At 34.3% G+C, this 57,671-nt stretch carries 53 protein-coding genes and 1 riboswitch (2 of these 54 cut by a window edge); of the genes, 17 read left to right on the plus strand and 36 right to left on the minus strand.

The features are described 5' to 3' along the window. The 8 genes from J3U16_RS05910 to J3U16_RS05945 all read right to left on the minus strand — a co-directional run. Positions 1–417, minus strand: the 5' portion of a protein-coding gene (locus tag J3U16_RS05910; protein ID WP_267342632.1) for an amino acid ABC transporter permease. The gene continues 276 nt to the left of window position 1, outside the view; the window shows 417 of its 693 coding nt (coding positions 1–417); the start codon lies at positions 415–417; its stop codon lies beyond the left edge, outside the window. A 6-nt stretch (positions 418–423) separates the two neighbouring features. After that, entirely contained in the window at positions 424–1,143 is a 720-nt protein-coding gene (locus tag J3U16_RS05915; protein ID WP_065733860.1) for an amino acid ABC transporter permease, read from the minus strand. 3 nt (positions 1,144–1,146) lie between these two features. Next, the gene (locus J3U16_RS05920) at positions 1,147–1,974 is read right to left on the minus strand and encodes an ABC transporter substrate-binding protein (protein ID WP_267330613.1); all 828 of its coding nucleotides are present in this window, start codon (positions 1,972–1,974) and stop codon (positions 1,147–1,149) included. A 230-nt stretch (positions 1,975–2,204) separates the two neighbouring features. After that, entirely contained in the window at positions 2,205–2,669 is a 465-nt protein-coding gene (locus J3U16_RS05925; RefSeq protein WP_267330614.1) for a YhcH/YjgK/YiaL family protein, read from the minus strand. 53 nt (positions 2,670–2,722) lie between these two features. Further along, a complete protein-coding gene (locus tag J3U16_RS05930) occupies positions 2,723–3,919 on the minus strand; it encodes a sialidase family protein (protein ID WP_267330615.1) in 1,197 nt (398 codons plus the stop codon). Between the two features lie 12 nt (positions 3,920–3,931). Further along, complete coding sequence (locus J3U16_RS05935) at positions 3,932–5,335, minus strand: sodium:solute symporter family protein (RefSeq protein WP_267330616.1); 1,404 nt, start codon at positions 5,333–5,335, stop codon at positions 3,932–3,934. Positions 5,336–5,378: 43 nt separating this feature from the next. Next, positions 5,379–6,257: a dihydrodipicolinate synthase family protein gene (locus tag J3U16_RS05940; protein ID WP_267337401.1), complete on the minus strand. Its 879-nt coding sequence runs from the start codon at positions 6,255–6,257 to the stop codon at positions 5,379–5,381. A 27-nt stretch (positions 6,258–6,284) separates the two neighbouring features. After that, positions 6,285–7,421: an iron-containing alcohol dehydrogenase gene (locus J3U16_RS05945; RefSeq protein WP_267338928.1), complete on the minus strand. Its 1,137-nt coding sequence runs from the start codon at positions 7,419–7,421 to the stop codon at positions 6,285–6,287. 227 nt (positions 7,422–7,648) lie between these two features. Between J3U16_RS05945 and dtnK the strand changes: the two genes are divergently transcribed. Genes dtnK through J3U16_RS05960 form a run of 3 tightly spaced genes read left to right on the plus strand, consistent with a single transcriptional unit; the run spans position 7,649 to position 10,704 of the window. Beyond that, positions 7,649–8,923 (plus strand): D-threonate kinase, encoded by a 1,275-nt coding sequence (gene dtnK / locus J3U16_RS05950; RefSeq protein WP_267330619.1) that lies wholly within the window; start codon positions 7,649–7,651, stop codon positions 8,921–8,923. A gap of 12 nt (positions 8,924–8,935) precedes the next feature. Continuing rightward, positions 8,936–9,919 (plus strand): 4-hydroxythreonine-4-phosphate dehydrogenase PdxA, encoded by a 984-nt coding sequence (gene pdxA, locus J3U16_RS05955; RefSeq protein WP_065733853.1) that lies wholly within the window; start codon positions 8,936–8,938, stop codon positions 9,917–9,919. Positions 9,920–9,942: 23 nt separating this feature from the next. Then, the gene (locus J3U16_RS05960) at positions 9,943–10,704 is read left to right on the plus strand and encodes a DeoR/GlpR family DNA-binding transcription regulator (RefSeq protein WP_141677452.1); all 762 of its coding nucleotides are present in this window, start codon (positions 9,943–9,945) and stop codon (positions 10,702–10,704) included. A 280-nt stretch (positions 10,705–10,984) separates the two neighbouring features. Here J3U16_RS05960 and pbpC read toward each other — a convergent pair whose 3' ends face one another. The 8 genes from pbpC to coaA form a co-directional block, all read right to left on the minus strand. Further along, positions 10,985–13,282, minus strand: coding sequence for a penicillin-binding protein 1C (pbpC, locus tag J3U16_RS05965; protein ID WP_416379942.1), 2,298 nt, complete (start codon positions 13,280–13,282; stop codon positions 10,985–10,987). Positions 13,283–13,371: 89 nt separating this feature from the next. Further along, complete coding sequence (locus tag J3U16_RS05970; protein ID WP_267330621.1) at positions 13,372–18,471, minus strand: alpha-2-macroglobulin family protein; 5,100 nt, start codon at positions 18,469–18,471, stop codon at positions 13,372–13,374. A 260-nt stretch (positions 18,472–18,731) separates the two neighbouring features. Continuing rightward, entirely contained in the window at positions 18,732–19,406 is a 675-nt protein-coding gene (locus J3U16_RS05975; protein ID WP_267330622.1) for a 7-cyano-7-deazaguanine/7-aminomethyl-7-deazaguanine transporter, read from the minus strand. A gap of 117 nt (positions 19,407–19,523) precedes the next feature. Next, complete coding sequence (locus J3U16_RS05980; RefSeq protein ID WP_267330623.1) at positions 19,524–20,684, minus strand: acyltransferase family protein; 1,161 nt, start codon at positions 20,682–20,684, stop codon at positions 19,524–19,526. Between the two features lie 21 nt (positions 20,685–20,705). Continuing rightward, a complete protein-coding gene (queC, locus tag J3U16_RS05985) occupies positions 20,706–21,365 on the minus strand; it encodes a 7-cyano-7-deazaguanine synthase QueC (RefSeq protein ID WP_267330624.1) in 660 nt (219 codons plus the stop codon). A 37-nt stretch (positions 21,366–21,402) separates the two neighbouring features. Beyond that, on the minus strand, positions 21,403–21,876 hold the full coding sequence (gene queF / locus J3U16_RS05990; RefSeq protein WP_065563118.1) for a preQ(1) synthase: 474 nt from the start codon (positions 21,874–21,876) through the stop codon (positions 21,403–21,405). 4 nt (positions 21,877–21,880) lie between these two features. Further along, positions 21,881–21,925, minus strand: a riboswitch (PreQ1 riboswitch). Positions 21,926–22,071: 146 nt separating this feature from the next. Beyond that, positions 22,072–22,527, minus strand: coding sequence for a DUF1090 family protein (locus tag J3U16_RS05995; protein WP_065563119.1), 456 nt, complete (start codon positions 22,525–22,527; stop codon positions 22,072–22,074). 16 nt (positions 22,528–22,543) lie between these two features. Further along, a complete protein-coding gene (gene coaA / locus J3U16_RS06000) occupies positions 22,544–23,479 on the minus strand; it encodes a type I pantothenate kinase (RefSeq protein ID WP_267330625.1) in 936 nt (311 codons plus the stop codon). A 162-nt stretch (positions 23,480–23,641) separates the two neighbouring features. Here coaA and yihI point away from each other — a divergent pair, with 162 nt between their 5' ends. Beyond that, a complete protein-coding gene (yihI, locus tag J3U16_RS06005) occupies positions 23,642–24,106 on the plus strand; it encodes a Der GTPase-activating protein YihI (protein WP_065733847.1) in 465 nt (154 codons plus the stop codon). Positions 24,107–24,346: 240 nt separating this feature from the next. Then, positions 24,347–25,717: an oxygen-independent coproporphyrinogen III oxidase gene (hemN, locus tag J3U16_RS06010; protein WP_370632605.1), complete on the plus strand. Its 1,371-nt coding sequence runs from the start codon at positions 24,347–24,349 to the stop codon at positions 25,715–25,717. 41 nt (positions 25,718–25,758) lie between these two features. Here hemN and rsmC read toward each other — a convergent pair whose 3' ends face one another. Continuing rightward, positions 25,759–26,793 carry a 16S rRNA (guanine(1207)-N(2))-methyltransferase RsmC gene (gene rsmC, locus J3U16_RS06015; protein ID WP_416379886.1) on the minus strand — a complete coding sequence of 345 codons (1,035 nt, stop codon included), beginning with the start codon at positions 26,791–26,793 and terminating at the stop codon, positions 25,759–25,761. A gap of 93 nt (positions 26,794–26,886) precedes the next feature. Here rsmC and J3U16_RS06020 point away from each other — a divergent pair, with 93 nt between their 5' ends. From J3U16_RS06020 to cyaY, 6 genes are all read left to right on the plus strand, one after another. Further along, a complete protein-coding gene (locus tag J3U16_RS06020; protein WP_065733846.1) occupies positions 26,887–27,288 on the plus strand; it encodes a DNA polymerase III subunit psi in 402 nt (133 codons plus the stop codon). After that, positions 27,263–27,718 carry a ribosomal protein S18-alanine N-acetyltransferase gene (rimI, locus tag J3U16_RS06025; RefSeq protein WP_267330628.1) on the plus strand — a complete coding sequence of 152 codons (456 nt, stop codon included), beginning with the start codon at positions 27,263–27,265 and terminating at the stop codon, positions 27,716–27,718. Before J3U16_RS06020 ends, rimI begins: the two co-directional genes overlap by 26 nt. A 21-nt stretch (positions 27,719–27,739) precedes the next feature. Next, positions 27,740–28,354 carry a thiamine diphosphokinase gene (locus J3U16_RS06030; protein WP_267330629.1) on the plus strand — a complete coding sequence of 205 codons (615 nt, stop codon included), beginning with the start codon at positions 27,740–27,742 and terminating at the stop codon, positions 28,352–28,354. Between the two features lie 79 nt (positions 28,355–28,433). Then, entirely contained in the window at positions 28,434–29,204 is a 771-nt protein-coding gene (locus J3U16_RS06035; RefSeq protein WP_267330630.1) for a hypothetical protein, read from the plus strand. Next, positions 29,205–29,723, plus strand: a complete 519-nt coding sequence (locus tag J3U16_RS06040) for a surface-adhesin E family protein (protein ID WP_065733842.1) — start codon at positions 29,205–29,207, stop codon at positions 29,721–29,723. A gap of 91 nt (positions 29,724–29,814) precedes the next feature. After that, positions 29,815–30,123: an iron donor protein CyaY gene (gene cyaY, locus J3U16_RS06045; protein WP_065733841.1), complete on the plus strand. Its 309-nt coding sequence runs from the start codon at positions 29,815–29,817 to the stop codon at positions 30,121–30,123. A gap of 63 nt (positions 30,124–30,186) precedes the next feature. Here the strand turns inward: cyaY and uvrD are convergent, their stop codons facing one another. The 12 genes from uvrD to J3U16_RS06105 all read right to left on the minus strand — a co-directional run bounded on the left by uvrD (position 30,187) and on the right by J3U16_RS06105 (position 42,205). Further along, positions 30,187–32,415 (minus strand): DNA helicase II, encoded by a 2,229-nt coding sequence (gene uvrD / locus J3U16_RS06050; RefSeq protein ID WP_267330631.1) that lies wholly within the window; start codon positions 32,413–32,415, stop codon positions 30,187–30,189. A 182-nt stretch (positions 32,416–32,597) separates the two neighbouring features. Then, on the minus strand, positions 32,598–33,311 hold the full coding sequence (gene yigB, locus J3U16_RS06055) for a 5-amino-6-(5-phospho-D-ribitylamino)uracil phosphatase YigB (RefSeq protein ID WP_267330632.1): 714 nt from the start codon (positions 33,309–33,311) through the stop codon (positions 32,598–32,600). Then, a complete protein-coding gene (xerC, locus tag J3U16_RS06060) occupies positions 33,311–34,234 on the minus strand; it encodes a tyrosine recombinase XerC (RefSeq protein ID WP_065563130.1) in 924 nt (307 codons plus the stop codon). Before xerC ends, yigB begins: the two co-directional genes overlap by 1 nt. A 9-nt stretch (positions 34,235–34,243) precedes the next feature. After that, on the minus strand, positions 34,244–34,978 hold the full coding sequence (locus J3U16_RS06065; protein WP_065733837.1) for a DUF484 family protein: 735 nt from the start codon (positions 34,976–34,978) through the stop codon (positions 34,244–34,246). Between the two features lie 48 nt (positions 34,979–35,026). Beyond that, positions 35,027–35,851, minus strand: a complete 825-nt coding sequence (dapF, locus tag J3U16_RS06070) for a diaminopimelate epimerase (RefSeq protein WP_065563132.1) — start codon at positions 35,849–35,851, stop codon at positions 35,027–35,029. A 106-nt stretch (positions 35,852–35,957) separates the two neighbouring features. Further along, positions 35,958–37,211 (minus strand): diaminopimelate decarboxylase, encoded by a 1,254-nt coding sequence (lysA, locus tag J3U16_RS06075; protein WP_267330633.1) that lies wholly within the window; start codon positions 37,209–37,211, stop codon positions 35,958–35,960. A 12-nt stretch (positions 37,212–37,223) separates the two neighbouring features. Continuing rightward, the gene (gene lptM, locus J3U16_RS06080) at positions 37,224–37,364 is read right to left on the minus strand and encodes an LPS translocon maturation chaperone LptM (RefSeq protein ID WP_267330634.1); all 141 of its coding nucleotides are present in this window, start codon (positions 37,362–37,364) and stop codon (positions 37,224–37,226) included. A 248-nt stretch (positions 37,365–37,612) separates the two neighbouring features. Then, a complete protein-coding gene (locus J3U16_RS06085; protein ID WP_267330635.1) occupies positions 37,613–38,503 on the minus strand; it encodes an L-ribulose-5-phosphate 3-epimerase in 891 nt (296 codons plus the stop codon). Positions 38,504–38,568: 65 nt separating this feature from the next. Beyond that, the gene (locus J3U16_RS06090) at positions 38,569–39,213 is read right to left on the minus strand and encodes a 3-keto-L-gulonate-6-phosphate decarboxylase UlaD (protein ID WP_065733834.1); all 645 of its coding nucleotides are present in this window, start codon (positions 39,211–39,213) and stop codon (positions 38,569–38,571) included. A gap of 20 nt (positions 39,214–39,233) precedes the next feature. Beyond that, positions 39,234–39,926, minus strand: a complete 693-nt coding sequence (locus J3U16_RS06095; RefSeq protein WP_065733833.1) for an L-ribulose-5-phosphate 4-epimerase — start codon at positions 39,924–39,926, stop codon at positions 39,234–39,236. Positions 39,927–39,929: 3 nt separating this feature from the next. Beyond that, positions 39,930–40,403: a PTS sugar transporter subunit IIA gene (locus J3U16_RS06100; RefSeq protein ID WP_065563137.1), complete on the minus strand. Its 474-nt coding sequence runs from the start codon at positions 40,401–40,403 to the stop codon at positions 39,930–39,932. 35 nt (positions 40,404–40,438) lie between these two features. After that, complete coding sequence (locus J3U16_RS06105; protein WP_267330636.1) at positions 40,439–42,205, minus strand: PTS ascorbate-specific subunit IIBC; 1,767 nt, start codon at positions 42,203–42,205, stop codon at positions 40,439–40,441. A gap of 440 nt (positions 42,206–42,645) precedes the next feature. Between J3U16_RS06105 and ulaR the strand changes: the two genes are divergently transcribed. Both ulaR and ulaG read left to right on the plus strand, forming a co-directional pair. Beyond that, positions 42,646–43,407 (plus strand): HTH-type transcriptional regulator UlaR, encoded by a 762-nt coding sequence (gene ulaR / locus J3U16_RS06110; RefSeq protein ID WP_065563139.1) that lies wholly within the window; start codon positions 42,646–42,648, stop codon positions 43,405–43,407. A gap of 27 nt (positions 43,408–43,434) precedes the next feature. Beyond that, positions 43,435–44,502 carry an L-ascorbate 6-phosphate lactonase gene (ulaG, locus tag J3U16_RS06115; protein ID WP_065733831.1) on the plus strand — a complete coding sequence of 356 codons (1,068 nt, stop codon included), beginning with the start codon at positions 43,435–43,437 and terminating at the stop codon, positions 44,500–44,502. A 127-nt stretch (positions 44,503–44,629) separates the two neighbouring features. Here ulaG and recG read toward each other — a convergent pair whose 3' ends face one another. From recG to pmbA, 6 genes are all read right to left on the minus strand, one after another. Beyond that, the gene (gene recG / locus J3U16_RS06120; RefSeq protein ID WP_267330637.1) at positions 44,630–46,723 is read right to left on the minus strand and encodes an ATP-dependent DNA helicase RecG; all 2,094 of its coding nucleotides are present in this window, start codon (positions 46,721–46,723) and stop codon (positions 44,630–44,632) included. A gap of 5 nt (positions 46,724–46,728) precedes the next feature. Beyond that, on the minus strand, positions 46,729–48,837 hold the full coding sequence (gene spoT, locus J3U16_RS06125; protein ID WP_220225826.1) for a bifunctional GTP diphosphokinase/guanosine-3',5'-bis pyrophosphate 3'-pyrophosphohydrolase: 2,109 nt from the start codon (positions 48,835–48,837) through the stop codon (positions 46,729–46,731). 19 nt (positions 48,838–48,856) lie between these two features. Further along, positions 48,857–49,147 (minus strand): DNA-directed RNA polymerase subunit omega, encoded by a 291-nt coding sequence (gene rpoZ, locus J3U16_RS06130; RefSeq protein ID WP_065563143.1) that lies wholly within the window; start codon positions 49,145–49,147, stop codon positions 48,857–48,859. Between the two features lie 173 nt (positions 49,148–49,320). After that, positions 49,321–50,535 carry a CinA family nicotinamide mononucleotide deamidase-related protein gene (locus J3U16_RS06135; protein ID WP_065563144.1) on the minus strand — a complete coding sequence of 405 codons (1,215 nt, stop codon included), beginning with the start codon at positions 50,533–50,535 and terminating at the stop codon, positions 49,321–49,323. A gap of 35 nt (positions 50,536–50,570) precedes the next feature. Then, positions 50,571–52,307, minus strand: a complete 1,737-nt coding sequence (locus J3U16_RS06140) for a SulP family inorganic anion transporter (RefSeq protein ID WP_267330638.1) — start codon at positions 52,305–52,307, stop codon at positions 50,571–50,573. A gap of 6 nt (positions 52,308–52,313) precedes the next feature. Continuing rightward, on the minus strand, positions 52,314–53,666 hold the full coding sequence (pmbA, locus tag J3U16_RS06145; RefSeq protein WP_267342633.1) for a metalloprotease PmbA: 1,353 nt from the start codon (positions 53,664–53,666) through the stop codon (positions 52,314–52,316). A gap of 77 nt (positions 53,667–53,743) precedes the next feature. Here pmbA and yjgA point away from each other — a divergent pair, with 77 nt between their 5' ends. From yjgA to J3U16_RS06160, 3 genes are all read left to right on the plus strand, one after another. After that, positions 53,744–54,280 carry a ribosome biogenesis factor YjgA gene (gene yjgA / locus J3U16_RS06150; RefSeq protein WP_065563146.1) on the plus strand — a complete coding sequence of 179 codons (537 nt, stop codon included), beginning with the start codon at positions 53,744–53,746 and terminating at the stop codon, positions 54,278–54,280. Positions 54,281–54,349: 69 nt separating this feature from the next. Then, entirely contained in the window at positions 54,350–54,874 is a 525-nt protein-coding gene (gene ppa / locus J3U16_RS06155; protein WP_065563147.1) for an inorganic diphosphatase, read from the plus strand. 391 nt (positions 54,875–55,265) lie between these two features. Continuing rightward, a complete protein-coding gene (locus J3U16_RS06160) occupies positions 55,266–55,475 on the plus strand; it encodes a cold shock domain-containing protein (protein WP_025315032.1) in 210 nt (69 codons plus the stop codon). Positions 55,476–55,610: 135 nt separating this feature from the next. Here the strand turns inward: J3U16_RS06160 and gapA are convergent, their stop codons facing one another. Continuing rightward, the gene (gene gapA / locus J3U16_RS06165) at positions 55,611–56,609 is read right to left on the minus strand and encodes a glyceraldehyde-3-phosphate dehydrogenase (RefSeq protein ID WP_065563148.1); all 999 of its coding nucleotides are present in this window, start codon (positions 56,607–56,609) and stop codon (positions 55,611–55,613) included. 567 nt (positions 56,610–57,176) lie between these two features. Between gapA and mutS the strand changes: the two genes are divergently transcribed. Further along, positions 57,177–57,671 carry the 5' portion of a DNA mismatch repair protein MutS gene (mutS, locus tag J3U16_RS06170; protein WP_267342635.1) on the plus strand. 2,058 nt of this gene lie beyond the right edge of the window, so the window shows 495 of its 2,553 coding nt (coding positions 1–495); the start codon lies at positions 57,177–57,179; its stop codon lies off the right edge, out of view.

Raw genomic sequence — 57,671 nt, forward strand, 5'->3', positions numbered from 1 at the left:
GACTTGTCTTTTATTTAAACCTAACGAAAAAGCCGCTTGCCACTGTTCTTTAGCAATAGCTACCATTCCCGCATACACAGAATGACCAATATATGCGCCACCAATTAAAGATAAAGCAAAAATAACTGTTGTAATAGCTGGCACATCAACATTCAATAGCACTGGCAACAAAAAATAAGTCCAAAATATCAGCATAATAACGGGAATCGCTCTTAAAAATCCTAATACTACAACTAAAAGTTGACGTAAAAATCCTTTGCAAACAGTTAGACCAATACCAGCGAAAATACCTAAAATAGATGAAAAGATAATAGCAGCTAAGCTCATCAAAAGAGTCAACAGAATACCGCCTGGGAAATTACCCCACATTAGGTAATTTAAATTATTCCAAATTACTTCAAAACCTTTAAAATCCATAAAAAATTAGACCCTGTTTAATCGCTTTGATTGATAAATATTGCCTAGTGTCCCAACAATAACAATGGCTAAAATATATAAAAATGTTGCTATCGCAAAATCCTGAAATGTTTTCAGCGATTCGGTTTCAACTTGACGTGAAACATAAGATAGTTCCAACACCCCAATAGCCATTGTTAAAGAGGAATTTTTGATGATATTCATATATTGACCAATTAACGGAGGAAATGCGATACGAATGCTTTGAGGTAAAATAATAAACCGCATACTTTGCCAACGTGTAAGACCTAAAGCTAATGATGCTTGTTCTTGACCATTGCTTATTCCCAAAATTCCTGCTCGAAATTCTTCAGCAATAAAAGCGCTGGAGTAACATGTTAATCCAATTAAACCAATAATAAATTCAAAAGAAGGCATTTTTAAAGAGAAAAAAAACAGCTGGATTTGCGGTTCATCAAATAGCCACATTTTAAATTCTACTGGTAACAAATTACCTATACCAAAATACCAGAAAAAAAGCTGCGGTAACAATGGAGAATAACGAAATATAGCGTTATAACTAATTACAACGCCTTTGATAATTTTGATATGACTTTGTTGAGCAATAACTAGCAAAAAACCAAATATTGTAGAGAGAATGATTGTTAAAACTGAAATAGCGATAGTGACTAAAAAACCATCCCACAACCACCATAAATAACGGGGTTCCAGTAATTGCTCATACATTATTTATTGACCTTTACCTATTTTGAAATCACCACGAGGCATGGCTGAATTTGTATCAGGTCCAAACCAACGGTTATAGATAGTTAACGCTTCACCATCATTTTCAAGCTTTAATAATATTTGGTCAACTTTTTCTTTCAAGCGGGTTTCCCCTTTTGGAATACCTACAGCTTGATATTCTTGAGTTATACTAAATGGAGATATTTCAAAAGCAGCTCGTTGTTCTTCTGGAACATTAGCAAGTAAACCAATTAACTTTGCGTCATCTTGAGTAATAGCTTGTACAACACCATTGCGTAATGCTGCAAAAGCAAAAGGTGTATCATCATATGAGATTACTTTAGCAGTTGGGTACTTCTCACGTAGAGTAATTTCCATCACTGTACCTTTATCGGCACCTATACGAAGATTTTTAAGATCATCTGCTGTTTTTAGGAATCCTTTTTTAGCTACAAACTTCTGGCCAGTAGCAAAATAAGGCAAACTAAAATCGACTGTTTTAGCTCGTTCATCAGTAACCGTAAAGTTTGCAACAATCAGATCTGCTTTTTGTGAAGTTAGTAAAGGAATACGGTTGGCCGGATTAGTTGGAACTAGTTCGACTTTTACATTCAATGCTTTAGCAATTTCATTGGCATAATCAACATCAAGCCCAGCAATTTTATTAGTTTTTTCATCAATAAATCCAAACGGAGGATTACTATCAAAAACAGCAATCTTGATCTCCCCTCGTTTTTCAATATCATCCAAACGATCGGCGTAGGCTGAATTGATACCTAACAAGACCGTAAATAATGCTGCAGCTGTTAATGATTTAGTTAAAAATTTCATATCGACTCCCAAAAAATGAAGGACTGGTTTATATATATATCAAGTCTATCAATAAAGAATCGTATGGATAAATAACAAATGTTTACATGGTTATAACTTATAGTTATATTGAATTATGATACATATCAGATACGTTGAAAATACATAAAAGTTTTAACTAAAAAAGCAAGCTCAGTAACTGAACTTGCTTTGGCTTACTTGTTGGATGTTTTAGTAAATGATAATTGAATTTAAATAATATCTATGGGAACTTTAAATACAGCTTTTCGTACTTTTTGTGGAACATTAATCATACACAAAGCCTGATGGGCTTCACCAGGTGCAAAAGTAACAAAATCTCCTTCAGTTAAATAAATAGCATTATTTATCTTAGGATTTTCCAAAATATACAAATCAGGTTTTTTCTCATAGCAAGGTTCATTACTAGAATCAATCAAACTGTAACGAATGATTTCTTCACCTTCTAAGATCATTTGAATATCTAAAAATAGCTTATGGAACTCTGTATGTCGCTCTTGCTCAGGCGAAGTATAAGAATCACCGACATTATAAAACCACCTTTCTCCTTTTAGTTGATATTTACCATCAGGTAAAGTCTTTAGATATTCAAAGCTAGCCTCTGGTCGAGCTAAAATACTATATAACGACTTAGGTAGTGTTGCTAAATGTAGAAATTTTGTATTACCAGCAATCATTTCCAATCTCCCTTTGCCAGTTTACTTTTTAAAATTTAAGCCCTTTAAATTTGCTAGAACTTATTATTAATAGTGGACTTAACCCAATCCTCTTCAACCAAAACATATTTAATTGCCATTCTAAAATAGGTATAGGCAATGTGTAACTTACCATCTAAGCCTTGTTTGATACTTGGATATGAAAACTCTCGATTAAGATTGTCTTTTGAATTATTTGACATACAGTAACCATCACCTTCATCCAAATTTCGAATATAAGGCCATGTTTTACCATTATCAGTGGAAATTGCTAACGACATAGGCGCTCTAGGAGCACCCCAGAAAGCATTTTTTTGCCCATCAAGAATTTTTGCTTCTTCTTTATGTGCACTGCTTTCATCTTCTATTTCATCATAAAGAGACACTCGCCTTTCTTTGGCATCTTTGGCACTTGAATTATTAAACACTAAGGCAATATGTCCATTATCTAATACAGTGGCTTGAATTGATGAATTATTATTAGGTAAAATGGTAGCAATTGGTTTTGTCCACGTATAGCCACCATCTGTTGATCTACTTTCATAAATATAATCAGCCCAACGACTTCGAAAAATAGCATACAAAGAGTTATCTTTTAGCATTAAGATATTCATATGCACACAACCTAGGCTTTCAGGAACATCAATATTTGACCATGTCTTACCTTTATCTTTAGAAATCATCACACCGCTAGTGTCATAACTTCCAACCCACTTTTCACCGGGTTTTGCAATACAGTAAAAAACTGGCAATAACCAATCCCCGTTTGGCATAACAGTAATAGGCTGGCGAATAAAAATACCTTTATTGGGGTCTTCCAATAATGTTTCAATCGGCCCCCAGGTTTCTCCATAATCTAGTGATTTTCGATAACGGACAATCGCAGTATCTTGGTTTCCTGAAATTTGCGCAGTATACAAAATCCATAGAACATTATCAGGATCTAAAAAGAATAATGGATTTTGTTCAGATCGTGTTGGATCGTCTGAAAGTTTAACCGCTTTTGTCCATGTATCACTTCCTTTTTTCAATCTAGAATAATACGCAGAAATGTCAGGAATCCCTTCTTGTGTTCCTCCAAACCAAGTGCAAAGTAGATCACCGTTTGGCAATTGCAACAAATTTGCTGCATGATTTTGCACACATTCGGTCGGCAAATATGCATCAACACGTTTTGTATCATCAGTGTTTTTACATAATCGGCCTGAACAATCTAATCTTACTTTTGTCATTCCGTTATCTCCTTATAAATTATCCGCTTTCACTTTAGTTTTTACAAAAGGACTGATTAGCACTTTGTCTAATAACATAATTAATGCAGGTGAAATTAATGCTACATACATGTTATTAATACCAAACGGATCACCGCAGTAGAACCAAAGAGACGTTATAATTGCAGCACCAACTAAAGCCATATTTGCAGCTCGTGTACTATTTAAAAATGGTAGATAGAAGGCTATCATTGCCACAATGGTAATTGATAATCGAATTGCTCTTGTGAAGAATGATAATTTCAGAACTTCAGGGAAAGCAAGTACAAGTAATAATGGAGCAAAACCAACAATAACCGAAATAATTTTTGTTGCTTTAAATTCTTTTTCTGCTGTTGGCTTACAGTAAGGAACATAGAAATCTTTAACAATTAAAGAAGCTATTGCTAATGCCACTGTACTAACACTGATAAAAATTGAAGCAACTAATGATGTAGTAATAATGCCTGCCATGATAGGATTCATATCTTGAATAAATACAGGTAATGCATATAAACTTTTGATTTCAGGGTGAAGGAATTTTGCACAAACACCGATAATAGCTATTGCTATCGCAATTGGTAAGCAGAAAAAGAAAGCATACCAACAAGCTCTTTTAGCTGATTTAGCATCTTTAGTTGATGATATAGCTTGAATAACAAATTGTGTACAGAATATTGAACCTATAGTACCAATTAACCAGGCGAAAATTGTACTTGCTCCGATTGAACCATCCCAAGTCCAATAATGAGGTGGCATTTGTTCAATCATAGGACCAAAACCACCGGTAAGATAAAGCGCCGTTCCTAAAATAAATAACACACCAAAATATTTAACGGCGCTATGAATAATTGTTACATAAGCCACACCTTTCAATCCACCAAAAGCGAAATAAAATGTACTTACCACTGCAGTAATAAGAGCAGCAACAGGTAAAGAGATTTGGAGCACAGTAGAAATAGCTGCAGCTCCACTAATATAATTTCCAACATTTACTAGTGTTAATGCATAAATCATTATTAGAGAAATTAAATTCTTAGTTGAGTTACCATATTTTTGTGCAATAGCACCAGAAATAGTGATTTCTCCAGTGTTATAAATTTTTTTAACTAATATCAAGCCAAATAATGGAAACCCTATTGCAGCACCTATAACTGACCATGACGCTGCAATACCATTATCAAATGCAGACTGAGCTGTTCCTATAGTTGACTTCGCACCAATATACTCAGTCATCAATAAAATACCTACAACAATTGCAGGTACAGCTCGAGACCCTTCCATGAAATCACTATTGTTTTTACTTCTTAAAAAATAAGTCATCCATGAGGTAGCTAATATGTAGAGAACCACAATACTAATTATTATTATTGTGTCCATCGTTCCAAAATAATGCATAAATCACCTTTCATCTTTAATATAATTACAATGTAAATATTTGTTATAGTTTTTTAATAATATTTTTAATTGTTGCTATATGTTCATCAGAGAACATAACTGGATAACGACTTACACCAACATCTTCGCCCATTAAAGTTAATGCTTTCTTCACAGCTGCTGGTGAAAATACTGTTGCATACAAATTTTTTCTTAAATCCCCAACGGCATCTTGAGCAGCTTTAGACTTAGCTAAATCACCCTCTTTAAAATTTCTCCAAATGGCATTGATATAACCCGGAGCTACATTTGCGAGTCCTGAAATAGATCCAACAGCCCCACCAACAAAACCTTGATAAATGAGCGAATCTGGCCCTGTTAATACATCAAATCCATCTATGTTGTTAGCTACATCAAGAAAAGCTTGTAAGCTTTCTGCACTACCTGCACTATCTTTAATACCTAAAATATTGGGATGTTCAGCTAATTTGGCTGCTGTTTCAGGTTGAATTGTGTTACCAGTTCTGGCGGGGATATTGTATAAAAAGACGGGAACAGTAAGAGCGTCAGCAATAGCCGTGTAGTGATAAATTAGCTCTTCTTGTTTAACTGGTATAAAATAAGGTGCTATGACTGATACAGCATCAACACCTAATTTCTCTATCTCTTTGCCTAATTTGATTGTTTCACGTGTTGAGATTTCCCCAATATGAGCCATAACTGGTGAACGGCCAGCAACTTCATCAACACAAACTTCAGTCACTTTAATTTTTTCTTGAGTACTTAATACAAAAAACTCACCATTAGTACCATTACAAAAAACACTGTTACCATTAGTTAATTGACGTTGAACTTGTTTACGCATTCGTTTTGGACAAAAATCACCGTTATCATCAAATGTAGTCACGATAGCAGTTAAAATCCCTTCTATTTTTTTTCTCATAATATTTACTCCTAATAGCCAAAGTTTCTATAAAAGCGATTGATAAATAGCTAATACATCTTCTTTGGAAACTTGCTTTGGCACGTTATTCATTAAACGTTTCACATCAAGAGCTGCATCAACTAAATAAGGTAAGTCATCTGGTGAAATATTAAGTTCTTGTAATTTACTAGGTAATGCTAAACGTTTTACTAATTCTCTAAAGTAGTTAACTAAAGCATGCGATTTTTCTTCTGCGGTTAAGGTTCGAACGGCATCAGGTAAAAGATCATAGGCTTGAGCAAATTTATCAACGACTGCATCTCGAATAAATTCCATACAAGGTACAAGTAAAATTGCATTAGCAACTCCATGAGGGATATGGTATTTACCACCAAGTGGGTAAGACATAGCATGAACTAAATGAGTACCAGCATGAGCAATAGCGGCACCACCACAATAAGAAGCCCAAAGCATATTTAATTTTGCTTCTATATCAGTGATATCATTAACTGATTTTTCGAGTGAATTGAATAGCTTTTCCATACCTATCAAAGCATAATTATCACCAACCGAATTAGAGATACTGGCTGTAAAGCACTCTATTAGGTGGCATAAAGCATCTATACCTGTTGAAGCAGCAATATGCTTTGGCATTGACGTTGTTAATTCAGGTGCTAAACAAACATAATCAGGTAACATGACGGGAGAAATAATACCCTGCTTGGTCATTTTTTCAGGTATAGCTAGAATCGCATTTGGTGTTGCTTCTGATCCTGTACCGGCTGTAGTCGGTATCAATACAGAAGTACACCGCTTAATTGGTTTTTGCCCATCTAATAATTGTTCAAGAGTAATATTGGAATCTTTAACGCATAAAACAGAAATCAATTTAGCTACATCAAGTACACTTCCACCACCTACACCTATTACAAGATCAGCATTAGATACCTTCATTTTATTAAGTAAGTTAGTTACATCCTGATGGCTTGGTTCCGGCGGAATATCATCAACTATGCTTACTAAAGCAACATTTTCTTGCACTTTTTTGATGATTTCTTTTGTTACGGATAAATTAATAATATTTTGATCTGTTATAAACAGAACATGCTTACGATCTTTAAATAAAAAATGAAGATCTTTTAAAACTCCTTGTCCACTAAGAATTGTGCTATTTATATGCATAACCATCTCCAACAAACGCCCCAAAAATGACAATTAAAAATCATATTGATTTCATTTAATCACTAAATATTAATTTATGTTTGCATTTTGATCAAATTGAATATGAAAAACTATGATCAAGATCACATTATGCAACTTTTGATTTATTTTAATCATAATAATTGTTTTTTTTAATAAAGAATATGTATAATCAGAAAACTGGAATTATTTATAATTAAGAGTTCTTAATGATTAAGTTGATTATTGCTGATGACTTCACCGGTTCTAATGACGCTGGAGTTCAATTAGTAAACAAAGGATTGGTAGTTGATGTAATTTTCAATTGGGAAGAAGCCAACTTATCAGAAAAACATAGTTTTCAAGAAAGTAAAAATAATAATGTTATAGTCGTGAATACTGAAAGTCGCGCCGTTACAGATAAAGAAGCTCAAAGAAGAATACAAAAAGTTATTATTAATAATCCTGACGTTAAGCAAATTTATAAGAAAATTGATTCTACTTTACGAGGAAATATTGGTACTGAAATAGCCACGCTATTGGATAATTTTAAAAATAAAGTTGCATTGGTTGTTCCTGCATATCCCAATATGAATCGTACGACAATAAATGGAAATTGTTACATAAATGGAATTGAATTAATTAATACTGAATTTGCTAGTGACCCTAAAACGCCTGTTTACTCATCAAATATAAAAGATTGTATTGAACAACAAACAAAATATTCATGTGTAGAGGTCAATTTAGATCAAGTAAGAAATTATAAGTTAAAAGAACATATTGAAAATGCTATCAATAATGGTAAAAAAATGATTGTTGTTGATGCTGAAACAAACGGTGATTTGCAATGTATAGTTGAACAAATCTTACCATTACAAGAGAAATTATTACTAGTTGGATCAGCTGGTTTGATTGATTTTTTACCAATAATTCATCAAGAAAAAAATACAACTAACCCCAGGATAAGTACTCATCCATTATTAGTCATAGCGGGTTCAATGAGTGAAAAGACACAACAACAAATAAATTATACGGTTAATCAGAAAGATAATTGGGTAATTTTTGATATAAATATTACAGAGTTATTACCACATATATCATTATTTACATTAACCCAATTAACAAAAAAGATTCAATCACAACTAGATTATCAAAAACATTGCATAGTCAGAACAAGTTCTAATATAGACGATCGTTATAAAGTTGAAGATTATTGTAAGGAATATAACTTAACTCGAGAACAACTTGGTGAACATATCTGTCAATCTTTAGGTCAATTAGTCAATCGGCTACAGTTTAAAAATCTATTTTTGACTGGTGGAGATGTAGCGATAGCTATAGCCAAGTCTTTAGGGGCTATAGGGTTTAGAATTGAAGGACAAGTAAGTCCTGGTGTACCTTATGGTCAATTAATAAGTAACAAACCTATAAAATATCGTGTATTTACCAAAGCTGGAGGCTTTGGTTCAAATGATATTTTTTTAAAAACATTAGAATTTATTTAAAGGAGAAATACGATGTCAAAAATCGTAGCGATAACAATGGGGGATCCAGCTGGTATTGGACCAGAAATTATTGTAAAAGCTCTACAATCAGAAGCACTTAAAAATATACATTCTGTTGTAGTTGGTTCTGCTGAAGTTCTGAAAAAGCAATTAAAAATGGGGTTATTTACTAATGTTTCAATTAATGTGATTGAACAAGTTAGTAATGCTATTTTTCAACCTAATATTATTAATGTCATTGATATAAAGTTAGATGATATTGATTCTCTAAAACCTGGTATGATTCAACCGCAAGCTGGTGATTTGGCTTACCGATGTGTGAAAAAGGCGACTGAGCTTGCTTTAAGCGGCGAAGTTTCAGCTATTGCCACCGCACCATTAAATAAAGAAGCCTTACATTCTGCTGGGCATATGTATCCAGGTCATACCGAATTATTAGCAAAATTAACTGATAGCAAAGATGTAGCAATGGTGCTTTATACCGATTCACTTAAAGTCATCCATGTCACAACCCATGTCTCATTACGTAAATTCTTAGATACCTTAAACAGTGAACGCATTGAAAAAGTAATTAAAATTGCTGATAATTTCCTTAAAAAAATTGGGATTAAGCACCCTAGAATTGCCGTTGCAGGCGTTAATCCTCATGCTGGTGAACATGGTTTGTTTGGTGATGAAGAGATTAAAATTGTTACTCCCGCTATCGAAAAAATGCGCCAATACGGAATTGACGCCATTGGACCATGTGCACCAGATACTGTATTTTTACAAGCACACCAAGGCAAATTTGATATAGTCGTGGCTATGTATCACGATCAAGGTCATATTCCACTTAAGTTATTAGGATTTTATGATGGTGTAAATATTGCAGCTGGTTTACCTTTCATTCGCACATCCGCTGACCACGGAACCGCCTATGATATTGCTTGGCAAGGTGTCGCAAAACCAGATAGTATGATAGAATCAATCCGATTAGCGGAACTGTTATCTAATTAAGTAAAATAAAAGAGGAGTTTTCAGTGGGAAAATACAATCGACTAGATCAAATCATGGACTATTTAAAAATTCATAATCTAGTGACAGTCGAAGATTTAGTTATTGCTACTGAAGCCTCTCCAGCGACTATTCGTCGTGACTTAATCAAATTAGATCAGCAAGGTGTCATTAGTCGAACACATGGAGGCGTGACACTAAACCGTTTTATTCCAAATCAACCCACTACTTTCGAAAAAATTCACAAAAATTTTAATGAAAAACAACTTATAGCAGATGTAGCTGCAAAGCTAATAAAACCTGGTGACTCAATCGCTCTTGATGCTGGTACTACGACATTAGAAATAGCAAAAAGAATTACGCAAATGCCAGTTAGGGTCATTACATCTGACTTACATATCGCGCTATTTTTGTCTGAATTTAAACAAATTGAAGTCACAATAATTGGTGGGAAAATTGATGACAGTAGCCAATCTTGCATCGGTGAACATGGTCGCTCTTTGCTTTTACAAATTAATCCTGACATATCCTTTGTTAGTTGTAACTCTTGGAGCTTAAGTAAAGGTGTAACAGCACCAACTGAAGATAAAGCATTAATAAAATCTAGCTTTGCCGAGAAGGCAGATAAAGTTGTTCTTGTTGCAGATAGTAGTAAATATAATACTTATTCTTTATTTACGTCTATACCTCTAAACCGCTTTACTGACATTATTACTGATAATCATCTTGATACAGAATCCGTACAAGCTCTTCAAAATCAAACGTTTAAATTACATATTGCCAAATAATATATTCCACTAATAAGAGATCACCAATGGACTGACTTTATTTGTAGTATTAGCTTTATTGAAAAAATTATCCCACTGATCACTATATTTTCGTCTGCATTGATTATCTAACTATTGTTAAATTTATCTTACAAGCACTTTGAACCGTGACATATTGTATAAATGCTAATAGTTTCTGCCACGTTAGATATTTCTGTTAATCCCGATTAAAATAAACCTCAGATAGCAATCCATTACATATTTAATGGGCAATAAATTAACCACTGAGTTTGTTACTTAATTAATCTGACATAAACTTTAATCGAAATATTTGTCCGCTTTCATCTAATAATAGCAAACGATGAACACCTTTTTTAGCAATAGTTAAGGCCACTTTTTCATTATCTTTAGAATTAGCAACTAAGTTTCCATCTAGAAACCACCATTTTTCCCCATATCCACCCTCTGGAGTTAAATCAACTGTGACTTGATGACTTCCTGGTAATGCTCTAATCAATTGTTTATCACGTAAACCTACGATATTGAGTGAAGCAAAAACATCTTGTCCCATTACAGGGCAACTTTTATCAATTGGTGGTAATAGAGTCCGCCTTTTCTCTTTTGTTAACAGAAAGTTTTCTAATGATACTGGCCATAGGGCAAGTTGTTTTTTTTGTGCTCCTGGACAATCAGCAGCAACACGTTCACCTCGTTCATTTACCCAAATCGTTATCCACCCAGAACGATAGATATTATTTTTTAGTTCACCATAGGTACTTAGTGTTGGCGGTGTCATATTATTTAAAACCCATGCGGTCTTTTGACGGTGACAATTTACATCAGATTCCGGAAGAGGTTGCCCTAATGGCCAACAAATTTTCATAGAAGATACTGATGCGGGTTTTTCATAAGTAGTGAGTGGACGATTTAAACGATTTTCTCTATTTAATAAAATTGAATTAACATGTTGTAAAATTGGCATGGCAGACATTGAACCATATTGCCCAACAACGGGAGTGCCATCAGGACGCCCTACCCAAACGCCAATTAAATATCTTGGATTGATACCAACTGCCCAAGCATCCCGATAGCCATAACTGGTTCCTGTTTTATAAGCTAATAGATTACTATTAATTAACATTTGTCTTGTTATCCAAGCACTACCATCTGAAATAAAGGGTTTATTAATCAATGGCTCTTTTTGAGTAAAGCGCAATGGACTCACTTCGCCATGCCTAGCAAATGCACTATATGCACTAACAAGATTATCCATCCTTAATGAAGCACCACCTAATATATAGGAGATATTAGGCTCGTTGCCTATCGAAGATAAAGGTAACCCAATACCAGCCAATTTACCTGCAAATCGTTTTGGGCCATATAACTCAATTAATTGAACCGCTGGTAAATTTAATGATTTACTTAATGCGTCAGATACACTAACCGGCCCATAGAAACCATCATCGAAATTGGTTGGACGATAATCAGTAGTAATACGAGGAACATCTTGCAATAGCGATTCAGAATGAATCATACCTTCATCAAGAGCAAGCGCATAAATAAAAGGTTTTAGTGTAGAGCCAGGAGAACGTAACGCACTAATCATATCAACTTGGCCAAAACGTTCATTGTCATTAAAATCAGCTGAACCGACATAACCTTTTACTGTCATATCAGTATGATCGACTACTAGAATAGCCAATGATGTTTTAGGCGGTAGTTGTTTCACACGATTGATGGCTAAATCTTCTAAATTATATTGAATTGAAACATCAATAGTGGAATGAATAATATCCTCATTAGGGTATTTATTTTTTAAACGATAAGCCAGTAAAGGAGCCACTTGTGGTGCTTTTCGTGGATATACCCAAACCTCATCGCGTCGAACGGTTTCGATTAAATCATTTGACCATACTTTATATTCTGCCAATCGGTCTAATACTTTATCACGAGCTTGTTTGGCTCTTTCAGGAAATCGGTCGGGTCGTAATCGACTTGGGGCTTGAGGCAACACTGCTAATAATACTGCCTCACTTCTTGTTAACTCTTTGGGCTGTTTACCAAAATAAGACCAACTTGCCGCCCCAATACCTTCTATTGTGCCACCATAGGGTGCGTGGTTAATATATAAAGTTAAGATTTCATCTTTACTATAATGTAATTCAAGCTGGAGGGTTCTAAAGATCTGTTTTAGCTTACCCGTTAGCGTTCGATCGTGTGGATATAATAATCTTGCCACTTGCATAGATATAGTACTACCACCGGAAACGATTTTATCATTTGATATATTTTGCCAAGCTGCACGAAATAAAGAAATCGGATTAATACCAATATGTTCATAAAAATAGCGATCTTCATAATTTAATAAAACTTCAAGATAATAGTCTGGCACTTCATCAAGACTGACTGAATAACGCCAAACACCATTTTGATCAGCAAATCGCCATAATGGCGTTTCATCATCTGCAACAACGGTTTGTGTAGTTTTATTTTGTGAAATAGATAAAGGAAAAAGAGAGTCAGCAATAAAAAAACTACTGCTCAATAAAACTAATAATATCAAAAAAAATTTAAATATTTTATAAAAGCATTTTTTCATTATCTTTATTATGTGACCCAGCCAAATGTATTTATAAATAAAAATTCCGCCAAATATATTGGCGGAATAATTAGTATATTAATATCTAATTAATTTTCTTCCTGTCTAGGATTTGAAATAGTCATAAAATCAGGTGATTCTCCTATAGCAAAACGGTCTGGACGATACATAGATTCTACATAAGGATAAGGAATCATGTAATCGCCAGTAGTTACTGCTCTAACTAAATACACTAAACGTTTTCGATATTTATTATTGCGCCCCACATAATTATTAATGTTAACAGCGGCAACATATCTATCATCTCTATATTCTTGATATTTAATATTACTAGCATCATCATCTCCCATTAATTTAGCTATACCAGGAATTGATGATAAATTCACACTACTATTAGAAAGGTTTTGATTTTCAAGCTCTAGACCAGCTGGTAAGAAATCAACAACTAACGCATCATGAACTTGTTCTTTAGCTATTACATCTAAAACCACAACCATCATAGAACCTACATCTAAATCTGCTGGTGATATTTTATTACCCTGCAAATCATAATACGTACGACTGATGTTAAAGAAACCATCAGCTGAGGTTGGCGCTGGAGGTGTTTTAGAATAACCTGTTACAGAGAACTTAACATATAGTGGCTCATCTGATTCTGAATTATCAATCGATAACCCTTGGGTTAATTTATCAAAATCATATGAATGTGAAAATACTGAATCAACTTCATTAACTTTTCCATTCACTGATACCTTAAATTTATTACCACTTTTATGCTGTTCTAATGACCAACCAGCAATAAACAATGAATTTAATTCTTGTGTTGAGAAATATCGTTTACTGTTTAACAAATCTGATAAATTATACAGATAAGTACCTTGTTTATTCTGAGCTATTTTGTTTTCTATTAATAAAGATAGAATTAATGCTTCATCACGTATTTTACTACCATAATTACCAAACCAGTGATTATTGTATTGATACGAAGTGCTAAAAACTAAAGGTAATAATTTTTCATAAACATTTTGATTACCATTTAATTTAGCAGCAACCGCTAGTTGAGCTATAGGTAATGGTGAATAGATAAATGACTTATCATTACTTATCTTGTCTGATAAATAATTTATCTCGTTACGCATTGCTGAGGTAACTTTATTTTGTTTAGTTAAAACCATTAATGCATAGGCTTTAATTGACAACTTAGAAAACTCAAAACTACGTGAATCTCCATAATAATCAAGATTATTATATGCAGACGTATCATAGATATATTGACCTAGACGTGTCATTGCTGAATCAAGCGCTTTATCACTAACTTGATAACCTCGTTCTTTAGCTTGCAACAAGAAATCTGTTGCATAAACTGTCAACCAATGCTCTTCATTACTATGACTATTCCATAGCCCAAAGCTACCATTATTTCGTTGCATTGATAAGATACGTGAAATACCTAATTGCACTTTTTTACGACGCATCTCATCTGAATCAGTTTTAATACCTAGTTCTGCGAGTTGTTTACTATTGGCATATAATGATGGGAATAAACCACTCGTTGTTTGTTCCAAGCAACCGTAAGGATATGCAAATAAATCTTTGATATATTGAGCAATATTTAACGGAGGCTGATTAGAAATGACCAATTGCCCTTCAACAGTGTTATCAATTAATCCTGTTAATGCATCGTTTGGTAATTCCCAATTCTCATTGGCATCTAGTGCTAACACATAAGATCTCGTTGTTCCGGCATATGCAGGCCTTACGCCAATTGACCATGATCTTTCAATTTTAGTGTCAGAATTATCTTCAAGTAAAATACCTTTGACCGCTATCGTTACCGAACCAGTACCATAACCATAATCTGCAATAACAGGGATTTGAATGATATCTTTTTGTTTACTATCAAGTTTGACTGATATCGTTTTGGCTTCATTTTGATGAATCAAACCATTAGTCGATACTTCAACTTTCATATTTTGTGTTTTATCTGTCAAATTATGAAGATCTAACGCTAATACAGCGCGATCACCACCAGATAAGAATCGAGGAGTTGATAATTCAGCTATAACCGGAGCTGAAACCTTCATTTTTTTATCAGCTTTACCAAAACGATTATCATCCCATGCTTGAGCCATTATACGTAGCTCACCGTTGAAATTAGGTAAAGGTAAATTAATCACACCTTCCCCATTATCATCTAATTGAATGGTTTTGAGTTGTTGCGCAACAATTTGAACTTCATTTGACGGTTTTTTACCGCCAGCGCCCATCGCATCACCACCAAAGCTCATATTTACATTACGACCAGTAGCTTCAATTAAGCTGCCATAGACATCGTTAATATCGACATTAAAGCGTTTACGTCCTAAAAACCAAGCATAAGGATCGGGTGTGACATAATCAGTAATATTTAAAACACCTGAATCAACAGCTGAAACCAATACAGTCACTTTTTTATCTTTTTGGACAGATGGTTTATCCATTTTAATTTTAATTGGCACAACAGTTTCAGGTTCTACTTGTACCGGTGTATCAATTGTCACATTTAATTGACGATTAGACGTATCAATTGGTAAATGGAGTAAACCAATTGCTCGTTTAACTGTTTGCACGGAAGCATCAGTCGAAGGGCGAATAATCATAGCACTAATATAGATATCATGTCGCCCCCATTTTTCAATAGGAATTTCGACATCTAAACCTTCTTCACCCACCGTAATGGCTTTTTTCCAAATGGTTCCATCATTGGTTTCGAGAGAAATATAACCAGAACCAGCTACAGGTGCTTGAACATTAACTTTAGCGACATCTCCAGGATTATAAGATGGTTTATCAATACTTAACTTAACTTGGTCTGGGCGTACAGATTTAGTACCATGAGTATTATCTTCCCAATCATAACCAGCCCAGAATCTGAGACTTGATACGACTTTACTGTTTGTATCTACCACTTCAATTCGGTAAGCACCATAATCAGTAGGTTGATAGGTTATTTTTGTGGTACTGCCTGCCTCAATAGATAACTGATCTTCAGAAACCACAAATTCCTTCGAGTTGGAACTTTGACGCCAACCATCTTCCTCAGACCAAACCCAATAGTAATCATTACGCTCACGAACTAGTCTAGCTTTTAATGATTTTGTACCTAATTTTTCCCCATCCAAATCAACATAAGCGATTTCGAATTCAGCATTACTATTTATGTCTACAGTTGGACGCTCAAAATAATTATCGCTATTCCAATCATAATATTCTGAGTTTTCAAATAATGCTCGGATTGCCGGCAATTTAGGTGCAGGCCAAATAGTTTGTGTTGCATAACGCGTAACTGGTCTACCACCAGAATCTAGCAAACTAGCTTGTAAAACGACTTTTAGAGGTGATGAGCTTCCTGACCAATAATTATTCTCAATATTAATTTCAGTTAAACCATCGCTATCTAACTTTAACTCTAAAGAATCAAGTTCGCGATATGGATTTTCTTCAGTAGCTGATCCAATTTTGAAGTCATCTAATCCTGCAATGGTATCAACTTTCTTTAAATAAAGATTAGCATCTAAGCGATTACCAGATGCTGGCGCACCATATAAATACCAACCTTTTATATCAAAAGAAACATCTTCACTCTTAAGAATTGGACCATCAGATGAACTGTGTATTTCCATCGCCATACGTTCTGGCAAAAATTCTTCAACTTTGAAATTCCACTGGCGATAGTTATCATCACCTAAATTGAAACGAATTAACCAATTACCTGTTGCTGCATCAGCGGGGATAACAAATTGTTGTTGATATAAACCATTGGTATTCACACTGCTTTTTAGTTGATAAGTTTTGACAACTCGACCATTAGAAGAAAACACTTCAGCGACAATTGGTTGATCAGGTAATGGCTGTCCATCTGCATCACGTAATAGTGCATTAAAATAGACGGTTTCGTTCGGACGATAAAGGTCACGAGGGCCAAAAACAAATAATTGTTTTTGGTAGAAAGGTTTGCCCGATAAATTGAAATCAGTTAAATTAAGCGCAGCACGATTAACCATCAAAAATGAAGTTTGCTCGCCATCGGTTGCAGTCAATACGCTATATGCCTTGTTGTTGCCATCGATTTCAACATAGCCATCTTTATCTGTCGTTGCCTTAATATTCTTACACTGCTTATTATTAGATTCGCATAATAATGTTAAATTAATATTAGCTAGTGGCTTACCGTTATCTAAAGCATGAGTCGTTACCGCTAATTTACCATTATCATAACGATGATATGAAACCCCGATATTGCTTATTGAAAATATTGTTGCAGGATTTGATTCATTATAAGTACCCGCTTCATTCATTACCGCAATATAAACACCTTCTTGATTAAGTTCAGAAACTGTAGAAAGGTTAACGATAATGGTTTCTTGAGCATTCGGTCTAGGATTAAGATCAAATCTTGAAGAATAAACTAAATCAGTATATTCACTCATACTTTGCGAACGCCAAATTGACAACATATCAATAAAACCATAATTATCAAGCAAAATAGGTAATTTTTCTGGCTTAATTTTGAAAAAGTTTATATCAACTTTATCAACATTGAGCGTATTAATCGGCAATCCACTCATGGATTTACTTGGTAATAAAAATCCAGTACTAGCAAAACCAACCATAGGTTGGCGATCTTGGGTGGTTATTTGAGCTTCATAAACAGATGACAAATGGCTATCATTAATCGCTGATAACATCTTATCGATAGTTAAAACCAATTTACGATTTGGCTGAAGGTAGCGAAGTTTTAATTCAAGGCCATTATCAGACAACTCCCAAGCGCCATCAACCACACCACTCTCTTTGTCAACCAATCTTAATAAATTTGAAAAATTCAATTTCGGATTGAGAGGGACAGAAAACGTCACGACTAATGTGCTTGAACCATCAATGATTAATTCTGAACTATCGAGAACTTTTAGATTTTTACCTTTATATTTTTCGATTAGTTCAGGTGTTGGATTAAATGGGTTATGAGATTGCGAATTTGTACTCGAATCATGCGTTGTATTACTGGTATTACTGGTATTACTGGTATTATTTGTAGTTAATTCAGTTTTATTATTACTTACTGAATCTGTCGATTTATCTTTTTGATTATCACAAGCGCATAACGTCAAAAACAAACCCAACACAGCTAAGTGTTTTATCAATCTCATTGTTTCACCTAATCCTTTCTATTCCTGATAAAAATACTACTTATTTTTTTGTTCATATTATGCACTTTCACAAAAACTTTAGCAAAGAATCTTTATCAAGATTTTTAATTTTTTTTGAGATAATTAAATATTTTAAATTGGTAAAAAAAGTTGAGGAACGGGTTTTTTGAGAGGGGTTTTGGCATTTAGAACTTATCATAACGCTGATAAGCTCTAAATATTAACAATTATTCCGAATAATTAAGTAATTAATCAGGTTGTTATAGTGATTTTATAAGCAGTTTTTTTAAAATGAAATTCAAAATAATGCCATAAAGCGGTAAGAAGAATAATCCACAAATCAAAATTTTAAAACTATAGTCAATTGCAGCAATCTCGATCCAATGATTGGCCATAAATTCGTCGCTACTTTGATAAAAGGCAATGGCAAAAAAGACGATAGTATCTATACCATTACCTAACACCGCTGATGCCGAAGGGGCAACCCACCATGCTTTATTTTTACGTAAATAATTAAACACAGTAATATCCATAAGCTGCCCAACCAAATAAGCGGCAAAACTGGCTAATGCTATTCGAAAAACAAAAGTATTAAAATCAGATAAAGCTGAAAATCCCATCCAATGCCCTTCAAAAAACACAACCGAAATGGAATAAGAGAACAGTAATGCCGGTATCATAACAACAAAGATAATTTTTCTGGCAAGACTAGCACCAAATACCCGAATGGTTAAATCGGTGGTTAAAAAGATAAATGGAAAGGTAAATGCTCCCCAAGTGGTATGAAAACCGAAGATATCAAATGGGATTTGTACCAGATAATTGCTTGATGCAATAACTAAAATATGAAAAAAAGAGAGCCAGCAAAGCGCCTTGCGCTGCTGAGCTGAATTAAATTTGTTCTGAAGTGTTTCAGAGTGAATATTCAAATACATATTCGTTTCCTTTTTTAAATGGGGTGAGAGAACCCATAATCTTTAACGTAAAAATGATGTAATTAAGGTTAAAAATGTCGGATAAGCCGAATTTAATTACATCGATATCTAATATTTTTAAATTGTTATAAAAAAATGCTTTTTATATAAAATAAAAGCAATCAACCAACAAATCACGACAATGAATAAGGCATAGATAAAAGAACTGGGATAGTTTCCAAAATATTGCGCTAAAACTTTTGAATACAGAAATTGTCGCAAACTGAGTGAATCAGAATGAAAAACCAGCGTCATTCTACGCGTTATAATCGAAATAATACCGGCGATAACAAAAATGAATAAAGAATTCATGCCAAAGGGGATAAAACAATGAACGGCGTTTTTGTATTTTTTGATATCAATCAACCAAATTAATAAGGCAAATAAGACACAACCTATAGCACAAGTCACCAATACAAATGACGGTGACCAGATTTTTTTATTAATTGGGCAAATAAAACTCAAAATAAACCCTATTATTGAAAAAATTATCCCGTATTTAATCAAGATTTTTATTTTGTCGACATTGACATTAGTCGCAAATATTTGTTTGGCGATACAAAAACCGATAAGGACTTGAGCAATGGCCGGAAAAGTACTTAATATCCCTTCCGGTTCAAAATACATACCATTATCCAGATACATACGCTCTTCACCCAAAATCATTCTATCGACTTTAGCAATAATGTTGTTATTTTTTTGCTCAAACCCGTCGCCCAAATATAAGATGAAAAAATAAAACAGTAATATTTGAACGATCAGAACAGGCAAATATTTTCTATCAAAACATAAAATAATAAGAGAAGAAAACAAATAACAGATCGCTAAACGTTGTAAAATGCCCATAATTCGGATTTGATCTATACAAGACAAAGATTCAACCATCCGCTCATGAAACGGCAGCCAATTAAAATACTTATACAAAGCAAGAAAACCCGAAAACCAAGCAATCAATAATCCAATAGCAAAAATAATCAGTGTTCTTTTCAAGATTTTAATTAACAGAATTTTATTAAGCTTAAAATCTAATTTATTTAAGGAAATATAAGTCGACACGCCCATAATAAACATAAATAAAGGAAAGATGAGATCGGCAAAAGTCAGCCCGTTCCATTTAGCATGCCTAAGTAAAGGATAAATAGCATTTGGCGACCCGGGATTATTCACTAAAATCATTCCTGCAATGGTCATTCCTCGCAATACATCCAATGAGACTAATCGTTGATGATTGTCAGACATGCATTTCCCCTTTAAATAATACTATTTAGAGCTATGGGTTAGATACTGATTTAACCCTTTTTCACGTAAGTCGCAACTAGGACATTTACCACATCCCCCCTCTACCCCATAATAACAAGTGTGAGTGTGTAGCCGAATATAATCAAGATAACCAAGTTTATCAGCCATTTCCCATGTTTGCGCTTTAGTCAGATACATTAATGGGGTGATGATGTTAAACGTGTAATCCAAGGCTAAATTCATCGAAACATTCATGGATTTAATAAAGATATCTCGACAATCCGGATAACCACTGAAATCGGTTTCACATACGCCAATAATGATATCTTTAATACTGTGCTGTTTGGCATAACACCCGGCTAACAATAAAAATAGCATATTACGCCCGTCAACAAAGGTATTCGGATAATTCCCTTCTTGAGCTGATTTAATCTCTTGCGAGTCATCAATCAAGGCATTATTAGTCGTTTGTTTAATCACTGAAGTGTCAATGACGGTTTGCTTTACACCAAGATCGTCAGCAATCCATTTGGCTTTTTCAAGCTCAATGGCATGTCGTTGACCATATTGAAAGCTGATTGTTTCAACGTTTTCACGCCCATAATCAGCAATGGCTTGCAGTAAACAGGTAGTAGAATCTTGCCCACCAGAAAATATCACTAGTGCTTTACGATTTTGCATTTTTAACGGTTCCGATATAATTTGTGTACGAAAAAAATTAACGATTATCGACTTTTTCAGGATAAAGATCGTGATTAGCTAAACGATTAAGCGCAATTTGTTCCCAGTTAGTACCAGGTTTACCGTAATTAGCATAAGGGTCGATAGAGATACCACCACGTGGTGTAAATTTCCCCCAAACCTCAATATATTTAGGATCCATTAATTTAATCAGATCTTTCATAATGATATTAATGCAATCTTCATGATAATCACCATGATTACGAAAGCTAAATAAATAGAGTTTGAGCGATTTACTTTCCACCATCTTTATATTGGGGACATACGAAATATAAATCGTCGCAAAATCAGGTTGACCAGTGATAGGACAAAGGCTGGTAAATTCCGGGCAATTAAATTTAACAAAATAATCATTACCGGGGTGTTTATTATCAAAGGTTTCTAAAATATTTGGACAATAGTCAGTTGGATAGCGAACAGATTGGTCGCCAAGTAGTGTAATGTTGCTCATTAAATTTTCCTTAGTTTTTTAGCGTGGGAGGTTCACGAACCACGTAATAAGGCGCACACCTTACTCTTTTTAGGCAGAAAAGTCTAGTTTAAGCACATTATCTTTTATCAATAAAAAAGCACCATTAACGCTCGATTAATGGTGCTTATCTAACAAAAAAGTTGAGGAAGGCACTTTTTTGCGTTTAACTTTACTCTATTTGCTAGTCATTTGTTTGTAATAATCAGCAAGTTTATCTTTAGCATCAGATAACTCTTTTTCAGCATCATTTAATTTAGCTTTTAATGCATCAATTTTATCTTGATTTGCATTGAGTTTGTCTTTTGCATATTCTTTAGTCTTTTCTGCTAATTCTTTAGTTTTATCAGTAACATCTTTAGTTTTTTCAACCACTAATCTTTTATATTTTTCTTCTAATGTTTCATCTTTACAATTGGTATTAACTTCTTGAAGTGCTTTTTCAAGACCTGCAACTTCATTAGCATTATTGGCATTCTTAGCTTGATCTATTTTAGTTTGGATTGCTTGTTTTTTTCCGTCACAATTTAACCCTTGGTATTCATCATTATTTGTTGCATAACTGTTTACAGAAAATGCAGTAACTAAAGTGATAATGCTTAACTTACTTAATAACCTAATTGCTGATTTCATATTGATTCCCCTAAGTTTATTTTCTTAATTGAACACAATCTACTTTATGATCTTTACCTTTGGTTAAAATCAAACTTGCTCGTTCCCGTGTTGGCAGGATATTTTCGATCAAATTCAATTCATTAATTTCTCGCCAAAGGCGGTTAGCAATATTCACAGCCTCTTCCTCGGGAAGCTTAGAATAGTGGTTAAAGTAAGAGTTAGGATCACTAAATGCCCCAGCTCTAAATTTTAAAAATCGATTCACATACCAATCGTGTAATAAGGGTAATTGTGCATCGACATATATTGAAAAGTCTACATAATCGGAAACAAACACCCGATTGTTAGCCTGTGTATAATTTATGGTGCCTTGTAAAACATTTAATCCTTCAAGAATTAAAATATCTGGACTGTCGATAGTAATCTGTTCGTCTTCAACAATATCGTAAACCAAATGAGAATAAACGGGTGCTTTAACTTCTGACTGACCTGACTTTACATCAGCAACAAAATTAATTAACTTTCTGATATCATAAGATTGAGGAAATCCTTTCTTATTCATGATACCACGTTCTTCAAGATAACGATTGGGATATAAAAAGCCATCGGTTGTTACTAACGCAACTTTGCGATGTTCCGGCCAACGAGTTAATAATGCTTGTAAGACACGAGCTGTGGTGCTTTTACCAACAGCAACACTACCAGCAATACCGATAACATAAGGTATTTTCTGACTTTTACCTAGGAACTTTGATAAGACTGCCTGACGGCTAAAACTATTGCTTATATAATAATTGAGTAATCGAGATAAAGGCAAGTAAATTTCACTTACTTCATCCATAGACAAATCTTCATTAATTCCTTGTAACGAGGTTAATTCTTCAGCAGTTAAAGTCATCGGTACCGCATTACGCAAGCCAGCCCACTCTTGTCGGGTAAATTGCATATAAGGGCTCAAATGATTTTTCATGTTTTATTTGCTCAATATTTAAAAATTATTTGGCTCAGATTATACTAAATCTATTTTTTTACAATCATAAATTCGCATTAACTTCTGCTCATAGCTATATTAATGACTTGCTGGTAAAATATGTTTAAGTAAATTTATAACCAGATATTAAATTGAGATTGTATGTTAAAAAATAAATCGAAAAAAACCCGTCAAGAGATTAATGAAGAGTCTCGAGAACTTAAGCGCAAACGTAAACATAAAGGTTTACCTAGTGGTTCTCGTTTTAACGGCAAACAAAACAATAAAAAAACGTCAAATATCATTAAAGATCCGCGAATTGGTAGTAAAAAACCAATTTCATTAGTGCAAACGGATGATCCAATTATAAAAGTTAATCAACCTAAAAAGGTCAAATTAACACCAGAACAAGAACTAGACCAGCTTGAAAATGATACTAAACTTGACCATTTACTTGATTTAGTTGAGCAAGGCAAAACATTGACTAATGAACAACAATCTTATCTTGATAATAAACTAGATCGCATTGATCAACTGATGAAACAATTAGGTTATGAAGATAATGATTTTGATGACGAGTTAGAAGAGCCTAAAGAAGATATTGTCAGCTTACTTAAACGTAATTAAGTTAGATTTATTTAATATGAACTAGAAATTTATAATTTCATTTTCCAAATAATGTCAATAAAGAGTCATTAACCATGCCAATATTTATTATGCTCGGTTTATATTTGGGATTATTTATCTGCACATTATTGTATTTGAAAAAAATCAATCGTATTAAAATTAAAGCGCAAATTAAAAAGCGTAGTAAAGCAAAATGTGATGGAAACAACAATGTCAAAAGCAGGATTAAATAAACACAATATGATTCAATCTCAGCTATGGGACCAAGCGTTAATAGAAAAGTATAACTATTCCGGCCCAAGATATACTTCATATCCAACTGCGCTTGAATTTAATGAGCAGTTCACTGAACAAAACTTTCTTTCAGCTGCCACACGTTATCCTGAACGTTCATTATCACTATATGTGCACATTCCGTTTTGCCATAAACTTTGTTACTTTTGCGGTTGTAATAAACTTATTACCCGGCAAACCCATAAAGTTACCCAGTATCTCGATATACTAGATATTGAAATTGCTAAACGGTCAGAGTTGTTCAAAAATCGTATTGTAAGCCAAATGCATTGGGGCGGAGGCACTCCTACTTTTTTGACTGATGATGAAATGACACGATTAATCACATCAATCAGGCAACACTTTAACTTTACTCAAGATGCTGAATTATCAATTGAAATAGACCCCAGAGAAATCAGTACACAAACAATCGATCATCTTTCTGAACTAGGCTTTAATCGGTTAAGTATGGGAATTCAAGATTTCAATCATGAAATTCAGAATCTAATTAACCGAGAACAAGATGAAAATTTAATCCGCTCGTTGATTGCTCAAGCACGAAAAAATAATTTTCGATCAATTAGCCTCGATTTAATTTATGGATTACCTAAACAGACCGTTGAAAGTTTTACCGAAACTTTAAATAAAGTTATTGATATTTCACCCGATAGATTAAGCGTTTTTAATTATGCCCATTTACCTAGTCGTTTTGCTGCGCAACGTAAAATCAAAGATTATGATTTACCTAACGCTAATCAAAAATTAAAGATCTTACAAACTAGTATAGAAAAATTAACTCAAGCCGGTTATCAATTTATCGGTATGGATCATTTTGCCAAACCAACCGATGAGTTGGCTATTGCTCAACAAGAAAATAAATTGCATCGTAACTTTCAAGGATACACAACTAAAGGAGATTCAGATTTATTGGGTCTTGGTGTGTCAGCTATTAGTATGTTGGGTGATAGTTATGCACAGAACCATAAAGATCTAAAAAATTATCAAACTTTAGTTAAACAACAAGGTAATGGTTTATGGAAAGGATTTACCTTAAATCAAGATGACAAAATAAGAAGAGACATCATTAAGCAACTTATTTGCCATTTTTACCTTGATAAAAAACAAATTGAACAACTTTATGCGATTAAATTTGATGACTATTTTACTGAAGATTTAAAACTATTAGCACCATTGGAACAAGATGGTTTAGTCTTAATTGGTAAAGATAGCATCGTAGTCCAACCTAAAGGGCATTTGCTTATTCGAAATATTTGTATGTGTTTTGATATTTATATGCGACGATTGGTTCGACAACATCAATTTTCACGCGTGATCTAGTTCACTCTACTCACGCATGAATATTTGATTATCATTACTTATTAATGACTGGCTAAATAGACTTTAAATTTTGTTGTTTGGGCAATAATTTCAACACTTTTAAAGGTTTCATCCAAAATCGATTGATAAGGCAAAAATGAATTTGCCACAATACAAAGATAACCATTTAATTTTAAGTGTTTTTTAGCCTCTTTAATCAGTTTGTTTACTGCAGTATAACTTGTCTCTTTACCATCATGAAAAGGTGGATTAGAGATGATTAAGTGAAATTTATCGTTGATATCTGAAAATACATCACTAGCAATAACATTTGCAGAAAGATTATTACAAGCTAACGTAGCTTTGCTTGATTCTAACGCCATACTGCTGACATCGGTTAATGTTAAACTTATATCTTGATATAACTTACCTAAAACTGTTGATAATATGCCTGAGCCACAGCCTACATCTAGGATATTACCTTTAATAATATCACTCTGTTCCATCAATGCATTTAACAGAAGCTCACTACCCGCATCTAATCCTTTTTGGCTAAATACACCGGGTAAGCTTTTAATTTCGATATCTTGGTTTTCAATGGTTAAATGATAACTTAGCCACCACTCTTTTAGTTCAAAAGCTAAACGGCTATCAGCACGAAAATGATACAGACCACATCGCCTTGCACTATCTATTTTTTGTATAGAGCCAAAATCAGCCAATAACCCTTCAACACTTTTTACACCAGTCCGATTTTCACCAATAATAAAAATATCACTCTCTTTAGGCATATTATTTAATAAAAATGATAACTGAAATTGCGCTTCACTCTTAGTTTTAGGCCAATAATATATGAGTGTGTTAACATTGTTATAAAAAGACTCGTCAGGATAGAGCGAAAAATTGGTGCTTTCAGCTCGTTTCGAGTGTTTAAAATTTAAAAATGTGTGATACTGCGAGCAGTGAATCTTAACCAAATTAGCTGATATAACAGCTGGGTAATTATCTTGGATATCACCTGCAATAAGAATATTTTTATCATCAAAAAAGGATTGATGACGTTCAAGTACTTGGCTAGCAGGAGTAAATGCGGATATTGCCATAATGCCTCAATGAAAAACCTTTATAAATTGAAGCGAAGATTATACAATTAACTTTCTTTAATCCCTAATAAAAACAGTAATCCGACAATGACAGCAACTGATTGGTATCTAAAGCAATGTGATATTACCCAATATGTTTTACGCAATTCTGCCGTTTTTCAAGGTGAAGTTGCTACACATATCGACGATAAAATTCGTTTAATCGTCATTGCTAAACAGCAACCAACTCAAAAAATTTATTATGATATTTTAAAAGCCATTGAGTTAACTGAAGAGCAAGTTTTATTTCTTACACCTTCGCAATTAATAATACCGGCAGATGAAGTAAAAGTTGTAACTTGGTTTATTGACATAAAAAGCCATGAACAATGGCAAAATAAATTAACGATTAAAACCAGCGATTTAGTTTCGCTAGCTAAAGATCCACAACAAAAGCGACAGCTTTGGCTACAATTATGTGAATATGAAAACGATTTCCATCCTAAATGAAATTGATCTAGCAGAAGCCTATGAGTTAGAGCGATTATGCTACCCTATTCCTTGGTCTAAAGAGACTTTCTTTTCAAATCAAGGAGAACGTTATTTAAACCTTAAAATAACCGTTGATAATAAAATTGTAGGCTTTTGTATTTGCCAACAAGTAGCTGATGAAGCAAGTTTATTTAATATTGCCATACATCCTAAATACCGGAATCAAGGGTTAGCAAAAACATTATTAAACCAGTTGATTGATGATTTAATGGCAATGCCAAATAAAATTTCGACAATATGGTTAGAAGTAAGAAAATCAAATGCGCCAGCACTTGAGTTATATCACTCAATAGGGTTCAATCAAATAACTATTAGAAAAAATTATTACCCAACCACCGATGGTAATAAAGAAGATGCAATTATTATGGCTTATACTTTAGCGTTATAAAATGTTTTAATGGGAGTAATAATGTTCACAGCACTGTTATTTGTAAATGGCGAACCACCTAAAAATCTACCTACCGATTTAGGTAATTATAATTATATCGCATGTACTGACGGTGCATATCATAGTTATCTATCTAAATCTTCAATTAAACCAGATTTTATAATCGGTGATTTAGATAGCATTAACTCCACAATGACAATTCCCGATAAAACCCAAATCATTCATACGCCAGATCAATCTAAAACTGACTTTGAAAAAGCGTTGTTGTTTTTAAATAGTAAAGGAGTCACATCATTTACCATATATGGTGCATCAGGACGATCCAGTGACCACTTTCTAGGTAATTTATCGGTTGCTATGCAATATCATCAACAATTTAAAATGCTGTTTTATGATGATTATTGTCACTTTTTCTTCGCAACTAACCATCAAATTATCCATCATGTTAAATACCATATTATTTCATTAATGCCTCTATCCAAAGTTACAGGGTTGACTATAACCGGTTTTGAATACCCATTACATAATCAAACTCTATCTTTAGGTAGTTTTACTAGTTTACGTAATAAAGCGATTAATGACACTGTCGAAATCTCTTTTAATGCTGGTGATTTACTGATTTTTGTTCAAAATTAAAACTGTTTAGATTGACATCAACTTACATTGCTTTACAATATGGTTACATTCTATTATCGCTTTTTTAAAGGAACAACCCATGCTTTTCAAAAAACTTACTGTGATTGCTTGTTCTTCGCTCGTTTCTTGCATAGCTTTTGCTCAAGACAATAAAGCAAGTGTAACAGATAAGATAGTTGATACTTTTCTTGCATGTGATAATCAATTTTTCCAAAATCTAGCTGAAAATAAAAAAACATTTAGCGAATACGTTGATTTAACCACAAAAGATAATGTGACATTCATTCCTGTAGAATCCATTTATCAACAAGATAAAAATAAAGTTATTTTTAAAAAACCACTTAAATATCGTGGGTTAACTATTACGGGATACCAAGACATATATATTCCAACAAATTTATCTGGAAAATATTATTATTGGGGCTTTATTTTTGATAATAGCCAAGAAGAAATTATTAGTGCATTAAAAAATATAAAATGGTCAAGTTATAATGAAAATGTTTATATTGCTAATGCTAAAATTTATGATCGTAATGCTAAATCCCCTGAGTGGACAGATAATCTCTATTCAATTGATGGTGTAGTGCCAAAACTTGGGACAATTGAGAAATCACTATATTTAGAAAACCTAGACAACAACCAAAATCGAGTTCTTTGTTCTATTCAAGGCGATTTAAAGAAAGATATTCTTTATAAAGATCGTCCAGATATAAAGCTATTTGATGATCAAATAAGAAAAGAGCAGCAAGAAAAGATCGAAGCTTCTAAATTAAAAAAAGAACAAGAGAAAAATAATGCAACTCAAGAATCAAGTGAAGGCAAGAGCTCAAAAGAGGGAGATAACATTTAAATGAAAAAATTATGCTTAGTCTTAATTCTTTTTTCTTTTGCAACTATAAGCCATGCAACAGATGAAAAGCCACAACTTACTGAAGAAGAGAAAGCCACTCAAGCAAAAGAAGTTGAGGAAATGTTGAGCAATCCTAGAATCGGTGAGCAATTTGCACCTATTTCTAAAACTGACGAAGATAATAAGGTTGGGTATTCATTCCTTGATAAAAAATCGATAAAGTCACACCCATATAATCCTCGAATTCGTGTCTTTAAAGAAGTGATCAATTATACTCCTGCATTAGTACAAAACATAGATAATGTGAAAACACCCTATCGCACTATAGTCATTAACTATTACGCTAATTGTGACAAAAAAGAAATTGCTAAAGGACAACTTGATCTTGTTGAAAAAAACTTCGCAGAGGGTAAATTAATTAATAATATTAATATTCCAAGCCGTTGGATGCGAGCCGAAAAAAATGACGATAATTATAAATTATTAATAATGGCTTGTTCATTACCTCTCAACCAGTAACACTTAATTTGCTCTCGCCACCTAGCTGTGGCGGAGTCTCTCTATTTATGCTACTATTTCTATATTAATTGCTCAATATAATCACACCAATATGAACGTTACTCAATTTCATACTCTAACTGATCAACTTTTTAATCAAATTGAATCATACCTTGATGATTATGCTGATGAGCATGATATCGATTTAGATTACGAAACTAATGGTAATGTTATTAATATCAGCTTTCCAAATAACAGTAAAATTATCATTAATACACAAGAACCCTTATTTCAAGTTTGGTTAGCAACAAGAAAACAAGGTTATCATTTTGACTTTATTAACAACAAATGGATTTGTAATCGATCAGATCAAACATTTGAAGATATTTTTACCCAAGCCGTAGAAGAACAAGCTGAATAATTTTCATAAAAAAATAGGCGGTAAATTAATATTTAGCGCCTATTTTATTTAGGTAGAGGGCATTTATAATAATGTCAGATTTGCTAATTTTATTACTAACCATTTAATACCAACATCAACGAAAGCGATTTGAACTCGCCTATGCTCACCTTCACCATCAAGATTGATAATTGATCCCTCACCAAAACGGTTATGTTTAACCTTTCTACCTAACGTATAACCATCATCTTCCTTTTTCTTCTTAGAATAAGATTTTTTACGTTCTTGATAAAACTCATCATCTTTATTTTGGTAACCAGATCGTCCCCCAAATGAAGAAAAACTACCTTGGTAATAAGTTTCATTTAAGTTTTCAACTGGCAACTCATCTAAAAAACGAGAAGGTAAATTTCGTTCTTCTCGACCATAGAGTCGTCTTTGTTCTGTCAATGAAAGCGTTAAGTTTTTTCTTGCTCGCGTTATACCAACATAAGCTAAACGTCTTTCTTCTTCCATTTTATCGACTTCTTGAATAGAACGTTGGGTAGGGAAGATACCCTCTTCCCAGCCTACAATAAAGACATTGTCAAATTCCAATCCTTTTGCTGAATGTAGCGTCATCAGTTGAACAGAATCTTGGTCAGTACCCACATCACGGCTTTCAAGCGATGTAACCGATAAGAATGATTCTAAAATTGTTAAAGGTTTACCTGTTTCAGCATCCTCAATCACGGTATTTTGATTGACACGGTAAAATTGCTCAGCTGCAGAAACAAGCTCTTCAAGGTTTTCTAACCTTGCCTGACCTTTAATACCCGGCTCTTGTTCATACATTCGCAAGACACCTGATAACGTAATAATCTTCTCTAATTGTTTATAAAAAGGTAAGTCATAAACTTCAGCATGAATCGATTGCATTAAATGGATAAATCGATTTATGTCTGTAAGTTGTCTATCAGAAAGTCCCTTCTTTTCAATTAACGTTAAGCAAGCATCCCATAACGACATATCTTTATGCTTAGCAAAATGTCTAATTTTATCTAAAGTAACTTGGCCTATACCACGAGTTGGCGTATTTATAGTTGCTTCAAATGCCATATCATTGTTATGGTCATGTAATAGACGTAAATAAGCAAGAGACAATTTAACCTCTTGCCTTTCATAGAATCTAATCGAGCCATAAATTTGGAAAGGTATGCCATTTTGCATTAATGTATCTTCAAAAATCCGAGATTGAATATTATTACGATACAAAATCGCGCAACTAGAGTAATTTTGACCTTGCTCATGCAATTTTTTTATTTGACCAACAACAAATCTTGCCTCATCAGCATCATTAAAACTTCTGTAAAGCAAGATTTTTTCACCATCGCCACTATCGGTCCATAAATTTTTACCTAACCGATTTTTATTGTTAGCAATCAATTTATTTGCAGAATCTAAAATAAACCCTGTGGATCGATAATTTTGCTCTAAGCGAACAATTTCAGTATCGGGGTAATCATTGATAAATAATTGAAGATTATCGGCATTAGCACCACGCCAACTATAAATTGACTGATCATCATCACCAACAATCATGATATTAGCTGTATTACCCGCTAATTTTTGTACGAATCGATATTGAATTTTATTAGTATCTTGAAACTCATCAATGAGAATATTTGAGAAACGATTACGGCAATAATCTAAAACATTCTCATCTCTACAAAGTAATTCATAAGCTCTCAGAATTAACTCAGAAAAATCAACGTAGCCAACTTTATCGCAAATTGCTTGATAATCACGATAGATCACTTGCCACATTACTTGTTTTGGATCTTCTGGCAGCAAGTCTTTAGCGCGTAATCCTTTCTCTTTTTGTGCAGAAATATAATTAGCACACTCTTTTGCTGACCATTGCTTTTCATCTACTTGAAGTTCTCGGAAAATTCGCTTGATAAGTCGAATCTGATCTTCTGTATCAATAAGCTGAAAATTATCTGGAAGGTTAGCTTGTTGAGGAAACATGCGTAATAAGCGATGAGTCAAACCGTGGAAGGTACCAACCCACATTCCATTTAAATATCTTTCACCAACTAACGATTCAATTCTTTCCTGCATTTCAGCAGCAGCTTTATTGGTAAAAGTCACCGCAAAAATTGAACCCGATGAATAATTTTTCTCAACACAAAGCCAAGCTATTCGATGAACAAGTACACGTGTCTTACCACTTCCGGCACCTGCAAGTACAATAGTATATTGATTATCTGTAACTACTGCGGTTTGTTGTTCTGTGTTAAGGTCTTTTAATAATGATTGCTTAATGTCCATTATGTGTTAACCCATCCCGATTACATAAACCACTATTAATTATTGATATATTGAATCTTTTTAAAATTGCCATTTTCTTTATAATATTTATTGGTGAGTCTATTAAAAAAATAAAGACAGGTAGTAAATGCAAATCTTATTTACATCTAACTGTACTGTCTTTTTATACACATATGTGATAATTATAACAGATTATCTAATTCTAGCAATCGGCTTATCTCAATATGAGGTAGGCACCTTGCATCAGTAAGATGATAAATATCTTGCTCAAAGATATTTATCCAACACGATAAATAACCGTTATTAATGGCGCCATTAACATCAGTCTCTAAATTATCGCCGACATGTAATATATATTTATTGGGTATGGATAATTTTTTTGCAGCCAAATCAAAAATTTCTGGAAATGGTTTTGAACGTCCATCCGGTCCACCGCGTAAAGAAAATTGGAAATAGTCTCCCAATCCGATTTTATTTACATCGACATTACCATTAGTAATTACAGCTAATGGATATTTTTTTGCTAGTTTAGTTAATAAAGTATGTGTTGATTGAGGAACAACCATCTTATGGCGCCAAACATTGAAACAATCTACCGCACCATCAATTATCTGAGAATGTTGAGATACGGGTATATTGGTTCTATTCAATAAAGATTTTATAGTATCTATCCGCCAAACTATCACATCATGATAAACTTCCGGATTGATTGAGAGCACCAAACTTTTTTCTTGGAAATATAAATCTAATGTTAAATTTTGAAACTGTTCATATTTCTGTAAATTTTTTATCATTTCCTCTTCAGCTTTATCTACAATCATACTATTATCATATAGAGTATCATCTAGATCGAAAGTGATCGCTTTAATGCAGTCAATTGAACGATAAAAATGCATTACTTTTTCCCTCTTTTAGCTCGTGGATGAGCAGAATCATAAACTTCCGATAAATGTGAAAAATCCAGATGAGTATAAACTTGTGTAGTGGATAAATCAGCATGACCTAGTAATTCTTGTACTGCTCGCAAATCACCACTCGATTCAAGCATATGCGTTGCAAATGAATGGCGTAGTTTATGTGGGTGAACATGTGAACTTAATCCTTGTTTGATACCCCATTGAGCAAATCGTTTCTCCACATTACGAGGAGAAATTCGTTTCCCCAATTTAGAAATAAATAGTGCATCATCCTGCGGTTTTAATTCATTTCGCATGGTTAACCAATATTCAATCCATTTTACAGATTCTCGCCCTAAAGGTAATTTCCGTTCTTTATTACCTTTTCCCATTACCCGGACTTCCCCTTCCCTTAAATTTAGCTCTCGACAATTAATGTTAACTAATTCAGAAAGACGTAATCCAGAACCATACATAACTTCGAGCATAGCTCTATCGCGCACAGATAATGGATCGTTATATTCAATATCTAGTAATTGATTAACCTCATCAATATCGATATTTTTAGGAAGATGCTGGCCTAATTTAGGGTTAACTACACCTCGAGCAGGATTGACGGAAATCATTTCATTCTTCACCATCCAATCGAAAAAACTTCGCAGTGCAGACAGTCGTAAGGAGAGACTTCTTGCTTGTAAACCGGTTTGCCGACTTCTGCTAATCAATAATCGTACGGCTGACGAATCAATAGCTTGCCATTTTTCAATATCCAGATCCTTGGTTAAATCGATAATGGCATAAAGTTGACGGCGATAATTAACTTGTGTGTTTAGGCTAAGTTGTTTTTCTGATTTTAGATAGTTTAAGAAATGCTCAACCGGCTCAGCTAATAAAGTGGAATAATTTGGATTAGTTTTAGCCATCATCGTTCCTTACTTTCTTCGCATAATCCATTTTTCAATCAAAATAGGTAATATCTCACTAACTTTCTCTAATAACAAAGTTCCTTGCCCAACTTGATAATGTTGTGGATCTGGGCTAGTAAACATCAAAAGACCGAGGTCCCCAAATTGACCAAATAATGATAATGCAACTGATCCGACATAACCATGCTGCGGTAATAAAAAATCTAATTCAGTTGTGTTTAATTGACCTAAATAAAATTGACTATACTGTAGATGACGAACACGAATAAAATCAAATTGTAATGAATTTAAGGCTAAATGATGATAGCTAGATGGCGCACTAAGTAACCATTTATCATCGAAAAGATATAAATAAGCACCATTGAGCCCTAAATCTTTAGCCCAATTTTTTAAAGATACAATTAATTCATCAATATCTTTTGCTTTAATTAAGTCGAATTGCAATTTCATTAACTGATTAAAAAGCAGCTCATTAGCACTAGCATGCTCCATTAGCATGGTAATTTCAGACTCTAACTGATTAATTTTATTACGCTGTCTAGCCATGTGCCATTCAGGTAACGAAATAATTCCGCGAACTGGATGTGGTACACGCATTCGTTCAATCTGAGCAGCATTACGAATGAAGAAATCAGGATTATCAATGATATACTGACTGACCATTTCATCATTCAATTTGACAAAGTTTTTTTGTCGACGATGAGGCTTATATTTAACTGTCTGTGTTTTTTTAATGACCATAATTTATTTCTATCGTACTCAGTATCAAATCCTAAATTACATCAGTTATTAAATTGAAATATAACCATCATATACATGTGTTGCTGGTCCAGTCATATAAAGAGGTTGCTGATTGCCTTTCCATTCGATAATTAATTTGCCACCAGGTAAATTAACATTTACTCGTGGATTTAAGAGTCCTTGATTAATACCAACTGCGACAGCCGCACAAGCACCAGTACCACAAGCCTGTGTTTCACCAACACCTCGTTCAAATACGCGCAAATTAATATTATTTCGATCGATAATATGCATAAAACCAATATTTGCTTTCTCAGGAAAACGTTCATGTTGTTCTAACAGTGGACCAAGCGTTGATACTTGAGCTGTTAATATATCATCAACCTGAATAACACAATGCGGATTACCCATTGAAGCAACGCCACACAGAACTGTTTGTTCTTGTGCACGAATAATATAAGTTTTTTCTTCTTTAATGGCTTTGAAAGGAATTTTACTCGGCTCAAAAATAGGGGTTCCCATATTAACACGTACGGTTTCATCATCATTAACCGTCAATACAATATTACCTTTCATAGTACTTACTTTTAAAACACGTTTTTTCGTCAACCCTTTCAAACGAACAAAACGAGCAAAACAACGTGCACCATTACCACATTGTTCCACTTCTGAACCATCTGCATTAAATATGCGATAGTGGAAATCGCTTTCTGGCGAATAAGGTGGTTCAACAACAAGTAACTGATCAAAGCCAATACCGGTATAGCGATCTGACATGCGTTTAATCAATTCGCTCGAAAGATGAACATTTTGCGTTAGTGCATCAATAACCATAAAATCATTACCTAATCCATGCATTTTAGAAAAGTTCATCTTTGCTTACCTTTTTTTAATTACCTATTACTCTAATTAAGTTTAATTAATAAAGCGCTTTATTTGCCAAGCGAATGAGTCCATCGCATCACACACTCTTAAAAGATTATAATACTAATTCACCACGCCATAAATCATCAAACGTCTCACGTTTTCGAATTAACTTATGTTGTTTTCCTCCTTCAAGCAAAACTTCAGCTGGACGTGGGTGACTATTATAATTTGACGCCATACTAAAACCATAGGCACCAGCACTACAAATAACCAATAGATCACTTTGTTCAACGGACAACTCTCGTTGATAAGCTAACACATCGCTAGATTCGCAGATTGGTCCAACGATATTGTAACATTCTTTTTTATCAGAACTTTTTGGTTCTCTGACTGGTAAAACTCGCATCCAAGCTTTATAAAGAGCTGGTCGAATTAAATCATTCATTCCCGCATCAACAATAGCAAAATGGTTACCATCTTGATGTTTAGTGTATTCAACTTTAGTAATTAATAAACCAGCATTAGCCACAATTGAGCGGCCTGGTTCAAAAATAATTTCAAGATCAGCATAATTGGTTAATTTCGCAAGTAACTCTGAAGTAAGTGTGGATGCAGAAATAGGTGTTTCATTTTCATAACAGACCCCTAATCCACCACCTAAATCAATATGTTCAAGGTGAATATTTTCTGCTTTGAGTTTGTCAACCAATATTAAAATCCTATCAGCAGCATCTAAAAATGGCGATAATTCTGTTAATTGAGAACCAATATGGCAATCAATACCAACTATCTTAATATGATTTAAACTAGCCGCTTTGCGGTATACATCAAGGGCTAATTGATAACTTATGCCGAATTTATTTTCACGCAATCCTGTTGAGATATAGGGATGGGTTTTGGCATCCACATCAGGATTAATTCTTAATGAAATTGTTGCAATTTTACCTAATTGTTGAGCAATTTCGTTGATACGATATAATTCCGCCTCCGACTCAACGTTGAAACATTTAATACCAACTTCAAGCGCACGTTTGATTTCTTCAATAGATTTTGCGACACCAGAAAAAACTATCTTTCTAGGTTCGGCACCTGCTTTTAGCACCCTTTCCAATTCACCCTGTGAGACAATATCAAAACCGGCACCAAGTTTTGCCAACAAATTTAAAACCGATAAATTACTGTTAGCCTTAACTGCATAACAAATTAGATGTTTCTTATCTTGAAGAATTTGCTGATAGGCAAGAAATTGTTTTGTCATATGAGCAGCAGAATAGACATATAACGGAGTTCCATATTGCTTTGCTAGATCAGCGATAGCGACTTCATCTGCCAATAACTGACCATTACAATAATGTAAAAATTTCATTGAATTATTCCTTTAAGCTATGTTACTCACATCATTAGATTGAACAAATGTCCTTGACTGCTCATTGGGATAATATAGTGGGCCTTTTAAACCACAACCAACTAATGTCAAGATAGCTAATAATATGGAGAATAATTTGATCATTGATTTCATATAATATTCGCAATTCTTTCATTTTGTTATAATGGCCATTATATTACACGATAGGCCAATTGGTGGAAAGAATAAATAAAAATCTCTTAATATTAATATGTTGCTATAAAAGAGTTTAATAATGATCTTAAGCTTAAAAATAACATGTCATTCAGATGCGTTCTGATGGCTATTTTTTAATTCGACTGAATAGATAAAGCCCAAATAAGACATTAATTGAGCTTTATATCATTTTTATTACAGATAAATTAGGAGAATAGTGCATATCCTGCTTGGGATGCCATAGCATTTAGGCTTTGTTGAGCAGTAATAATATTTTGCTTCCAATTATCATCTTTAGCCCACATTTCAATCACAAAAGGAGCACAATAATCCATTAATTTTAATGTATTAAAAATGGCCGGAAAATCAACTTCGCCTTCACCAATAACTAAATCTCGAAATTGCCCAGAATAATTAGATTTAACTCTTTTGGTATCTTTGAGATGAATTTGCACAATGTGATCACGACTTAATAAAAGTTCGGTGCACACATCGTAATTCCAACCAGAAATATTACCAACATCCGGATAAGCCATAAAGTATGAAGACGGTATTTCCCTTTTCAGAATCTCGAATTTACTTAGTGAATTAAGATAGTCAGTATCCATTATTTCTACAGCTAACATAATACCTGCTTTTTCTGCTTGTTTGGCACTCCACTTCATACCTTCAATAAAGCGTTGATGGGTTTGATTACTTGCTGGTTCATAATAGACATCATATCCTGCAAGCTGAATGACTCTGACACCTAATTTATAAGCAAGTACTATTGCCTTGTTCATTATGTTTTTTGCTTGTGCGCGAATATGTTCATCATTGGAACCGAATGGATATTTCCGATGAGCACTTAAACAAATAGAGTGCAAAGCTATGCCCATTTGTTCTGACAAATGACGTAATGAATAAATTTCATCATCAGACCAATCCAGCCTTGCACGACGTTCGTCTGACTCATCAATGGATAATTCAATAAAATCGAATCCTAATGCTTTTGCTTCATTAAATTTTTGTTGCCACGTTAAATCATTTGGTAATGCTTTTTCATAAATACCAATACGAGGCGTGGTTTTTTTGATATTTATTGCTCTTTTTGTCATAATCTAAACCTAATAAAAATGGAACAATATGCATTGCAGTTGAATTGACAACTGCAATATACCAATTACCAATATTTAGCTATCTGCTCTCTTAAAGCTTGTGCAGTTTGTTGACCATTTTGATTAGCAAGAGCACGACCAGCAATAAAGGCTTTCGTTTTGATTCCTGCAAAAAGATGAATATCTTCAGGTACAATACCACCCGTGATAGAGAGCTCAAGGCCTAAGTCGGAAAGTTGACGCATTTTAACTAAGTCTTCTTCACCCCATCCTAATCCAGCTAATTCTGCATCACGAGAACGATGATAAATGGCCTGCTTTATACCTAACTTTCGCCAAGCTTTGGCATCATCTAGAGTCCAATGACCATATAACTCTATTTGAATTTCGCCATTAAATTCATCAGCAACTTTTTTGCAGGCTTCAATAGTTGCAATATGTGCAGCCGCTGAAACAGTTAACCAATTAGCACCTGCTGAAAAAGCCATTTTGGCTAAAATCGCGCCACCGTCGGTAGTTTTTAAATCACAAACCAAGATATGGTTAGGGTATTTTTCTCTTAACGTTTTAACGCCACCAATACCTGCTCCAAAAGCAAGAATTGTTCCCACTTCGATAATATCCACAAAACCAGCAACATTTTTTGCAACTTCTAAAGCTGGTTGTAATTCTGTTTGATCTAATGCGATTTGTAGTTTAGGTTTTGTCATTTTATTTGCCCTCTTGCATTCTATTTTTGACCATAATAAGCATTCGCACCATGTTTACGAAAATAGTGCTTGTCCGATAAAGCTTGTTGAATTTTTATTGTTTGATTAAGTTGACGTGTAGAAATAGCCATCATTGCGACTTCTTCCAATACGACTGCATTATGCACAGCATCTAAAGCATTTTTACCCCAGCAAAATGGAGCATGACCAGAAATAACTGCACCCGGCATCGCTTTAGGATCGAGCCCGCGTCGTTTAAACTCTTCAATAATCACCAGTCCAGTATTTTTTTCATAATCATTTGCTATTTCGCTATCGGTTAATCGACGCGTACATGGCACATCACCATAAAAATAGTCAGCATGGGTTGTTCCTAAGGCAGGTACATCGAGTTCTGCTTGCGCCCAAATAGTCGCATAACGAGAATGCGTATGAACAATACCACCAATATCTTTAAATGCTTTATAAAGCTCAAGATGAGTAGCGGTATCACTTGATGGATTTAGATGACCTTCGATAATGTCACCATTTAGTGCAACCACTACAATATCATCAACTTTCATATTGTGATACTCGACACCTGATGGCTTAATAGCAATAACACCTTTATCACGATCAATCTCGGACACATTGCCCCATGTAAATGTCACCAAATGATATTGAGGCAATGTTAAATTAGCTGCTAATACTCTTTCTTTTAATGCTTGATACATAAATTAGCCTCCATTTAATGCCTTATCGATGACCGCATAAACATCTTCTTTGTTTTTGCAAGCTCTTAACTTATCAAGATTGACTCCGGTTTCACTGGTTTCATCATCTAACACTTGGGTAACCTCCATTAATCCTTCCATGTGTTGATCTGATGTACTTCCTGCTAAAGTAACAAGCACATCAACAGGTTCTTCTTCGCCATCGAAATAAACTGGTTGATTAAGGGTTACTAAAGCAAAAGCAGTACGATTGACTCCATCTTCTGGTCTGGCATGAGGCATGGCAAAATTAGGTGCAATAATAATATAAGGCCCCATTGTTTTAACGCAGTGGATAATTGCGTCATAATAAGACGGTTTAATTGCATTTGAAGCGACTAACATATCGGTACCTAATTTGACAGCTTCTTGCCAATTAGCAGCATTTGCTTTTAATAATATTGAATTATTTTCAATTAATGATTCTTTCAAAGCCATCGTTGTACTCCTTTCTTCTCTTTATATTTAATCGATTATTGAGCAAGTACTTTTTTAATAATCTCAATAAGCTCATCACCGAATGTGTTTGGATTAAGCATATTTTGTACACCTAAAGCATGTTGTCCTTCATTAACTTCGATTTCGTGAATCAAGTGTTTTGAAGCAACAATAATGTCAACATTGGGTAAACGCGATTTGTAATCAGTTACCGCGCATGAATCCATCACATTTGCAATACCTTTCTTATCTAGATAATTAGCTATTTTCATTTTCATCATCATTGAAGAACCTTGCCCACTTCCACATACCGCAAGGATACGTATCGGACGACCTTCAGCCATGGCTACTTCATCCATTTTATCTACCACGGCTTCATTAACATCTTGTTGATTATCGTTAAATTCTGGTTGATCTTTTTGCATTGCTTCTTCTTGTTTAAGCTGTTTTGCAGCAAAAAACATATAAACTAAAGCTAATGCAATTAATAAATAGATGAATAAATGAGAGAATGATAAGCCTTGTAAAATTGGTGGGAATAAAATTGCCCAATCAGCCATACCCATCCAAGCGTCAATAGGAGTACCATTTTGAGCAAAAATGTGAATTACCCAAGCTGAACCAAATACTTCAATCATGCCCATAACAAAACAGAGTTTCATCACCGCTTTCCAACCACCAAAATGGTTTGCAAAAACACCAATTGTCGCATTAGAGAAGAACATTGGAATAAAACCAGGAATAATCATAATCGGTGATTTGAAAATAAGTAATAAAGCAATCGCTAAAAATTGTCCTAATGCCCCCCAAATAAAACCAAATACCATAGCATTAGGTGAGAATGCATAAATCGCAGCACAATCTATTGCTAATACTGCATTAGGGATCAATTTTTCCGAAATACCTTTAAATGCCTCAGATAATTCAGCTACAAACATTCTTACCCCACCAACGATAACTTGTATGGCAACAGCAAATTTCAATCCTGTTTCAAGAATATAAATAGTCCAATGAGTAGAACCAGCCATAGTTTGCAAATTATCCAAACCAAATGAGAGCAAAATAATGCCAAAAAAGAATGTCATAACAATTGCTGTAGCAGCGATACTGTCATGAAAGATATGTAACCATTTAGGTAATTTAAGGTTATCAACAGAATTGGCTTTATCGCCTAATTTTGGTGCCAATTTGACAGCAATCCAAGAACCAAGTTGTTGCTGATGTCCAATTGAAAAACCAGCACCACCAGTCACCGCTTCGGTAGGCTTAAACATCATATTGGAAAATATTCCCCAATATAACGCTGTAATGATTGCTGAATAGATTATTGTTTCCCACATGCCATAACCGAAAAGGAAATAGAATAAAGTAATCAACCCTACTTGTTGGAACATGATATGGCCTGTTAACATTATGGTACGAATACCGGTAATACGACGAAAAATGACTAAAACAATATTAATTGCTAGTGCTAATAAAACCGCATATCCTACCCACGAATACTGATCACCCATACCGTTTTCAACAGCAACCATTGATGCATAAGTGTCAATGATAGATCCTTTAATACCATGATATTCAGCTAATTTGGCAATAACCGGCTTAAAGGTCGAAACCAACACATTTGAACCCACTTGTAACAACATAAACCCAACAATGGTTTTAATTGTTCCTTTTAAAATTGTGGTTATGTCTTTGCGTAAAAGACAATAACCAAGCATTGTCACCAAGCCTAATAACAAAGGTGCTTTCGTCATGACTTGACTATAAAAAATGTAGAAAATGTTATAGATTACTTCCATATGCCCCTCTCATTGGTTATTGGACACTGTTTGCATTACAAATCCTTATTAACTTTTCAATGCAGGATAATTAACGCAATCCAGATGCCACTTATATGGTTGTTTAGTGTGAGGTTAGTTTTTTTCTTAAAACTTTACTCAGTTAATCAATCGTGATTCATTAACTGATATTCATCTTCCATAATCACAATTAATCATTCAATGATTATTTATGATTATTTTGACGTAGATCACTTTTCTATAACAATCAACTGTAAAACTGTGATGGATATCACATTATCGCTAAAAAAAACACCATGCAAATCAAATTATAGCTATATTAATCAATGCATTAAATTATTTCATCTTTAATGAGACATGATCAGCGATTGACAATAAATCCAATGATAATTATTATCACAAATAATCAAATTAGCTCATGATGTTATAAGAGGTTATCAATGAATGAAATTGTGCGACACAACGAAATTGTTGCTTTAGTCAATGAAAAAGGTGAGTTAAAAGTCACCGAATTAATTGAAATTTTCTCCATTTCTCCGGCTACAGCTAGAAGAGATATAACTAAACTTGCTTTAGATGGGCGAGTGCGAAAAGTACGTAATGGTATTTTACGGTTAGAAGAACAAAAACCTATATGGGCACCAATAGATATCAATAATACCGATCACTATCATGAAAAAGCACGCATCGCGATACGTGCAGCTAAACTATGCGAAAGTGATGAAAACGTTGTGATTAATTGCGGTTCAACAGCATTTTTATTAGGGCGCGAATTGTGTGGTAAAAATGTCTCAATTATTACCAATTACTTTCCATTAGCCTGTTATTTAATTGAACACGATCATGAAAACGTCATCATTATGGGAGGGTTATATAACAAAACACAAAATATCATACTCAACCCTATTGCCAGCTTTACAGATTCTTATGCAGCAAAATGGATGTTTACTAGTGGCAAAACATTAACACCAACTGGTCTTTATAAAAATGAGATCTTAGGTGCAGTTGCAGAACAACAAATTTTAGAAAAAGCTGAAAAATTAGTTGTGGTTGTAGATAGCTCCAAAATCGATACTAAAGCCAACTCCGGCATGCTTTTTTGTCCTGTAAATAAAATCGATATTTTAATTACAGGTAAACAAGCGAATAAAGAAGTAATCGATTGCATAAAAGAGCAAGGCGTAGAAGTAATATTAGTTTAACTATTAAATGAAGAAAAGGAACATAGTATGAGTAAAGTGAATGAAATTACCCGTGACTCTTGGATTTTAAACACTTTTCCTGAGTGGGGAACTTGGCTTAATGAAGAGATAGAAAATACGGAAGTTAAACCTAATACGTTTACCATGTGGTGGCTTGCTTGTACGGGAATTTGGTTGAAATCAGCTGGTAACACCAATATTTCTGTCGATTTCTGGTGTGGTACAGGTAAAAAAACCCACGCCAATCCTTTAATGAACAAACAACACCAGATGATGCGCATGGGAGGTGTACGTGAATTACAACCTAATTTAAGAACCAGCCCATTTGTTTTAGATCCATTTGCTATTAAACAAATTGATGCCGTCATGGCGACACATGATCATGCGGACCATATTGATGTCAATGTTGCAGCTGCAGTTATTCAAAATTGCTCACCAGAAGTAAAATTTATTGGTCCTAAAGCTTGTGTCGAATTATGGAAAAGTTGGGGTGTACCGGAAGAACGCTGTATTGTTGCAAAAGTAGGTGAAACCTTACATGTGGGTGATATTACGATTCATGTTTTAGATTCATTTGATAGAACATCACTTGTAACTTTACCTAAAGGTGTTTCATCAACAGATAAATCCATTTTAGATGGGATGAATGATCGTGCAGTCAATTATTTATTCGAAACAACCGGTGGTTCACTCTACCATTCAGGGGATTCTCACTATTCAAACTATTACGCAAAACACGGTAATGATTATAAAATTGATGTTGCTCTTTTATCTTATGGCGAAAATCCACGTGGTGTAACCGATAAAATGACTTCGTCAGATATTTTACGCGCAGCAGAATCTCTCAACACTAAAGTGGTCATTCCATTCCACCATGATATTTGGTCTAATTTCCAAAGTGATCCTCGTGAAATAGAAGTATTATGGGATATGAAAAAAGACCGCCTAGAATATCAATTTAGACCATTTTTCTGGCAAGTTGGTGGTAAATATACATATCCTACGGATAAAAATAAAATGCATTATCAGCACTATCGAGGATTCAGAGATATCTTTACCGATGAGCCGGAATTACCATACCGTTCATTCTTATAAATAAAATTAACACTAATATTTATGGACTTATAGATATCGCTATAAGTCCTTTTTTATGAATAACCATCTGCTTTTATTGAATATTATATGAAAAAAAGCTATTGCAGTTCTCAACTACTATTATAATTTAAGCATTAATGTACTTTTCTCGATCAGGTAGCCAACATTCAATTAGCTGATTAGCACTTTCGGGATAATTCTTCTGTAAATAATAAGAGGCTTTTTGCACTTCATTAATTAGATGTTGATCACGGATTAAATCAACTACTTTGAAGTTAGCTACCCCTATTTGCCTTGTACCTAGAATTTCGCCACTACCACGAATCTCTAAATCTTTTTGGGCAATAACAAAACCGTCATTACTTTCTCGCATCACCTTCATACGTGCTTGAGCTATTTTACTTAAAGGTGCTTGATACATAAGAACACAATGAGATATTGCAGTACCTCTCCCTACTCGCCCACGTAATTGGTGCAGTTGTGCTAAGCCTAAACGTTCAGCATTTTCAATAATCATCAAGCTGGCATTAGGCACATCAACACCGACTTCAATAACCGTTGTGGCAACTAATAATTGAATTTTACCGTCTTTAAAATCCTGCATGACAGATTGTTTTTGATCTGATTTCATTTTGCCATGCACTAAAGCAATAATAAGATGCGGTAAGCGTTCTTGTAATTCTGCAACTAACATTTCTGCAGCTTGAGCATCAAGCGTTTCAGATTCTTCAACTAAAGTACAAACCCAATAGACTTGGCGATTATCAATACAAGCTTGATTGACACGTTGAATAATTTCATCACGACGAGAATTTGGTATCACTATCGTCGATATTGGCGTTCGTCCTGGAGGTAATTCATCTATGATTGATACATCTAAATCTGCATAAACTGTCATCGCTAGGGTTCTTGGAATTGGCGTTGCTGTCATTATTAATTGATGAGGATGACACTCATCTTTAATACCTTTTTCCCAAAGACTTAATCGCTGGTTTACACCAAAGCGATGTTGTTCATCAATAATCACCAATCCTAATTGGAAAAACTTAACTTTCTCAACAAATACGGCATGAGTACCAATTAACATTGAAATTTCGCCTAATTCAATATCATCATATCGTCGTTTTTTATTTTTTGTGGTCAATCGCCCAGTTAACAACTCAACCTTTATTCCTAGTGGCTCAAACCATCGACAAAAATTATGAAAATGTTGTTCGGCTAATATTTCGGTCGGCGCCATTAAAACAACTTGCTTATTATTTTCAATAGCATTTAGAGCGGCTAAAGCTGCCACTAACGTTTTACCTGAGCCCACATCTCCCTGAACTAATCGCATCATTGGAACTGACTTAGCCATATCTTGATAAATATCCTGTACGACTCTTTTTTGCGCATTAGTCGGTTCAAATGGCAAGGAAGCAAGGAAAGGCTGAGAATAACGCTTATTAATATGCATTGGATAAGAATGTTGTTTTTGATTATCAACCTTAATAAACAACATACTTAAATGATAAGCAAGCAACTCTTCAAAAACAAAACGCTTTATTGCTGGATGTTCTCCATCAATAAGCTGATCTATATTCGTTGTTAATGATGGATTATGAATAATATCTAATGATTCAACAACAGATAAATAACCATTGCTTATTGAAACCGGTAAGATTTCAGCTGGTGGGTTTCGTTTTAACAATATTAATGCCGATTGTATTGCTTTACGGATGACATTCTGAGTTAACCCATAGGTAGTTGAATAAATCGGCGTAAATCGCTCTTCGTTTGGTTCAGAAAAACTAGGCGACTCCTCTTTTTTTGATTGAATATTAAATTGTGGGTGAATCATTTCTGGATAATGGCTCCCCCTCTTTATTTCTCCGTAAGCCCTCACCCATTTACCGGATGCCATGGCTGTCTTCATACCCATGTTGAAATTGAGAAAACGTAAAATAGCGATACCAGAATCATCCTGAATATAGCAGAGCAACATTTTACGTTTAGTTGTAATTATTTCACTTTTGATAATTTGACCTAAAATTGTGGTCGTTTCACCAATAGCAACATCACTAATTGCTGAAGATGTCGAACGATCTTCATAACGTAAAGGGAAATGTAATAAGAGATCTTGAACAGATTTAATACCAAGTGCAAAGAATTTTTTTTCTAAACTAGGCCCAATACCAGCTAATTTTGCAAGCGGTATTCGGTTTAGCAAACGATCAACCATAATAACTAATTAATATTACGTGTCACACTCACTACATCTTGTTGTAGTGATAATTTTCGAATTAAATCATTAAGTTGTTGAGTATTCTTAACTTCAATTTGCAAAATAATTGTATAGATTTGCCTATCTTTTTCTTCCGTGTTTAACCATTGAATATGTGCTTTCTCATCATTAATGATAGAAAGAACATGACCTAAAGAACCCTGATTATTAATAATATCTACCCAAATTTCAGCTACAAAAAACTGCTCAATATCTGGTGCCCATTTAAGCGAAATATATTTATCGGGATTATTCTGATAACCACTAACATTGCGACAAGATTCATGATGCACAGTTAAACCTTTTTCAGGGCTAACATGACCGACAATAGGATCATTAGGAATAGGATGACAACATTTTGAAAAAGTAACTAATACCCCTTCACTTCCTGTTATAACTAATGTTTTATTTTCTTCAGATTGATTAAATAAAAGCGCTTTATGTTCAAGGCCTTTGACAATAAAATGGCTCATAATATTGCCTAGCCCTATTTCAGCTAATACATCCTCAAACGAAGTCAACTTAGTCAAACTAACAATACGATCTTTCTGCTTATCAGTTAGCGAGTCGATTCCACCCGATTTAATAAGCGCTAAATTAAGCAATTTACGACCTAATAAAATAGCATCTTCGCGCTTCAAGGTTTTCAATGCTTGTCGAATGCGAGATCTTGCTTTAGCACTAACGACAAAATTAAGCCAGCTTGCATTAGGACGACTTTCTGGAGACGTAATAATTTCAACAGTTTGACCATTGCTTAAAGGTTGAGAAAGCGGGTAAGGTTTACGATCAACTAAAGCCCCAATACACTGGAAACCGATATCAGAATGCACAGCATATGCTAAATCAACTGCTGTTGAACCTTCAGGTAATTGAACAATTCGACCTTTGGGTGTAAAAACATAAATTTCTTTTGGAAAAAGGTCAGATTTAACATTTTCAATAAACTCAAATGAATTACCAACACTTTGTTGAAGTTCCAACAAGCTCTGCATCCAACGCTGGGCTTTAATCTGAGTAGTAGTGTTATTTAACTCATCATTTTCATTATAAATCCAATGCGCAGCCACACCCATTTCTGCCATTTGATCCATATCTTCGGTTCGAATTTGCACTTCCACAGGCGTACCATGTGGCCCAATCAATGATGAATGCAACGATTGATAACCATTCGCTTTAGGAATAGCAATATAATCTTTAAAACGATTAAGTCGAGGTTTATATAAGTTATGGACTAAACCAAGTGCACGATAACAAGTATCAACATCATCAACTACAATTCGGAAAACATAAATATCCATAATTGAATGGAAATGCTGTTCACGAAGTTGCATCTTTTGATAAATAGCATAAATGTTCTTTTCAAGCGCTTCCACTTGGGCATTGATATTCGCTTCAGCTAAACGCCCTTTAATTTCTGATAGAATTTGCTGAATAAGCTCTTTTCTGGTGCCACGAGCAATCTTAACGACTTTTTCAAGAACTTTAGCGCGATTAGGATGCATCGCCGTAAAACCAAGTATTTCAAGCTCAGTTTTAATATGATGAATACCTAAACGATGAGCCAAAGGAGCATAAATCTCTAATGTTTCTTTAGCAATACGTCGACGTTTATCCGGTCTTAATGCCCCAAGAGTACGCATATTATGCGTTCTATCAGCTAACTTAATTAGAATCACTCGGACATCTTCGGTCATGGCTAAAACCATTTTGCGAAAATTTTCAGCTTGAGCTTCTTGTCGGTTTCTAAATTTTAACTTATCAAGTTTCGAAACACCTTCAACTAACACGGCAACATGTTTGCCAAATTTTTGTGTTATATCTTGAAAGGTGACTTGGGTATCTTCGATGGTGTCATGCAAAAGTGCAGCGATGATGGTCTCATAATCCAGCCGCATATCGGCTAAAATGGTTGCTACAGCAACCGGATGAGTAATATAGGGTTCACCGCTACAACGGAATTGTCCTTCATGCGCTTGTTTCGCAAAAAAGTAGGCATTTTGAATTAATTCAACTTGTTTAGCTGGAAGATAAAATGCAACAACCTCTTTTAAGCTTTCAAAATATTGCATGGACAATTCTCAGCAATGTTTATTCGTATGAGGGAGTATTTTCTAAAAGTACCGTTTCATGAAGAGCATTACGCACTTCTGATTCTTCATCTTGACGAGCTTGGAATTCAGCAGTATCAAGAATTTGTTTATTTACAAGCCCATCTTCAATTTCGCGTAAAGCAACTACAGTTTCTTTATCGTTTTCTTCTGGAATTAGTGGCGTTTTGTTTTCAACTTGTAATTGACGAGCACGTCTTGCTGCAACTAAAACGAGATCAAAGCGATTACCAATTTTTTCTACTGCATCTTGGACAGTTACACGAGCCATTTTTACCTCTAATATATTAACTTATATGCTTCAATTGAAAGATCCGCTATTCTACTTAATTTTGTAGGGAATTGTCCATAACTAATATTACTAACAAATGAAAAACCCCTGTAAAATCGCTCTAAAAGCGGAAGCAATATTATAAAACTATTTGTTAAAACTATACGATAAAACTATACCAATAACTCTAACCAGACGTTAGGCCCAATGATAGGCAGATTTAAAAGATAACGACGCAAACCATCTAAAGCAATCGCAGATAAAATTTGTTGTTGAATCTTATTATTTTGAACTCTACCAGTATACTTCAATTTAAAATGCAATTCTTGATTTTTAGTGACAATAACTAAAGTAAATTCCGTATTCTTTTCTTGAAAATTGACTACCCCTAGCGCAATATCGGCTTTTTGATTTTGCAATACTTGTGAAAAGTAATTAAGTGGTTCTTCCATCACAAAAGGTACCACTTCTGATTTCACCACGGGGGCATTGGCTTCTAATAGGTGATAACCAATTACTCCAGCTGATTGTTGTTCAATGACCACAATAGATTGATTCGTTTCATTTAACAATCTTGATACAACCTGAGCTAAACCTGATACACCTTGATTAACACCTTCACAAAGTAAATTATCTGCAACAATAGACTTTATTTTGTGCCATGCGCTATCCATTTCACTTTTTTTACTTTCTGGCCCAGTTAATTTCAATTCAATAATAGGCATTGCTGCACGATAACCAACTGTAATAAAATCAGGAATATCTAATGAAGTCTCGATCTCCATTCCTAAATCACTTTCTGTTCGTCCCATGGTGGTTAATCGATAACAGAGTTTACGTTCGGTTATAGGATAGATCATCTTAATGTCAGGCAAAATTGAAGTTCTAATCATTTCTTTAAATTCAGAAGGAACGCCTGGCGTAAAGAATAATAGACAATTATTTAACACCATCTTAAAGCCACATGCCGTTCCGATTGGATTATCAATTAACGTTGCACTTTGAGGTAACATAGCTTGTTTGATATTGCTTGATGGCATTTTTCTACCGCGATTAAGGAAGTAGCGTTCAAGTACTTTAAGCCACTCATCGTGTAAAACCAAAGACTCATTATTAGCCTGTGCAGCTGCTTGTGCACTTAGATCATCACTTGTTGGCCCTAACCCTCCGTTCACAATTAAAATATCATTGTGCAAGCTACGCTCTTGCAGAGTATCAACCAATGTCAACAAATCATCCCCTACTGTATGGCGCGAAGTGATAGAAATGCCTTCTTCAAATAAAAAATCAGATAACCAAGCTGCATTAGTATCAACAATTTGACCATATAAAACCTCATCACCAGTACTAAGCATCTCAATTTTGAGTGGATCTTTTATCTGATTCATAATTATCCCTAGCTAATTAAAAAATGATTAAAAATTTAATTATTTATATCCTCGTCGTTTTTGCTTTCCATATGTTCTTTACTCTGAACTGACCTAACAGCAAAATAAAGATCATAAGCAAACTCAATATAATCAGTATCTAATTTAATATTCATCTGCTTAAACCAATTCTTCAATGTTTTACGTCGGCCAGATAAAATCAGTACCACATTTCTAACCTTCAACGATTTAACCAACTCGTCAATACCGGTCAAAACACTAACATCTTTATAGGTAAAGCAAGGAATAGCATCAACAATCACATAATTAATTGTCTCAGGAGATTCATCTATATAATTAATAATCCTACGTTTAAAGTATGCAATATTGAAATAAGTTAATGGAGAATTAAAGCGATAAATCATAGTGTTACTTAATGGACTAACATCCGAACCAATTGAATGAATTCGTCCACTTTCATCAACACCTAATAATTGATCATTCGGCCTAAACACACGACGCAAAAATAAAAACAGCCCTAATAAAACGGCCAACGCCATACCGGGAATAATACCAATAACTAACACCGAAATTAACGTAGTTAAGCTTAAATAAAACGCATCACGATCGAATTTAAAAAATCGGATAATAGTTTGAAAATTGATAAGAGATAAAGAAGAATATATTAAAATCACCGCCAACACACAAGTTGGAATATATTGTAGTGGTGACAAAAAGAACAATACGACAAAGCCAATCAAAACAGCCGCAATAATTGACACTAATTGCGTTTTACCACCATTGGCATCATTAACCGCGGTACGTGATGAGGTACCGCTGACTACAAAGCCTTGCGATAAACCTGCAACAATGTTAGCCATACCTAATGCTTTAAATTCAACATCGGCATTAGTCTCATAATTATTTTTAGAGGCAAAGCTTCGTACCGTAATCATCATACTTACAAAACAAATAACGGCGATATTGAGCGAAGGAACGACTAAATTACGCATCAAGCCCTTATCAAAATCAATCCATGACTCAGCAGGAATAAAATCACTCGTTACTCCACCAATGATTCGAACATTATAATGTTCAAAATTAAACAGCCAAGAGAGAAACGTCATAATAATTACAGCAAACAAAGGGGCTGGATAACGTGGCTTGAATTTTTTCAATACAACCAAAATCGCAAGTGTACAAAAAGATATAAATGCCGTTAACACATGAATTTCAGATATTTTAAAAGGTAGATAAGCAATGCGTTCAATCAAATAAGAATAATCATACTTAAAGCCAAACATCTTAGCTAACTGATCGACCATAATAGTAATTGAAATCCCATTAAGTAGGCCAATCAAAATTGGCTGACTTAATAAATCCGCCAAAGCACCTAAATGGAGTTTTCCGGCAATCAAGCACCAAATACCGATCATAATGGTCAACAGCACCACCAATTGCCAACGTAAAACAGGATCATTAGCTGCTAAAGGAAATACCACAGCAGCAACCACAGCACAGGTAGCTGTATCGGGACCGACAATCAATTGCCTGGATGAACCAAAAAGCGCATAGACAATAAGCGGCAAGATAGTTGAATATAATCCCGCAATCGCACCGACGCCTGTAAGCTCTGCATAAGCGATAGAAACAGGCAAAGAGACTGCTGCCACTGATAATCCCGCTTTAATATCAAAACTAAGATATTCGCGCTTATATCGCAATAAACTCATCAGGCCTGGCATCCAAAAAATAATTTTTTGGAATAATGCGCTACTGGTAAACTTTCCCATGTTTGATTATTTCCCTGCTACACTCATATTTTCTACTAATATTGATCCCGTTTGAATATTACTTCTTGTCTCAATATCACTGCCTATTGCCACAATATTTTGGTAAATATCCTTAAGGTTCCCCGCGACGGTAATTTCATTGATTGGATACTGTATTTTACCATTTTCTACCCAAAAACCAGAGGCGCCACGCGAATAATCACCCGTAACATTATTAACACCTTGTCCCATTAATGACGTAATAACAACACCTTTATCTAATTTTCTTAGCATTGTATCAAAATCAGCATCAGTTTGACTTGGTGAAACTAACCAATTATGTATACCACCAGCATGTCCTGTCGATTTTAGCCCTAATTTTCTGGCTGAATAGTTACTTAACAAATAAGTTTGTAAAATACCGTCTTCAATAATATTGCGCTTAACTGTTTTGGTTCCTTCACTATCAAAAGGTGATGACCCAACTCCTTTTAAAATATAAGGATCTTCTAAAATTGTCAGCCAATCAGGAAAAATCGCATTACCCACACTATCTAATAAAAAAGAGGATTTTCGGTAAATAGCACCACCACTAATGGCTCCAACTAAATGGCGAATCAACCCAACAGCAACTTCTGCACAAAAAAGAACTGGAACTTGCATAGTCTTTATTTGTTTAGCACCTAAATGAGCAACCGCCTTTTCAGCAGCATGATTACCAACCCAATCAGGTGATTTTAATTGGTTAGCAACACGGGATGACGTATATTCATAATTACGCTCCATTTGCCCATTTTGTTCAGCAATAACAGAGCAAGAAAGTGAATGCGAACTTGCACAGAAGCCTTGTAACATCCCTAAACTATTACCATAAACATAAACACCATAACGACTATTAAAATAACCACCGTCACAGCTTATTAAAGAAGACCTTGCCAACGCACTTAGTTCAGCCTGTTTTGCCTGTTCAATTGCATTATCAACATTCAAATCACTTGGATAAAACAGATCTAAATCTGGCGCATCAAAAGCCATTAAATCGGGATCGCCAAGATCAGAACAAGGATCTGCTGACGTATATTGCATAATATTAATAGCCATATCCACAGTTTGACTGATTGCCTGTGGCGACAAATCACTGGTTGACGCACTACCCTTACGCTGATTTTGATAAACAGTAATACCTAACGCACCATCACTATTAAACTCAACATTCTCAGCCTCACCATCTCGTGTACTAACACTAATACCTGTTGATTGATTAATCGATACCTCAACCGCATCAACTCGAGCTTTTGCCTGGCTAATAGCATCGGCAACAATTGCTGACAAATGTTGCTTTTGGCTTAACGCGTCTTTTTTAATTTGTTCAATACTCATTTTATTATTTTCTACAATTCTGCTAGTGATACGTTATAATATGCCAGAATTCAATTTTAGTTAACAAAAGAAATAGCATGAATAACAATCAAGAGCCAAATTTAGAACCTGACTTCAACATTGATCCTCAAGACGATGACATTATTTACGTCAGTAAAAGTGAAATCAAACGTGATGCTGAAGCACTTAAAAAGTTAGGTGTCGAACTTGTCAACTTAAGCAAAAATGAAATTGCTAAAATTCCCCTTGATGAAGATCTACTTTATGCGATTGAATTAGCGCAAAAAATAAAAAAAGAAGGCTATCGTAGGCAAATCCAATACATTGGTAAACTACTTCGAAGTCGTGATATTGAACCTATAACATTAGCTTTGGATAAACTTAAAAATCGCCATAACCAACAAGTCGCCCTATTTCATCGATTAGAAAAATTGCGTGACGAACTTATAGAAACGGGTGATGCAGAATCAATAATGGGGCTTTTCCCTTCCGCAGATAGACAGCAACTACGCACACTAGCGCGTTTAGCCAAAAAAGAACTCTCTGCAAACAAAACCCCAAAAACAGCCAGACAAATTTTTCAATATCTAAAAGATTTGAGCGAAACAGAGTAAATTTTTATAATGTTCGCTTTATATTTATCATTAAACACAATTAACAAATAAAAGATAGAGGACACAAAAATGGGACTATTAAATGTACCAGCAGGTAAAGAATTACCAGACGACATCTATGTTGTAATCGAAATCCCAGCGAATGCTGACCCAATTAAATATGAAGTTGATAAAGACACTGGTGCAGTATTTGTCGATCGTTTTATGGCAACAGCAATGTTCTATCCATGTAACTATGGTTATATCAACCACACTTTATCACTAGATGGCGATCCTGTTGACGTATTAGTCCCAACACCATACCCATTACAACCAGGTTCAGTAATTCGTTGCCGTCCAGTTGGTGTATTAAAAATGACTGATGAGGCGGGTTCTGATGCTAAATTAGTTGCAGTACCACACACTAAACTATCAAAAGAATACGATCATATTAAAGATGTAGACGACTTACCTGAATTATTAAAATCTCAAATCAAACACTTCTTTGAACAATACAAAGCCCTTGAAAAAGGTAAATGGGTAAAAGTTGAAGGTTGGGATAACGCAGAAGCAGCTCGAAAAGAAATTATCGAATCATTTGAACGTGCAAAATAACCCCTTCTTTACAAAAAAGTAATCGCTTTACCGAGTCATAAAGAAAAATTTTTATGACTCGCATTTTTAGACTTTTTTTGACTTTCGAAATAACTTCAAGTAGTTATAATATCAGTAATTTGCTATAGATCAAAAAACGATCAATTACCAAAAAATCATATAAAAAACTTCATCCTAAGATGAAAAAAATGTCATGAAACTCTTGCTTTCGATTATGATTTATGAGGTAATAGTCGTGGGTGAACAAAAGAAGCATTTTTATGGAAACGATTAACTTTTTAATTTAGTGGTAAACTGGTTAGATTAGTTTTTGAGTTGATGTAAACAATGTTTTGTTAAGCCTAAACAGCCGATAAGGCAAATTATTAATTATTGTTAGGATGTCTAGTAAATGAATAAAAAAACAGGCCAAGTAAAATGGTTCAATGAAAGTAAAGGTTTTGGTTTTATTACCCCAGCCGATGGAAGCAAAGATGTATTTGTTCACTTCTCTGCAATCTCAGGCGACGGCTTTAAAACCTTAGCTGAAGGACAACAAGTCGAATTTGCGATCCAAGATAGCCCACGTGGACCAGCAGCGGCTGAAGTTGTTGTTATCTAATTAAATTTTAATTAAATAATAAAAGTAAAACGCCTATTTGAAAAAATAGGCGTTTTTTATGCTTACGAATAATCATTCTTAGCAGAAATAAAAAAAGCGACTCAAGGTCGCTTTTTTTATCAATTAGAATGCTTCTTATTTTTTAGAAACAACTGCGATTAAGTCTAATACTTTGTTTGAATAACCAACTTCATTATCGTACCAAGATACTAATTTAACAAAGTTATCGCTTAATTGAATACCTGCTTTAGCATCAAATACAGAAGTACAAACTTCACCTAAGAAATCTGTAGACACAACGTCATCTTCAGTATAACCAAGAACGCCTTTCATAGGACCTTCAGCTGCTGCTTTGATAACTTTACAGATATCTTCGTATTTAGCTGGTTTAGCTAAACGTGCAGTTAAGTCAACAACAGAAACGTCTGGAGTTGGAACGCGGAAAGCCATACCAGTTAATTTACCATTTAATTCAGGGATAACTTTACCTACAGCTTTAGCAGCACCAGTTGATGAAGGGATGATGTTTTGAGCAGCACCACGACCACCACGCCAGTCTTTATGAGAAGGACCATCAACAGTTTTTTGAGTTGCTGTAGTTGCGTGAACTGTAGTCATTAACGCTTCAACGATACCGAAGTTATCATTAACTACTTTAGCTAAAGGCGCTAAACAGTTAGTAGTACAAGATGCGTTAGAAACGATATCTTGACCAGCATAATCTTTATCATTAACACCCATTACAAACATTGGTGTGCTATCTTTTGAAGGACCAGTTAAAACAACTTTTTTAGCACCAGCTTGAATATGTTTACGAGCAGTTTCATCAGTTAAGAATAAACCAGTTGCTTCAGCTACAACATCAACACCTACTTCATTCCATTTTAAGTTCGCAGGATCTCTTTCAGCAGTAACGCGGATTGTTTTACCATTAACGATTAATTTACCGTCTTTAACTTCAACAGTACCGTCAAAACGACCGTGAGTTGAATCATATTTAAGCATATAAGCCATATAATCAACGTCTAATAAATCGTTGATTGCAACAATTTCGATGTCAGAACGTTTTTGTGCAGCACGGAAAACAATACGACCGATACGGCCAAAACCATTAATACCTACTTTGATTGTCATAACAATTACCTTCTTTATTTGTGTTAAATGATAAAATAATTGGCAATAAACTACCAAATTTTTGTGGTTTATTCAAGCTGAATTAAAATAATTGGTAAGAATAAATTTAACAGAAAACCATCTTAATTATCATCCGATGATAGCCAGCCTAAATAGGCATATTATAAATCAAAAAGCTAATTTTATTTTCAATATAAACTTATTTTAAATCAAGGATGATAATGCACTAACACTCATTTTATTGATAATGACTTAAACTCACTTCAACCTCAAAAGCGATAATATCGATTAACTTAAAAAGTTGATAGATGAAATATAATCATCGCTTTAAACTCTACATTATTCATTGTTTTTATTATTTACAAACAATCAGCTCATTTTCATTACATCATATAAAATGATACAATCACCCCAAAATATACAATATCGAATAAAATAATAAGTTGAACCAATTTTTAGCATTTTAAAAACAGGGTTACTTAAAGAGCAAAATCGAAGATTGTACAAAATACAAGCAAGGTTAGAGATAATAATCGCCAGAGTTTTAGATAAAAAAGAATTAATAATATGACCGAATACGACAACCTCACCGACCACACACCAATGATGCGACAATACCTAAAATTGAAAGCTGAAAATCCGGATATTTTACTGTTTTATCGAATGGGTGATTTTTATGAGATGTTTTATGATGATGCCAAACGTGGTTCGCAACTCTTAGATATATCGCTGACTAAACGAGGCTCATCAAATGGACAGCCAATTCCTATGGCTGGCGTGCCTTATCATGCAGTTGAAAGCTACTTAGCTAAACTTATATCGCTTGGCGAATCAGTAGCAATTTGTGAGCAAATAGGTGATCCTGCAACCAGCAAAGGCCCCGTTGAACGTAAAATTGTTCGAATTGTTACACCAGGCACAGTGAGTGATGAATCACTATTAGAAGATCGTAAAGACAACTTACTCGCGTGCATATGGCAACAAAAAGAGCACTTTGGTTACGCCACTTTAGACATAAGTTCAGGCCGTTTTTTTGTATTTGAATGCGATAATCCAGAAGCT

Origin of the sequence: Gilliamella sp. B3023 (assembly GCF_026536845.1) — a bacterium.
Classification (GTDB): Bacteria; Pseudomonadota; Gammaproteobacteria; order Enterobacterales; family Orbaceae; genus Gilliamella; species Gilliamella apicola_E.

Coding starts and splice junctions, on each gene's coding strand:
- J3U16_RS05915 (WP_065733860.1), bottom strand. CDS start 1,143: ATGTATGAGCAATTACTGGAACCCCGTTATTTATGGTGGTTGTGGGAT.
- J3U16_RS05920 (WP_267330613.1), bottom strand. CDS start 1,974: ATGAAATTTTTAACTAAATCATTAACAGCTGCAGCATTATTTACGGTC.
- J3U16_RS05925 (WP_267330614.1), bottom strand. CDS start 2,669: ATGATTGCTGGTAATACAAAATTTCTACATTTAGCAACACTACCTAAG.
- J3U16_RS05930 (WP_267330615.1), bottom strand. CDS start 3,919: ATGACAAAAGTAAGATTAGATTGTTCAGGCCGATTATGTAAAAACACT.
- J3U16_RS05935 (WP_267330616.1), bottom strand. CDS start 5,335: ATGCATTATTTTGGAACGATGGACACAATAATAATAATTAGTATTGTG.
- J3U16_RS05940 (WP_267337401.1), bottom strand. CDS start 6,257: ATGAGAAAAAAAATAGAAGGGATTTTAACTGCTATCGTGACTACATTT.
- J3U16_RS05945 (WP_267338928.1), bottom strand. CDS start 7,421: ATGCATATAAATAGCACAATTCTTAGTGGACAAGGAGTTTTAAAAGAT.
- dtnK (WP_267330619.1), top strand. CDS start 7,649: ATGATTAAGTTGATTATTGCTGATGACTTCACCGGTTCTAATGACGCT.
- pdxA (WP_065733853.1), top strand. CDS start 8,936: ATGTCAAAAATCGTAGCGATAACAATGGGGGATCCAGCTGGTATTGGA.
- pbpC (WP_416379942.1), bottom strand. CDS start 13,282: ATGAAAAAATGCTTTTATAAAATATTTAAATTTTTTTTGATATTATTA.
- J3U16_RS05970 (WP_267330621.1), bottom strand. CDS start 18,471: ATGAGATTGATAAAACACTTAGCTGTGTTGGGTTTGTTTTTGACGTTA.
- J3U16_RS05975 (WP_267330622.1), bottom strand. CDS start 19,406: ATGTATTTGAATATTCACTCTGAAACACTTCAGAACAAATTTAATTCA.
- J3U16_RS05980 (WP_267330623.1), bottom strand. CDS start 20,684: ATGTCTGACAATCATCAACGATTAGTCTCATTGGATGTATTGCGAGGA.
- queC (WP_267330624.1), bottom strand. CDS start 21,365: ATGCAAAATCGTAAAGCACTAGTGATATTTTCTGGTGGGCAAGATTCT.
- queF (WP_065563118.1), bottom strand. CDS start 21,876: ATGAGCAACATTACACTACTTGGCGACCAATCTGTTCGCTATCCAACT.
- J3U16_RS05995 (WP_065563119.1), bottom strand. CDS start 22,527: ATGAAATCAGCAATTAGGTTATTAAGTAAGTTAAGCATTATCACTTTA.
- coaA (WP_267330625.1), bottom strand. CDS start 23,479: ATGAAAAATCATTTGAGCCCTTATATGCAATTTACCCGACAAGAGTGG.
- yihI (WP_065733847.1), top strand. CDS start 23,642: ATGTTAAAAAATAAATCGAAAAAAACCCGTCAAGAGATTAATGAAGAG.
- hemN (WP_370632605.1), top strand. CDS start 24,347: ATGATTCAATCTCAGCTATGGGACCAAGCGTTAATAGAAAAGTATAAC.
- J3U16_RS06020 (WP_065733846.1), top strand. CDS start 26,887: ATGACAGCAACTGATTGGTATCTAAAGCAATGTGATATTACCCAATAT.
- rimI (WP_267330628.1), top strand. CDS start 27,263: ATGAAAACGATTTCCATCCTAAATGAAATTGATCTAGCAGAAGCCTAT.
- J3U16_RS06030 (WP_267330629.1), top strand. CDS start 27,740: ATGTTCACAGCACTGTTATTTGTAAATGGCGAACCACCTAAAAATCTA.
- J3U16_RS06035 (WP_267330630.1), top strand. CDS start 28,434: ATGCTTTTCAAAAAACTTACTGTGATTGCTTGTTCTTCGCTCGTTTCT.
- J3U16_RS06040 (WP_065733842.1), top strand. CDS start 29,205: ATGAAAAAATTATGCTTAGTCTTAATTCTTTTTTCTTTTGCAACTATA.
- cyaY (WP_065733841.1), top strand. CDS start 29,815: ATGAACGTTACTCAATTTCATACTCTAACTGATCAACTTTTTAATCAA.
- uvrD (WP_267330631.1), bottom strand. CDS start 32,415: ATGGACATTAAGCAATCATTATTAAAAGACCTTAACACAGAACAACAA.
- yigB (WP_267330632.1), bottom strand. CDS start 33,311: ATGCATTTTTATCGTTCAATTGACTGCATTAAAGCGATCACTTTCGAT.
- xerC (WP_065563130.1), bottom strand. CDS start 34,234: ATGGCTAAAACTAATCCAAATTATTCCACTTTATTAGCTGAGCCGGTT.
- J3U16_RS06065 (WP_065733837.1), bottom strand. CDS start 34,978: ATGGTCATTAAAAAAACACAGACAGTTAAATATAAGCCTCATCGTCGA.
- dapF (WP_065563132.1), bottom strand. CDS start 35,851: ATGAACTTTTCTAAAATGCATGGATTAGGTAATGATTTTATGGTTATT.
- lysA (WP_267330633.1), bottom strand. CDS start 37,211: ATGAAATTTTTACATTATTGTAATGGTCAGTTATTGGCAGATGAAGTC.
- lptM (WP_267330634.1), bottom strand. CDS start 37,364: ATGAAATCAATGATCAAATTATTCTCCATATTATTAGCTATCTTGACA.
- J3U16_RS06085 (WP_267330635.1), bottom strand. CDS start 38,503: ATGACAAAAAGAGCAATAAATATCAAAAAAACCACGCCTCGTATTGGT.
- J3U16_RS06090 (WP_065733834.1), bottom strand. CDS start 39,213: ATGACAAAACCTAAACTACAAATCGCATTAGATCAAACAGAATTACAA.
- J3U16_RS06095 (WP_065733833.1), bottom strand. CDS start 39,926: ATGTATCAAGCATTAAAAGAAAGAGTATTAGCAGCTAATTTAACATTG.
- J3U16_RS06100 (WP_065563137.1), bottom strand. CDS start 40,403: ATGGCTTTGAAAGAATCATTAATTGAAAATAATTCAATATTATTAAAA.
- J3U16_RS06105 (WP_267330636.1), bottom strand. CDS start 42,205: ATGGAAGTAATCTATAACATTTTCTACATTTTTTATAGTCAAGTCATG.
- ulaR (WP_065563139.1), top strand. CDS start 42,646: ATGAATGAAATTGTGCGACACAACGAAATTGTTGCTTTAGTCAATGAA.
- ulaG (WP_065733831.1), top strand. CDS start 43,435: ATGAGTAAAGTGAATGAAATTACCCGTGACTCTTGGATTTTAAACACT.
- recG (WP_267330637.1), bottom strand. CDS start 46,723: ATGGTTGATCGTTTGCTAAACCGAATACCGCTTGCAAAATTAGCTGGT.
- spoT (WP_220225826.1), bottom strand. CDS start 48,837: ATGCAATATTTTGAAAGCTTAAAAGAGGTTGTTGCATTTTATCTTCCA.
- rpoZ (WP_065563143.1), bottom strand. CDS start 49,147: ATGGCTCGTGTAACTGTCCAAGATGCAGTAGAAAAAATTGGTAATCGC.
- J3U16_RS06135 (WP_065563144.1), bottom strand. CDS start 50,535: ATGAATCAGATAAAAGATCCACTCAAAATTGAGATGCTTAGTACTGGT.
- J3U16_RS06140 (WP_267330638.1), bottom strand. CDS start 52,307: ATGGGAAAGTTTACCAGTAGCGCATTATTCCAAAAAATTATTTTTTGG.
- pmbA (WP_267342633.1), bottom strand. CDS start 53,666: ATGAGTATTGAACAAATTAAAAAAGACGCGTTAAGCCAAAAGCAACAT.
- yjgA (WP_065563146.1), top strand. CDS start 53,744: ATGAATAACAATCAAGAGCCAAATTTAGAACCTGACTTCAACATTGAT.
- ppa (WP_065563147.1), top strand. CDS start 54,350: ATGGGACTATTAAATGTACCAGCAGGTAAAGAATTACCAGACGACATC.
- J3U16_RS06160 (WP_025315032.1), top strand. CDS start 55,266: ATGAATAAAAAAACAGGCCAAGTAAAATGGTTCAATGAAAGTAAAGGT.
- gapA (WP_065563148.1), bottom strand. CDS start 56,609: ATGACAATCAAAGTAGGTATTAATGGTTTTGGCCGTATCGGTCGTATT.